The organism is Stenotrophomonas sp. SKA14, assembly GCF_000158575.1.
GTDB lineage: Bacteria > Pseudomonadota > Gammaproteobacteria > Xanthomonadales > Xanthomonadaceae > Stenotrophomonas > Stenotrophomonas forensis.
Genome location: NZ_DS999412.1, coordinates 4,107,864 through 4,164,266 on the forward strand (window position 1 = coordinate 4,107,864; position 56,403 = coordinate 4,164,266).

General features: G+C 67.3%; 51 protein-coding genes (1 of these 51 cut by a window edge). 21 read left to right on the plus strand and 30 right to left on the minus strand.

All coding sequences use genetic code 11. The annotated features are described in order from the left end of the window. The 3 genes from SSKA14_RS18630 to SSKA14_RS18640 all read right to left on the minus strand — a co-directional run. Positions 1-1,187 (minus strand): DUF819 family protein (locus SSKA14_RS18630; RefSeq protein ID WP_040009822.1); only part of this gene is annotated, 1,187 nt, incomplete at its 3' end. Positions 1,188-1,318: 131 nt separating this feature from the next. Next, entirely contained in the window at positions 1,319-3,397 is a 2,079-nt protein-coding gene (locus SSKA14_RS18635) for a S9 family peptidase (protein ID WP_040008528.1), read from the minus strand. Positions 3,398-3,652: 255 nt separating this feature from the next. Beyond that, on the minus strand, positions 3,653-5,617 hold the full coding sequence (locus SSKA14_RS18640) for an oligopeptide transporter, OPT family (RefSeq protein WP_040008529.1): 1,965 nt from the start codon (positions 5,615-5,617) through the stop codon (positions 3,653-3,655). 255 nt (positions 5,618-5,872) lie between these two features. Here SSKA14_RS18640 and SSKA14_RS18645 point away from each other — a divergent pair, with 255 nt between their 5' ends. Then, positions 5,873-7,627 (plus strand): oligopeptide:H+ symporter, encoded by a 1,755-nt coding sequence (locus SSKA14_RS18645; protein ID WP_008266061.1) that lies wholly within the window; start codon positions 5,873-5,875, stop codon positions 7,625-7,627. Positions 7,628-7,648: 21 nt separating this feature from the next. On the opposite strand, the gene SSKA14_RS18650 is transcribed toward SSKA14_RS18645, so the two are convergent. The 3 genes from SSKA14_RS18650 to SSKA14_RS18660 all read right to left on the minus strand — a co-directional run bounded on the left by SSKA14_RS18650 (position 7,649) and on the right by SSKA14_RS18660 (position 12,493). Beyond that, entirely contained in the window at positions 7,649-9,634 is a 1,986-nt protein-coding gene (locus SSKA14_RS18650) for a prolyl oligopeptidase family serine peptidase (RefSeq protein WP_008265134.1), read from the minus strand. Positions 9,635-9,706: 72 nt separating this feature from the next. Beyond that, a complete protein-coding gene (locus SSKA14_RS18655) occupies positions 9,707-11,689 on the minus strand; it encodes a S9 family peptidase (protein WP_008268307.1) in 1,983 nt (660 codons plus the stop codon). A 168-nt stretch (positions 11,690-11,857) separates the two neighbouring features. Continuing rightward, positions 11,858-12,493 (minus strand): LysE family transporter, encoded by a 636-nt coding sequence (locus SSKA14_RS18660; RefSeq protein WP_008267441.1) that lies wholly within the window; start codon positions 12,491-12,493, stop codon positions 11,858-11,860. A 139-nt stretch (positions 12,494-12,632) separates the two neighbouring features. Here SSKA14_RS18660 and SSKA14_RS18665 point away from each other — a divergent pair, with 139 nt between their 5' ends. Then, a complete protein-coding gene (locus SSKA14_RS18665; RefSeq protein WP_008267669.1) occupies positions 12,633-13,538 on the plus strand; it encodes a LysR family transcriptional regulator ArgP in 906 nt (301 codons plus the stop codon). Between the two features lie 91 nt (positions 13,539-13,629). Beyond that, positions 13,630-14,076, plus strand: a complete 447-nt coding sequence (locus SSKA14_RS18670; protein WP_040008531.1) for a GNAT family N-acetyltransferase — start codon at positions 13,630-13,632, stop codon at positions 14,074-14,076. Between the two features lie 62 nt (positions 14,077-14,138). Here the strand turns inward: SSKA14_RS18670 and SSKA14_RS18675 are convergent, their stop codons facing one another. Together SSKA14_RS18675 and SSKA14_RS23575 are read right to left on the minus strand one after the other, a co-directional pair. Continuing rightward, positions 14,139-14,627 carry a hypothetical protein gene (locus tag SSKA14_RS18675; RefSeq protein WP_157635965.1) on the minus strand — a complete coding sequence of 163 codons (489 nt, stop codon included), beginning with the start codon at positions 14,625-14,627 and terminating at the stop codon, positions 14,139-14,141. Further along, positions 14,612-15,739 carry a PAAR domain-containing protein gene (locus SSKA14_RS23575; RefSeq protein WP_083797405.1) on the minus strand — a complete coding sequence of 376 codons (1,128 nt, stop codon included), beginning with the start codon at positions 15,737-15,739 and terminating at the stop codon, positions 14,612-14,614. The genes SSKA14_RS18675 and SSKA14_RS23575 overlap by 16 nt, the downstream gene beginning before the upstream one ends. Positions 15,740-15,951: 212 nt before the next feature. Here SSKA14_RS23575 and mqo point away from each other — a divergent pair, with 212 nt between their 5' ends. The 11 genes from mqo (at position 15,952) to SSKA14_RS18735 (ending at position 28,626) form a co-directional block, all read left to right on the plus strand. Beyond that, complete coding sequence (gene mqo / locus SSKA14_RS18685; RefSeq protein WP_008267808.1) at positions 15,952-17,658, plus strand: malate dehydrogenase (quinone); 1,707 nt, start codon at positions 15,952-15,954, stop codon at positions 17,656-17,658. 264 nt (positions 17,659-17,922) lie between these two features. Next, entirely contained in the window at positions 17,923-20,115 is a 2,193-nt protein-coding gene (locus SSKA14_RS18690) for a TonB-dependent siderophore receptor (protein ID WP_008266238.1), read from the plus strand. Positions 20,116-20,337: 222 nt separating this feature from the next. Beyond that, the gene (gene mdcA, locus SSKA14_RS18695; RefSeq protein WP_008265721.1) at positions 20,338-21,981 is read left to right on the plus strand and encodes a malonate decarboxylase subunit alpha; all 1,644 of its coding nucleotides are present in this window, start codon (positions 20,338-20,340) and stop codon (positions 21,979-21,981) included. Between the two features lie 10 nt (positions 21,982-21,991). After that, positions 21,992-22,312: a malonate decarboxylase acyl carrier protein gene (mdcC, locus tag SSKA14_RS18700; RefSeq protein ID WP_008265116.1), complete on the plus strand. Its 321-nt coding sequence runs from the start codon at positions 21,992-21,994 to the stop codon at positions 22,310-22,312. Beyond that, positions 22,309-23,217 carry a biotin-independent malonate decarboxylase subunit beta gene (locus SSKA14_RS18705; protein WP_008264771.1) on the plus strand — a complete coding sequence of 303 codons (909 nt, stop codon included), beginning with the start codon at positions 22,309-22,311 and terminating at the stop codon, positions 23,215-23,217. Before mdcC ends, SSKA14_RS18705 begins: the two co-directional genes overlap by 4 nt. 2 nt (positions 23,218-23,219) lie before the next feature. Next, entirely contained in the window at positions 23,220-23,924 is a 705-nt protein-coding gene (gene mdcE / locus SSKA14_RS18710) for a biotin-independent malonate decarboxylase subunit gamma (protein WP_040009825.1), read from the plus strand. Beyond that, positions 23,917-24,558, plus strand: a complete 642-nt coding sequence (mdcG, locus tag SSKA14_RS18715; RefSeq protein WP_008266455.1) for a malonate decarboxylase holo-[acyl-carrier-protein] synthase — start codon at positions 23,917-23,919, stop codon at positions 24,556-24,558. The genes mdcE and mdcG overlap by 8 nt, the downstream gene beginning before the upstream one ends. Beyond that, positions 24,555-25,412, plus strand: a complete 858-nt coding sequence (gene mdcB, locus SSKA14_RS18720) for a triphosphoribosyl-dephospho-CoA synthase MdcB (protein ID WP_040008534.1) — start codon at positions 24,555-24,557, stop codon at positions 25,410-25,412. The genes mdcG and mdcB overlap by 4 nt, the downstream gene beginning before the upstream one ends. Further along, a complete protein-coding gene (gene mdcH / locus SSKA14_RS18725) occupies positions 25,409-26,329 on the plus strand; it encodes a malonate decarboxylase subunit epsilon (RefSeq protein WP_008266604.1) in 921 nt (306 codons plus the stop codon). Before mdcB ends, mdcH begins: the two co-directional genes overlap by 4 nt. Before the next feature lie 104 nt (positions 26,330-26,433). Continuing rightward, complete coding sequence (locus tag SSKA14_RS18730; protein ID WP_006424027.1) at positions 26,434-27,801, plus strand: SLC13 family permease; 1,368 nt, start codon at positions 26,434-26,436, stop codon at positions 27,799-27,801. Between the two features lie 105 nt (positions 27,802-27,906). Further along, positions 27,907-28,626, plus strand: coding sequence for a GntR family transcriptional regulator (locus SSKA14_RS18735; RefSeq protein ID WP_008266401.1), 720 nt, complete (start codon positions 27,907-27,909; stop codon positions 28,624-28,626). Between the two features lie 81 nt (positions 28,627-28,707). Here SSKA14_RS18735 and SSKA14_RS18740 read toward each other — a convergent pair whose 3' ends face one another. Continuing rightward, positions 28,708-29,040 (minus strand): hypothetical protein, encoded by a 333-nt coding sequence (locus SSKA14_RS18740; RefSeq protein ID WP_008267176.1) that lies wholly within the window; start codon positions 29,038-29,040, stop codon positions 28,708-28,710. Between the two features lie 151 nt (positions 29,041-29,191). On the opposite strand from SSKA14_RS18740, the gene SSKA14_RS18745 reads away from it, so the two are divergent. Next, on the plus strand, positions 29,192-30,139 hold the full coding sequence (locus tag SSKA14_RS18745; protein WP_040009827.1) for a nucleoside hydrolase: 948 nt from the start codon (positions 29,192-29,194) through the stop codon (positions 30,137-30,139). A gap of 4 nt (positions 30,140-30,143) precedes the next feature. Here SSKA14_RS18745 and SSKA14_RS18750 read toward each other — a convergent pair whose 3' ends face one another. From SSKA14_RS18750 to SSKA14_RS18800, 11 genes are all read right to left on the minus strand, one after another. After that, positions 30,144-31,403 (minus strand): MFS transporter, encoded by a 1,260-nt coding sequence (locus SSKA14_RS18750; RefSeq protein ID WP_040008537.1) that lies wholly within the window; start codon positions 31,401-31,403, stop codon positions 30,144-30,146. Between the two features lie 55 nt (positions 31,404-31,458). After that, complete coding sequence (locus tag SSKA14_RS18755) at positions 31,459-32,229, minus strand: LytTR family DNA-binding domain-containing protein (RefSeq protein ID WP_040009829.1); 771 nt, start codon at positions 32,227-32,229, stop codon at positions 31,459-31,461. Further along, entirely contained in the window at positions 32,229-33,290 is a 1,062-nt protein-coding gene (locus SSKA14_RS18760) for a histidine kinase (protein ID WP_157635967.1), read from the minus strand. Before SSKA14_RS18760 ends, SSKA14_RS18755 begins: the two co-directional genes overlap by 1 nt. 34 nt (positions 33,291-33,324) lie before the next feature. Then, complete coding sequence (locus SSKA14_RS18765) at positions 33,325-34,185, minus strand: DUF2306 domain-containing protein (protein WP_008267898.1); 861 nt, start codon at positions 34,183-34,185, stop codon at positions 33,325-33,327. A 139-nt stretch (positions 34,186-34,324) separates the two neighbouring features. Further along, positions 34,325-35,338, minus strand: coding sequence for a hypothetical protein (locus tag SSKA14_RS18770; RefSeq protein ID WP_040008540.1), 1,014 nt, complete (start codon positions 35,336-35,338; stop codon positions 34,325-34,327). 97 nt (positions 35,339-35,435) lie between these two features. Next, positions 35,436-35,846, minus strand: coding sequence for a hypothetical protein (locus SSKA14_RS18775; protein ID WP_040008541.1), 411 nt, complete (start codon positions 35,844-35,846; stop codon positions 35,436-35,438). A gap of 31 nt (positions 35,847-35,877) precedes the next feature. Then, entirely contained in the window at positions 35,878-37,020 is a 1,143-nt protein-coding gene (locus tag SSKA14_RS18780) for a metallophosphoesterase (RefSeq protein ID WP_008266115.1), read from the minus strand. 61 nt (positions 37,021-37,081) lie between these two features. Then, on the minus strand, positions 37,082-38,620 hold the full coding sequence (locus SSKA14_RS18785; RefSeq protein WP_040008542.1) for a TerC family protein: 1,539 nt from the start codon (positions 38,618-38,620) through the stop codon (positions 37,082-37,084). Between the two features lie 43 nt (positions 38,621-38,663). Next, positions 38,664-38,888 carry a helix-turn-helix transcriptional regulator gene (locus SSKA14_RS18790; RefSeq protein WP_005408494.1) on the minus strand — a complete coding sequence of 75 codons (225 nt, stop codon included), beginning with the start codon at positions 38,886-38,888 and terminating at the stop codon, positions 38,664-38,666. Positions 38,889-38,901: 13 nt separating this feature from the next. Then, a complete protein-coding gene (locus SSKA14_RS18795; protein WP_040009833.1) occupies positions 38,902-39,369 on the minus strand; it encodes a DUF2975 domain-containing protein in 468 nt (155 codons plus the stop codon). A 250-nt stretch (positions 39,370-39,619) separates the two neighbouring features. Further along, complete coding sequence (locus tag SSKA14_RS18800) at positions 39,620-40,543, minus strand: alpha/beta hydrolase (RefSeq protein ID WP_008265966.1); 924 nt, start codon at positions 40,541-40,543, stop codon at positions 39,620-39,622. 152 nt (positions 40,544-40,695) lie between these two features. On the opposite strand from SSKA14_RS18800, the gene SSKA14_RS18805 reads away from it, so the two are divergent. Beyond that, positions 40,696-41,670 (plus strand): LysR family transcriptional regulator, encoded by a 975-nt coding sequence (locus SSKA14_RS18805; RefSeq protein ID WP_008267598.1) that lies wholly within the window; start codon positions 40,696-40,698, stop codon positions 41,668-41,670. Between the two features lie 3 nt (positions 41,671-41,673). Here the strand turns inward: SSKA14_RS18805 and SSKA14_RS18810 are convergent, their stop codons facing one another. From SSKA14_RS18810 to SSKA14_RS18835, 6 genes are all read right to left on the minus strand, one after another. Then, positions 41,674-42,174, minus strand: a complete 501-nt coding sequence (locus SSKA14_RS18810; RefSeq protein WP_008264746.1) for a GNAT family N-acetyltransferase — start codon at positions 42,172-42,174, stop codon at positions 41,674-41,676. A 13-nt stretch (positions 42,175-42,187) separates the two neighbouring features. Beyond that, the gene (locus tag SSKA14_RS18815) at positions 42,188-42,625 is read right to left on the minus strand and encodes a hypothetical protein (protein ID WP_008267498.1); all 438 of its coding nucleotides are present in this window, start codon (positions 42,623-42,625) and stop codon (positions 42,188-42,190) included. Between the two features lie 70 nt (positions 42,626-42,695). Continuing rightward, a complete protein-coding gene (locus SSKA14_RS18820; RefSeq protein WP_008265918.1) occupies positions 42,696-44,438 on the minus strand; it encodes a GGDEF domain-containing protein in 1,743 nt (580 codons plus the stop codon). A gap of 160 nt (positions 44,439-44,598) precedes the next feature. After that, the gene (locus SSKA14_RS18825) at positions 44,599-45,624 is read right to left on the minus strand and encodes an AI-2E family transporter (protein ID WP_040008545.1); all 1,026 of its coding nucleotides are present in this window, start codon (positions 45,622-45,624) and stop codon (positions 44,599-44,601) included. An 81-nt stretch (positions 45,625-45,705) separates the two neighbouring features. After that, a complete protein-coding gene (locus SSKA14_RS18830; protein WP_008265289.1) occupies positions 45,706-46,773 on the minus strand; it encodes a sensor domain-containing diguanylate cyclase in 1,068 nt (355 codons plus the stop codon). Positions 46,774-46,889: 116 nt separating this feature from the next. After that, the gene (locus tag SSKA14_RS18835; protein ID WP_008265373.1) at positions 46,890-47,924 is read right to left on the minus strand and encodes a LacI family DNA-binding transcriptional regulator; all 1,035 of its coding nucleotides are present in this window, start codon (positions 47,922-47,924) and stop codon (positions 46,890-46,892) included. A gap of 95 nt (positions 47,925-48,019) precedes the next feature. Here SSKA14_RS18835 and SSKA14_RS18840 point away from each other — a divergent pair, with 95 nt between their 5' ends. Genes SSKA14_RS18840 through SSKA14_RS18860 form a run of 5 tightly spaced genes read left to right on the plus strand, consistent with a single transcriptional unit; the run spans position 48,020 to position 52,655 of the window. After that, complete coding sequence (locus tag SSKA14_RS18840; RefSeq protein WP_008265688.1) at positions 48,020-49,072, plus strand: sugar phosphate isomerase/epimerase family protein; 1,053 nt, start codon at positions 48,020-48,022, stop codon at positions 49,070-49,072. Positions 49,073-49,099: 27 nt separating this feature from the next. Then, on the plus strand, positions 49,100-50,317 hold the full coding sequence (locus tag SSKA14_RS18845) for a nucleoside permease (RefSeq protein WP_008265176.1): 1,218 nt from the start codon (positions 49,100-49,102) through the stop codon (positions 50,315-50,317). A gap of 12 nt (positions 50,318-50,329) precedes the next feature. After that, on the plus strand, positions 50,330-51,454 hold the full coding sequence (locus tag SSKA14_RS18850; protein ID WP_008267575.1) for a Gfo/Idh/MocA family oxidoreductase: 1,125 nt from the start codon (positions 50,330-50,332) through the stop codon (positions 51,452-51,454). 19 nt (positions 51,455-51,473) lie between these two features. Further along, on the plus strand, positions 51,474-52,340 hold the full coding sequence (locus SSKA14_RS18855; protein WP_008268323.1) for a sugar phosphate isomerase/epimerase: 867 nt from the start codon (positions 51,474-51,476) through the stop codon (positions 52,338-52,340). Positions 52,341-52,358: 18 nt separating this feature from the next. Beyond that, positions 52,359-52,655 (plus strand): cytochrome c, encoded by a 297-nt coding sequence (locus SSKA14_RS18860; RefSeq protein WP_040008546.1) that lies wholly within the window; start codon positions 52,359-52,361, stop codon positions 52,653-52,655. A gap of 30 nt (positions 52,656-52,685) precedes the next feature. Here SSKA14_RS18860 and SSKA14_RS18865 read toward each other — a convergent pair whose 3' ends face one another. The 4 genes in view from SSKA14_RS18865 to SSKA14_RS18880 are tightly spaced (at most 27 nt apart) and all read right to left on the minus strand, a layout consistent with a single transcriptional unit that may run on beyond the window. Beyond that, the gene (locus SSKA14_RS18865) at positions 52,686-53,459 is read right to left on the minus strand and encodes a DUF1080 domain-containing protein (protein WP_008265119.1); all 774 of its coding nucleotides are present in this window, start codon (positions 53,457-53,459) and stop codon (positions 52,686-52,688) included. Next, positions 53,444-54,019, minus strand: a complete 576-nt coding sequence (locus SSKA14_RS18870) for a gluconate 2-dehydrogenase subunit 3 family protein (RefSeq protein WP_040008548.1) — start codon at positions 54,017-54,019, stop codon at positions 53,444-53,446. The genes SSKA14_RS18865 and SSKA14_RS18870 overlap by 16 nt, the downstream gene beginning before the upstream one ends. Continuing rightward, positions 54,019-55,704, minus strand: coding sequence for a GMC family oxidoreductase (locus SSKA14_RS18875; RefSeq protein WP_008266042.1), 1,686 nt, complete (start codon positions 55,702-55,704; stop codon positions 54,019-54,021). Before SSKA14_RS18875 ends, SSKA14_RS18870 begins: the two co-directional genes overlap by 1 nt. A gap of 27 nt (positions 55,705-55,731) precedes the next feature. Then, positions 55,732-56,403 carry the 3' portion of a TIM barrel protein gene (locus SSKA14_RS18880; protein ID WP_198283614.1) on the minus strand. The gene runs 225 nt beyond the window's last position, so only the last 672 of its 897 coding nucleotides appear in the window; the start codon falls outside the window, past its right edge; its stop codon occupies positions 55,732-55,734.

Genomic DNA, 56,403 nt, shown 5'->3' on the forward strand with positions numbered 1-56,403 from the left:
CCGGTGGCGTAGCCCATCGTACCCAGCAGCACGCCGACCGGCGCCAGGGCCGGATGGAACGCCGCGGCCACCACCGGTGCCGAGGCCGGGCCACCGATGTTCGACTGCGAACCGATGGCGAAGTAGAAGAACGGTACCTTCAGCAGCTTGCCCAGGCACCACAGCAGCACGATGTGCACGGCGATCCAGATCAGGCCGAGCAGGAACAGCCACGGGCGGTCCAGCAGCGCCAGCAGATCCATCTGCATGCCGATGCAGGCGATCAGGAAGTACAGCAGCAGCGAGCCCAGCCGCGAAGCGCCCGCGCCTTCCAGGGTGCGCGCACGGGTGAAACTGAGCCCCAGGCCCAGCGTGGTCGACAGCACCACCACCCACACGAACGGCGCGTCGAGGCTGAACTGCGCGGCCCAGCTGACGTTCGCCTTGAACCATGCGGCCAAGGGCGCACCGATCGCATGCGCCAGGCCGACGCCACCGAAGGCCACCGCCACGATCAGCATCAGGTCGGTGAGGCTGGGAATGCGCTCGTGCTCAGCCTGGAAGCGCGCGATGCGCTCCTTCAGCTCGTCGATGGCCGAGGTATCGGCGCCACTGCGTGCATCGATCTTTGCCGCGCGGCCGGCCAGGAAGATCAGCGCCGCCATCCACACGTAACCGACGCCGACATCGACCACGGCGAACTGGCCGAAGGTGGTGGCGTTGACGTCGAACACTTCGCGCATCGCCAGCATGTTGGCGCCGCCACCGATCCAGCTGCCGGCCAGCGCGGCCATGCCGGCCCAGGTATCGCCGGCCACGGTGTCGGGATGGATCGCGCGCATCAGCAGGAAGGCCACCACCGCGCCGAGCATGATGCTGGCAGAAGCGCCCAGGTACATCAGCACCAGCTTCGGGCCCAGCCGCAGGATGCCCTTGATGTCCACCGCCAGGGTCAGCAGGATCAGCGCCGCCGGCAGCAGGATGTCGCGCGCGACCGGGTTGTAGAGTTTGGTGTTCTGGCCGTCGATCAAGCCGACGGTGTTGTAGATGCCGGGAAGCAGATAGCACAGCAGCAGCGCCGGCACGAAGGTGTAGAAGCGCTTCCACAGCCCCTGCTCGCGCGAGGCGGTCCAGAACACGGCGCCGAGGGTGGCGGCGATCAAACCGAAGACGACGATGTCGTTCTGGATCAGGGCGGTCGAGGGCATGCAGGCGCTCTGGGTAGTGCCGGCCGCTGGCCGGCAATCTGGCAGGGGTGGAAAGCAGAATGGGGTTGCCGGCCAGCGGCCGGCACTACCAGAAAGCAGAGCGCCGCCCCGAAGGGCGGCGCCGAAGGCGCTTATTGGCCGATGTGCTGCTTCAGCCAGGCATTTACGGTGTCATGCCACAGGATGCTGTTGTTCGGCTTCAGCACCCAGTGGTTCTCGTCCGGGAAGTACAGGAACTTCGATTCGATGCCCTGGCGCTGGGCGGCGGTGAAGGCAGCCAGGCCCTGCTCGACCGGAATGCGGAAGTCCTGCTGGCCGTGGATGACCAGGATCGGCTTCTTCCAGTCCGCCACGTGGTTGACCGGGTTGAACTTCTCGTAATTCGCGGCCTTCTGGTACGGGGTACCGCCCTGCTCCCACTCGGTGAACCACAGTTCCTCGGTGGCGTAACCCATCATGCGCTGGTCGAACACGCCGTCATGGTTGACCAGGCACTTGAACGGGCTGTTCCAGTTGCCGGCGATCCAGTTGACCATGAAGCCGCCATAGCTGGCGCCCAGCGCACAGGCCTTGTCGCCGTTGAGGAAGGAATACTTCTTCAGCGCCGCGTCCCAGCCCTTCTGCAGGTCTTCCAGCGGGCGGTCGCCCCAGTGCTGGCTGATCGCATCGGTGAAGGCCTGGCCGTAACCGGTGGAACCGTGGAAGTCGATCATCACCACCGCGTAGCCCTGGCCGGCGTACGTCTGCGGGTTCCAGCGGTAGCTCCAGCCGTTGCCGAAGCTGCCCTGCGGGCCGCCGTGGATCAGGAACGCGACCGGGTAGGACTTGCCTTCCTGGTAGTTGTGCGGCTTGACCACGTAGCCGTGCACGGTGTCGTTGTTCCAGCCCTTGAACTCGAACTGCTCGTAGTCGCCGAAGGACACGTCCTTCAGCACGTCGCCAGCGGCCGGTGTCAGCGCGCGCAGCTCGCCGATCGGCTGGCCAGCGGCCGGCAGCAGGCCGACCAGCACCTGGTCGTTGCTCTTCAGGCTGTTGCGGGTGATCGCCACGCTGTTGCCGGCCACGTCGACCGCGGTCACGCTGCCGTCGCCGATCAGCTTGGTGGCCTTGCCGCTGGCCACGTCGATCTGGAACAGCGGGTGTTCGCCCAGGTCATCGGCGGTGGTGTAGATGCTGGCGCCGTCGGCGGACAGGGTGATGCCACCGGCCGAGCGATCCCACTGCGGGGCGATCTCGCGGGTCTTGCCGCTGGCCAGGTCCATCGCCATCAGGCCGAAGCGGTCGGCCTCGAAGCCCGGGCGCTTCATCGCGCGGTAGAACAGGGTCTTGCCGTCGGCGCTGAACACCGGGCCGGCATCCCAGGCCGGGTTGGCGGCGGTCAGGTTGACCGGCGCCTGCTTGCCGGCAGCGTCGAAGCGGTACAGGTCGAAGTTGGTCGACCACGGCTCCTGCTTGCCGGCCACGCGGATGCTGGCCACTACGCTGGCGCCATCCGGCGACCACGCGAAGTCATCATTGCCGCCGAACGGCTTGGACGGTGCATCACCGTCGATGGTCGCGCTCAGCGCCGACGCGCCCTTGACCGGGCCGGCCTTGGCCGCCGGCAGCGGTGCCACGAACAGGGTGTTGCGGCGGCCGTCATTCCAGGTATCCCAGTGGCGCACGAACAGCGAATCGAAGACCTTGCCGCTGGCCTTGGCGTCCTTGTTGTCCTTGAGCTTCTTCTCGGTGCAGGCCAGGTCCGAGGCGCACGCCTGGAACACGCCGGCGCTGAACAGCACGCGGTCGTCCTGCGGCGACACGTGGTAGCTGTCCACGTCGACGGCGAAGTCGGTCAGCTGGCGCGGCGTGCCGCCGCTGAGCGGCTGTGCATACAGCTGCTGGCTGCCGCTCTTGCCGCTGAGGAAGTACACGGTCTGGCCATCGGCCGACAGCGACGCGGAATTGACGTTCCAGCCGGCCGGGGTGATCTGCTTCGGCGGCGCCGCATCACGGGTGAGCAGGTTCCGCGCGAACAGCGCGGTGGAGGCCTTCAGGTTGGCATCCACGCTGCGCTTGGCGAACACCACGGTGCCGCCGTCAGCGGTCAGTACCGGCGCGGAAACGCGGTCCATGGCCACCATGTCGCGGACTTCCAGGCCACGGGCAGCGGCAACGCTGGGCAGGGCGGCCAGCAGGCTCAGTGGCAGCAGGGCATGACGCAGTTTCATCGGGGTCTCCGCAGGACGGCAAAAAACCGATGGTAGGCCCGTGCGGCCGGGGCTGCCAAGGCCATCGGTCATGGCTGTGATCGAGCAGCCGCCAGAACGGGCAAACCCGCGCCGAAGCGGGGTTTGCGGTAGTGCCGGCCGCTGGCCGGCACTCATGGGCCTTCATGGGTTCCGGGGTTGCCGGCCAGCGGCCGGCACTACCCATCAAACCTGGGGTCAGAGCCCTTCCCTGCCGGAAGGGATCCGACCCACCCCTTACGCCACGGCGCGCTTGCCGGTGCGGTAGATCAGCCAGCCGACCACGAACAGCACGGCCAGGCCGATCCACTGTGCGCCCGGCAGGTGGAACGGCACGGCCAGCACGTCGGCGCGGCTGCTGACCACGATCGGCACGGCGATGGCGATGCCCATCAGCGCTTCGCCGGTGATCAGGCCGGCAGCGAACAGCACGCCCGGCTTGTGCACGCGGTCGCGGCCTTCTTCGTCATCGGCGCGCACCTTGTGGAAGCGCTCGACCAGGTGGGCAATCAGGCCACCGAGGAAGATCGGCACCATCAGTTCCAGCGGCAGGTAGATACCGATGGCGGCAGCCAGCACCGGCACGCGGAAACGTGCATTGCGAGACTTCAGCCAGCTGTCGAAGGCGATGATCGCGGCGCCGACCACGGCACCGATGCCGATGAAGGTCCACGGCAGCTCACCACCGAACAGACCCTTGGCCACCGAGGCCATCAGGTTGGCCTGCGGCGCGGCCAGTGCGTTCGGGTGCAGCTCGGACTTCACGCCGATGCCGTAGGCGGTGGCCAGCAGGTTCAGCACCGGGGCCATGATCAGCGCGCACGAGAACGCACCGATGCCCAGCATCAGCTGCTGCTTCCACGGGGTGGCGCCGACGATGTAGCCGGCCTTGAGGTCCTGCAGGTTGTCACCGCCGACCGCCGCGGCACAGCACACCACCGCGCCGATCATGATGGCGGCCACTGCACCCAGCGGCGCACCGAAGGCACCCACCGGCTGCAGTCCATCCTTGCCCAGCAGCAGCACCAGCACCGCCGAGGCGAACAGGATGGTGGAAATGGTGATGCCCGAGACCGGGTTGTTGGACGAGCCGATCAGGCCGGCCAGGTAGGCCGAGACCGAGACGAACAGGAAGCCGGCGACGATCATGATGAGAGTCATCGGGATCGACACATGCCACTGGCCGACGATGGCCTGGTACAGGGCCAGCAGCGGCAGCACGAAGACCACCAGGGCCACCAGCATCCACTTCATCGGCAGGTCGCGCTCGGTGTGCGCCAGCACCGGGCCACCGCTCTTGCGCGCGGCGGCAAAGCCGCTCTTGACGCCATTGAGCAGCGACTTGCGCAGCGAGATCAGGGTCCAGATGCCACCGATCAGCATCGCGCCGACGCCCAGGTAACGCATCTTCGCGCCCCAGATGGCGAACGCCGCCTCGGTGGACGAAGCTGCAGCAACCGACGCGGCCAGCGCCGGATCGGTGTTCATGAAGAACGCCTGGTAGATCGGGATAGCGATGTGCCAGGTCAGGATCGAACCGGACACCACCACGATGCCGACGTTGAGGCCGACGATGTAGCCCACGCCCAGCAGCGCCGGCGACAGGTTGGTGCCGATGAAGGCAGTGACCTTGGAGCTGCCGACGTAGGCCGAGGTGGCCCACGCATCGGGAATCAGGCGCATGCCGCTTTCGGCGGCCAGCTTGACAAAGGCACCGATCACCGCCGACAGGCCGAGGATCTTCAGGCCCGGGCCCGGGTTCTCACCGGCCTTGAGCACTTCGGCGGCGGCCTTGCCTTCCGGGAAGGGCAGCGGGTCTTCGACGATCATCGAACGGCGCAGCGGCACCGAGAACAGCACGCCCAGCAGGCCACCCAGGCCGGCGATGCCCAGCACCCACCAGTACTTGAAGTCGGGCCAGTAGCCCATGATCACCAGCGCGGGGATGGTGAAGATCACACCGGCGGCGATCGACGAACCGGCCGAAGCACCGGTCTGCACGATGTTGTTCTCGAGGATGGAGCCACCGCCCAGCAGGCGCAGCACGCCCATGGAAATCACCGCGGCGGGAATGGCGGTGGCGATGGTCAGGCCTGCGAACAGACCGAGGTAGGCGTTTGCGGCCGACAGCACCACCGCCAGCACAATGGCCAGGGCCACTGCGCGGAAGGTGAGCTGCTTGGGCGCAGCGTCGTGGTTCATGGAAGCCCCTGCTGGCAAAAAATCCCGATCACGCTAGCGTTCAGGGGGCGTCACGTCCAGTGCGGTTGGTCACCGCCGGCCCAGGCCCGGCGGCCTGCCCGGCCAGTACAGCAAGGTCAACCGGCCGATCCGGCAAAGCCCGGCGGCATCCACGGCAAAAAGGGGACGGAGGGGATTAAGTCGTATTTGGCATAAGCGCGGTGCTCCCCTTCATCCCCTTCTATAATCGCGCCCTTTCCGCTGTTCCCGCCGTCGATGACCGTTGCCGCTACCGCCTCCGACGACTTCCTGGGCCATCCCAAGGGCGTCTACGTCTGCTTCTTCACCGAGATGTGGGAGCGCTTCTCCTTCTATGGCATGAAGGCGCTGCTGCTGCTCTACCTGACCAAGTACCACCTGTTCGGCGACAAGGCCGGGCTGGACCTGCTCGGCGCCTACGGCGGGCTGGTGTACTGCATCCCGGTGTTCGGCGGCATGCTGGCCGACCGCTGGCTGGGCATGCGCCGGGCGGTGCTGTTCGGCGGCATCCTGCTGGTGCTCGGCCATCTGGGCATGGCCTTCGAGGGCCATGCCGCGTACCGGGTGAACGGCGAAGTGGTGCGCGACACCTCGGCGCTGGCGGTGACCTACCTGTCGCTGGCGCTGATCATCATGGGCGTGGGCTTCCTGAAGCCGAACATCTCCACCATCGTCGGCAAGCTCTACGCCAAGGACGATCCGCGCCGTGACTCGGGCTTCTCGCTGTTTTACGCCGGCATCAACCTGGGCGCGCTGTTCTCCTCGCTGGTATGCGGCTTCCTCGGTGAGGCCTACGGGTGGAAGTACGGCTTCGGCGCGGCCGGCATCGGCATGCTGGCCGGCCTGGCGATGTTCCTGTGGGGCCAGAAATACCTGCAGGGCCATGCCGAACCGCCGCAGCCGGCCGCGCTGAGGCAGAAGGTGCTGGGCCTGCCCCGCGAATGGCTCATCTATCTGTGCGCGGTGCTCGGCGTGCTGCCGGTGGCGTGGCTGATGTGGGCCGCCGGCAACGGTGCCTTCGCGCTGGGTGGTGAAATCAGCCTGGCATTGATGCTGATGCTGGTGGTGCTGGGCGGCGTGCTGGTCTGGTTCGCGTGGTTCACCGGCACGAAGTGCACGCCGGTACAGCGCCAGCAGATGATCGCGCTGATGGTGCTGATCTTCATGGCGCTGGTGTTCTTCACGATGTACGAGCAGTCGTATGGCTCGTGGGTGACCTTCACCGACCGCCTGCTGACCAAGGACATCGTGCCCTCGCTGGTGATCACCGGCGGCACTCCGTTGCCGTGGTCGATCATCTCGCTGTTGCTGGCACCGTTGGGCTTCGTGGTCAGCGCGCGCCTGTCCGAGCGGCGCCCCGGTTCGGCCGCACCGCGTGCGTTCTTCATCGGCATCGTGGCACTGATGCTGGTGCTGCTGGTGCGCGACTGCCTGGTGATTCCGCAGACCGCCGGTTCGCTGACCTACCTCGGCGGCCTGTTCCTGGTACTGCTGGCACCGGCCTTCGCCGCGTTGTGGACGTGGATGGACCGCCGCGGCTGGGAGCCGGGCAAGCCGGTGAAGTCGGCATGGGGCCTGGTGATCGGTGCGCTGTCGTTCGTGCCGCTGGCGCTGGCAGCGCAGCAGGTCGGCGCCACCGGTGAGATGGCCAGCGTCTGGTGGCTGGTGCTGGCCTACTTCCTGCTGGCCAGCGGCGAGATGTGCCTGTCGCCGGTCGGCCTTTCCGCAGTGACCCAGCTGGCGGTGCCACGGGTGATGAGCCTGATGATGGGCACCTGGTTCCTGGCCACTGCATTCTCGGAAACGCTGGCCGCACTGTTCGGCAAGCTCGCCGCCATCGATGTGCCGGAAGGCGAATCACTCGACATGGTGGCTGCCGCCGGTGCCTATGCGCACCTGTTCTGGCTGCTGATGTGGATTGGCCTGGGCTGCGCCGTGCTCGCCTTCATCGCTGCGCCGTTGTTGAAGCGGATGATGCACGGGGTGAAGTAGGCCCGGTGCAGCGGCGCCCACTCAGGGCGCCGTGGCCTTTTCCACCGATGCTGCAACCTGGGCGTTCGCCCCGCCCAAGTGCTTCGACAGGAACGCCAGCAGGCGCGTGTAGTAATCGCGCTGGCTGGCTTCGCCGTAGAAGCCATGCCCTTCGCGCGGGTAGTACACCGCTTCCACCGGCACCCCGGCCTGCTTCAGGGCCGCTTCCATCCGCTGCGTGTGCTGCACCGGCGCACGCGCGTCTTCGCGCCCGGCCGCCAGCAGCACCGGCACCGTGATCCGGGCCGCCAGATTCACCGGCGAGACCGCTGCCAACGCCGCGGGATCGCCGAGCCATTCATTCAGGTAGTTCACGCCCGAAGCGCGGTCCTGGATATCACCGCGCTTGAACATCAGCGGCAGGTCATACACGCCCACATAGCCCGCAGCGCACCGGTACAACGCCGGCTCACGCACGGCGCCCATCATGGCCGAGTACGCGCCGTAGCTGGCGCCATAGATGCAGATGCGCTGCGGGTCGGCGATGCCTTCGGCAATGGCCCAGCGCGTGGCGTCGGTCACGTCATCCTGCATGGCCTGGCCCCATTGCTTCGCCGCAGCCTGCGTGTGGGCACGACCATAGTTGCCCGAGCCGCGGAAATTGACCTGCAGCACCGCATAGCCGGCTGCGGCCAGCAGCTGGTTGTCACGCTCGAAGCCACCATCATCGAACTCGCCGATGGGCCCGCCGTGCGGCATCACGACCATCGGCAGGCGGCGGCCGTCACTGCCCTTGGGTACGGTCAGGAAGCCGTGCAACGGCAGGCCATCGCGCGCAGTGAGGGCGATCGGACGCACGCTGGCAGCTCCGTCGCGGTCGAACCAGCGCTGGCGCGCGGTCACGAACGCCGCTTCCCGGGTGGCGGTATTGAACATGAACCAGTCGCCGGGATTGCCGCCCGAACTGACCTTGACCAGGATACGCGCGTTGTCACGGGTGGCCGACAGCAGGCTGACCCGCTGCCCGGGGAAGGCCTTTTCCAGCATGCGCTGGATCCGCGCGGTGGACGACTGCTCGTCGAAGAACGCGCTGCGCGCGGTCGCTCCCACGAACTGCACGCCGACCGGCACACGGCTGCCCGGCTGGTAGATGATGGAGGCCGGGTCGACCACCGCGTCGCGTAGCAGGGTTTGCCGCTCGTCGGTCTGTGGATTCCAGCTGACTACCGCATCCGGGCCGGTGGCCTGTTCGACGATGAGGTAGGCCAGCTGGTTGTCGGCGGAAAAACCGATGGGGCGTTCGATGCGGTGGCTGCTGCCCTCGTCGTTGAGCAGGGTCCAGCGCCCATCGTCCTGCCGGTAGTAGAGCTTGTTGATGTTGTCCGCGGCAGCGCCGCGGGCAAAGCGCAGGACGCCGGCGTTGTCGGTGGTGAACGTTGCCCGCTGCACCGGCGACCGCGAGACCAGCACGCGGCGGCCGGTGATGACATCCATCCGCTCAAGCCGTGCGCTGGTGTCGTTGGCGAACGGCCACAGCGAGATCAGCACGTTGCGCTCGTCACCAGCCAGCGGATCGGCCAGGAACGCCGCCACCGGCTCGACCACGCGACCGCTGACCAGGCCAGGCTCATCCGGCCGCGCGCGGTAGCCGACCAGAAGATCCCCGCGCTTGCCGTCGGCATCCATCGCGTAGAGCTCGCCTGTGGAGCGCGGCGCATCCAGCGCGCCCCACTTCTCGGCCAGCCCGATCAGCAGGCGACGGTCGCTCACCCAATCGACGCTGTTGGCGTGGTTGTTGCGCGGCGGCCGGAAGTTGCCGACCAGTTCCATCGTGCTGGTGCGCAGGACGGCCACCGCCGTTGCCCCTTCCAGCGGCAGGGTCATGGCCAGGTACTCGCCGGTGGGCGACAGCTGGATGTCGTTGAACTCGGCGCGCCGCAGGTAGTCGTCCAGCGCGATGTCGGTTGTGTGCGCATGGCCGGCACCACACAGCAACAGCAGGACGGCGAGCAGCAATGCATGCTTCATGGTGTCCCCTTGTGACCGGGCAGCCTGGCTGCCCGGCATGTCGAAGCGCGCGTCCCGCGCGCGCCGATGCAGTTACGGTGCCTTGCCGCCGCCGGTCTGTGCCGCTTCGCCGGCGGTGGCCCCGCCCAGGCTGCGCGACAGGAAGGCCAGCAGCCGGCTGTAGTAGGTGCGCTGGTTGGCCAGGTTGTAGAAGCCATGCCCTTCGTTCTTGACGTACAGGCTCTCCACCGGCGAGCCGGCCTTCTTCAACGCCGCCTCCATGCGCTCGCTGTGCACGATCGGTGCGCGCTGGTCCTGGCCGCCTGCGGCCAGGAACACCGGCACCCGCACCTGCCCGGCCAGGTTCACCGGCGAGCGCTCGGCCAGCTCATTGGGCGACCCCAGCCAGTTGCGCAGGTACGCCAGGCCTGATTCATCGCTCTGGATATCGCCGCGGGCATACATCAGCGGCAAGTCGTAGATGCCGACATAACCGGCCGCACACTGGTAGAGACCCGGCTCGCGCACCGCGCCCATCATCGCCGCATAGGCGCCGTAGCTGGCGCCGTAGATGCAGATGCGGTCCTTGTCCGCCACGCCCTGCTCGATGGCCCAGCGCGTGGCATCGGTGACGTCATCCTGCATCGACAGCCCCCATTGCTTGCGCGCTGCCTGCATGTGCGCCCGGCCATAGCCGGAAGAACCGCGGAAATTGACCTGCAGCACCGCGTAGCCAGCCGCTGCCAGCATCTGGGTCTCGGCCTCGTAGGCGCCATGGTCGGAAACACCGATCGGCCCACCGTGCGGCAGTACCACCATCGGCAGTGCACGCGCCTCGAGCCCATGCGGGATCGTCAGGAAGCCGTGCAGCGGGCGACCATCGCGCGCCTTGACGCTGATCGGGTGGACCTCGGCGGTCAGCGCCGGGTCGACCCAGTCGCTGCGGCTGATCAGGTGCCGGGCGCTCTTGCCCACCGTGTCATACAGATAGAAGTCGCCCGGATTGCGGCCTGACCAGCTCTCCACCAGCACGGTCCTGCCATCACGCGTGCTGGAGGTGATGTAGACCGGGCCTCCCAGGCCCGCTTCAAGGCTGCGGTAGAGGCGCGCTTCGTCCGACGCGTCATCGAAGAACGCCGTTCGCGGCGCGCCGCCAAGGAACAGCGCCCCCACCGGCACACGGCTGCCGGGGCGACGGATGATGCGTGCCGGATCGGCGGTTTCATCGCACAGCACGGTGCGCCGCTCATTGCTCTGCGGGTCCCAGCTGACAATCGCGTCGGGCCCTTCCACCTGCTCGACCTGCAGATAGGCCAGGCGACCGTCGGCCGAAAAACCGAGGGGGACTTCGGTGCGCTTGCTCAGGGCCTCGTCGTTAAGCAGGACCCACTCGCTGTTGCTGCCCGCCCTGTAGTAGAGCTTCTGCGTTCCATCGGTGACGGCAGCGCGCGCGAAACGCACCTCGCCCTGCTCATCGGTGGTGAAGTGCGCATCGGCAACCGGCGCGCGCGCCACCGCGTTGCGGCGACCGGTCATCACATCCATGCGCTCGATCTGCGCATGCGTGTTGCCGACAAAGGGAACCACGGTGACCAGCACGTTGCGGTCGTCGTCCTTCAGTTCGTCGCTGAGGTACGCAGCGACCATGCCCGCCGGCTTGACCTTGATGTTGGTACCCAGGCTCTGGTCGGCAACCCGGTACCCCACCAGCAGTTCGCCGCCCTTGCCGTTGGCATTGATGCCGAACAGCTCGCCGGTCGGCGTGGGCCGGTCCAGCAGCCCGAGTTTCTGCGCCATGCCCACCAGCAACCGCTCGTTGCTGACCCAGTCGAAAGTGTGGGCGTGGTCGTTGCGCGGCGGACGGAAGCTGCCGACCATCTTCATGTCGGCAATGCGATAGATCGCCAGTGCCGTCCCGGCTTCCAGCGGTACCGTGGCGGCAACGTACTCTCCGCCCGGCGAAATCTTGATGTCGGTGAACGATTCCTGCCGCAGAAAACGATCCAGATCCAGCGCCGCCGCCGCTGCCCCGCCTGACAAAGCCCCCAGCACCAAAGCCAGCACAATCCTGCGCATCCTTCCCCCCATGGAAAACCGGACAGCCTGTCCGGATACGCGATTCTAGGCACGTACATGCGGCGGATGCCACAGGGGCAAAAAAAACGACGGCACCGTTGCCGGTGCCGTCGCTACCACTACCTTGGAGAGAGAGTCAGGACGTGGGTTCGGGGGGCGTGCGCCGGGTCAGTGGACCCCGCGCACCGCCAACATGAGGGCCAGGATGCTGAGGATCACGGCGATGGTGCCGTCCAGCACGCGCCAGGTACCGGGCTTGGTGAACAGCGGCGCCAGCAGGCGCGCGCCCAGGCCCTGCGCGGTCAGCCAAAGGCAGCTGGCGGTGACCACGCCGGCGGCGAACGCCATGCGGGCATTGCCGAAGTTCTCGGCAATCGAGCCGATCACCATCATGTCCAGCCAGAAATGCGGGTTGATCAGCGAGAAACCGACCGCGGCCATCAGTACGGCACGGCGGCTGCCGTCATCGCTGTCAGCCTCGCCCATGCCGCCGCCACCGGCAATCGCACGGCGCGCCGACTTCATCGCATACCAGGCCAGGAACGCCACACCGGTCCACAGCACGGCGGTGGTCAGCCACGGCAGCGCCGAGGTGAGCGTGCGCAGGCCGGCCACGCTGGCAAAGATGAAGATGGCATCGATGGCCGCGCAGGTGGCAACCACCGGCACGATGTGCTTGCGCAGGATGCCCTGGCGCAGAATGAAGGCGCTCTGGGCCCCGACCACGGCGAACAGGCCGATGCCGGTAGCTGCACCAGAGAACCAGGCACCGAGGCCGGTGCTGGCGGAGATGACCGAGAACATGGGATTGACTGCCTTGTGTTGCTTGAGGGGGACGGTGCCTCGCGAAGGCGGACAGCACCGGAACGGGCGCCATTGTCGCGCCGCAACATGAAAAAGACGAGCTAAACTTCCTAAACCAACATTAGCGGAACTTAATTCGATGCGTATCGACCATGCCCAGCTGCGCGCCCTGGCCGCGGTGATCCGCGAAGGCAGCTTCGACCGCGCCGCACAGTCGCTGAACGTCACCCCTTCGGCCATCTCGCAGCGGGTCAAGGCGCTGGAGGACCGGGTCGGCCGCCTGCTGGTCAAGCGCGGCACCCCGGCCACCGCCACCGCCGAGGGCCAGGTGCTGGTGCAGCTGGCCGAGCAGACCGCCCTGCTCGAACACGACGCGCTGCACCGGATGGGCCTGGCCGACGAGGACCTGCCCCAGGCCAGCATTCCGGTGGCGGTGAACCACGACAGCCTGGAGACCTGGTTCCCGCAGGCCGCCTCGCAGTTCGCGCAGAGCACCGGCACCACCCTGGACCTGCGCGTGGAAGACCAGGACCACACCGTGGAACTGCTGCGCCAGGGCACCGTGCTGGGCGCGGTGACCACCCTGGACGAGCCGGTGCAGGGCTGCCAGATCCACGCACTGGGCAGCATCCGCTACGCCGCGACCTGCACCCCGGAGTTCCGCGAGCGCCACTTCGCCAAGGGCGTGACCGCTCAGGCGCTGGCGCAGGCACCGGTACTGGTGTTCAACCGCAAGGACGACATGCAGTCGCGCTTTGCCCGGCGCATGGCCGGCGACGATCTGCCCAGCACGGCGCCGACCTGGTGGATTCCCTCCACCCGCGCCTTCGTGCAGGCCAACCTGGGCGGCATGGGCTGGACCATGAACCCCCTGCCGCTGGTCAAGCGGCACCTGGATGCCGGCCGCCTGGTCTACGTGCGCCAGCGCGCGTGGGAAGACGTGCCTCTGTACTGGCAGCACTGGAAGGGCGATGTGCAGACCATGGCATTGCTGACCCGCGCGGTGCTGGACGCCTCCTCGGCGCTGATCCGGCGCAAGCGCTGATCGGCGCTCCATGCAATCTCCACGCGCCCTCCACACCGGGTCCATGCGCGATGCGGATACTGGCGGGCCGTTCATTGCAAGGATGCCCCGCATGCCCCTCTCCGTGCGCGATGCCCGCCCCGACGATGCCGCCGCCTGCATCGACCTGCGCGGGCGCACCCGCGAGAACGCCTTCAGTGTCGCGCAGCTGGCTGAGCTGGGCATCACCGCGGAAAGCTGGGCGTCCGGCATCGCCCACGGCGATTCGATCGGCCGCGTCGCCTGGGAAGGCGAGCGCATCGTGGGCTACTGCTTCGCCGACCGCGCCAGCGGCGAGGTGCTGGTGCTGGCGCTGCTGCCGGACTACGAGGGCCGTGGCATCGGCCGCCAGCTGCTGCAGGAAGTGGTCAGCCTGACCCGCGATGCCGGCCACCAACGCTTGTTCCTGGCCTGCTCGGCCGATCCGCGCTCACGCTCGCATGGCTTCTACCGCCGCTTGGGCTGGCGCCCCACCGGTGAGCTCGATGAGGCCGGTGACGAGATCCTGGAACTGCGCTGAATCAGGGCACGGCCGGATGATCGGGCTGCATTGACCCGACGCCGCATTGCTGGGCGCGGCGATCAGTCTGCGTCAAGCACGCGCAGCTGCGCCTGCACCACCTGCGCTTCGGTACTGCCTGCACCGGGCGTCAGGTTCACCGAAAGCTGCAGGGTCACATCCATTGGGCGCAACGCGAACCGGGTCAGTTCCTGCGGCTTGATCGGAAAACCAATGCGCAGGGACTGGCCCGCACGCAGCTCCTGCATCTGATCCCGCAGCGCAGCGGCGGCCATGCCACTGCGCAGGGCGGTCGTCCTCCCGGAGTGGTTGTCCTTCAGCTTCACCGAAGGACCACGACTGCGGATGTACTCCAGCGGCAATGACACCGGCTCACTGCCGCTGTTGCGCAGCTCCAGCTCGACATTGAGCGTCTGCCCACGGAAACGGCACTGGGCATCGTCCACGCAGCGCGCATGAAGTTCGATCACGGGAGGCAGCTCCTTGCTGTGGGCCGGCAGCGCGGTGGCGGCGGCAAAAGTGGCGATCAGTGAAATCACTTGACGGTGCATGTTATCTCCCGGCCGATCTGGCGGCTCAGCAGCTCGCGTATCTCGCGCGCGATGTTCCAGGCATGTCGCGGCAGGGTCACGGCGCAGTCGACCGAATTCATGATGGTGGCTGCCGGGTCGGACAGCGCGCGCGAATCAGGAACGGCAACCAGCACTTCCGGATCGAGGGTACCGTCGGGCTGGAGGTAGCGCACGGTTTCCTCGTCCGGATCATTGTAGGAATACTCGTCCGGCACGCCCAGCGTATGGGCGAACTCGTGGGCGAAGGTCCACGGCGTTGTTGATACCGAGACGTCGATATCCGGAAACTCGACCTGCTCGCGGTCGTAGCTGCGGTGGATGATCAGTTTGTAGTCGCTGCCGCCCTGCACCCAGCGCACTTCGTAGCGGAGCGGGAAACTGCGGGTACCGCACTGCGGGTCGTGTATGTCCAGGGTGAAGCGGCCATTCCAGAACTGATCGATTCCCTGCTCCATGCGTGCCCGCGTCGCGGTCACTTCGGCCGCGGTGACCCCGGCCTGTGGCATCGGCTGCACCTTGATCGACACCACCACCTCGCCCTGCGCATGCAGCGGGATTTCGATGCGGTAGCTGACCGGGAAGGCGTAATCGTGCTTGTCACCGTTGACGTCGTACGCCTCGTAATAGCGTCCATCCACATCGCGATCGATCCGGGTATCGTGATCGTCCACCCAGCACTGCGGTGCCACCGGCTCTTCCGGCGCGGACGTGCCGGGCGGTGCGAACGGCGGCGTCTGCAACGGCATCGTCTTCAGCAGCGGCGCCACGATGCCCGCTACCTTGGCCAGCGCACCCAGCGTGGCCTGCCCACCACCACCCCCACCACCGGCGACGACATGCGCCCGCTGCTGCTTGCCCGCCATCAGCGCGCAGCCGCAGCTGGCCTTGTCGCCGTCGCGGGCGACCGGCTGGCCGTCGATGACCAGGGTGCTGTCACCGGTCACGATCGAGCCGGGCCCGTGCCGGGCGCACATCACCCGATCGCCGACGCGTGCCACGGCGCGGCCTTCGATATCGGTGTGCGGGGAACCTGTCAGTACCGAACCACCCGTCTGCAGGGCGTCACCAACCACGATCAGCATCCGTGACATCGTTGCGCGGCCACTCCATGGCCAGTAGTCGTTGCGAATCAGTGGGCAATCGTACCGCAGCGCGCACGCCAACAGGATGATGCATTGCACAAAAACCGGACCGGTTCCGGTTAGAATCGTCTCCAGGATGCCGCAAGGCGTTGTTTCTTCACGCCCTTTCCCTGCCCCATGCGCATCCTGAACTCCTCCCCTCCGCCAACGATCCCGCCCCCATGAAGAAATTTGGCAAGGCCCTGCTCGCCCTGCTCGTGCTGCTGTTGCTGGCCGCCGCGCTGTTCCTGTACTGGCCGCTGACCCAGCGCTCGGTGCCCGCCGCCAGCAATGACAAGCCCGTCGACGTTGTGCTGGTCGGCGCCGGCATCATGAGCATCACCCTGGCCACCTATCTGCAGGAACTGCAGCCGGACTGGAACATCCAGGTCTACGAACGCCTCGACGGCGTTGCCGGTGAAAGCTCCGATGGCTGGAACAACGCCGGCACCGGCCATTCGGCGTTCGCCGAACTGAACTACACCCCGGAACTGCCCGATGGCAGCATCGAGACCAAGCGTGCGGTCGGCATCGCCGAGTCGTTCGAGGTCTCGCGCCAGTTCTGGTCGCACCAGGTGAAGGAAGGCCGGCTGAGCCAGCCCAGCGACTTCATCAACCCGACCCCGCACATGAGCTTCGTCTGGGGCGATGACAACATCGCCTACCTGCACAAGCGCCAGCAGGCTTTGGTGAAGAACCCGCTGTTCTACGGCATGCAGTACTCCGAAGATCCCAAGCAGATCCAGCAATGGGCACCGCTGCTGATGGAAGGCCGTGACCCGAAGCAGAAGGTGGCCGCGACCTGGATGCCGCTCGGCACCGACGTCAACTTCGGCGTGATCACCCGCCAGCTGACCACCGGCCTGCAGCGCAGCCCGAACTTCAGCCTGCACCTGAACCACGAAGTGAGCGCGCTGCGGCAGAACGCCGACAAGAGCTGGAACGTGACGGTGAAGGACCTCAAGGCCGGCACCGAGACCACCACCCACGCCCGCTTCGTGTTCATCGGTGCCGGTGGCGCCGCGCTGAAGCTGCTGCAGATGTCGGGCATCCCGGAATCGAAGGACTACGCCGGCTTCCCGGTCGGTGGCCAGTTCCTCGCCTTCCAGGGCCAGGACGTGACCTCGCGCCATGGCGTGAAGGCCTACGGCATGGCCGAAACCGGTTCGCCGCCGATGTCGGTGCCGCACCTGGATGCGCGCAAGCTGGACGGCAAGCCGGTGGTGCTGTTCGGGCCGTTCGCGCTGTACAGCACCAAGTTCCTCAAGCACGGCTCGTGGTGGGACCTGTATTCCTCGGTCACCCATAACAACGTCGGCCCGATGCTGGAAGTGGGCAAGGACAACCTGGACCTGGTGCAGTACCTGATGGGCCAGGCGCGGTTGAACGATGCCGACCGCCAGGCCGAGCTGGTCAAGTACTTCCCCAATGCCAAGCCGGGCGACTGGAAGCTGGTCACCGCCGGCCAGCGCGTGCAGATCATCAAGCGCGACCCGCTGAAGGGCCCGGTGCTGCAGTTCGGTACCGAGATCGTGACCGACAAGGACCACACCCTCGCCGCCCTGCTCGGTGCCTCGCCGGGTGCCTCGACCTCGCCGCCGATCATGCTGGATCTGATGGCCAAGGCCTTCCCGGAGCAGATGAAGGCCGGTTGGGAAGCGCGCCTGCGCGAGATCGTGCCGTCGTACGGGCGCAAGCTCAACGACAGCGCCGCGCTGACCAACGAGATCCGCACGCTGACCAGCCAGGCCCTGCACCTGCCGTACCTGGAGGTGCCGGTGGATGCCAATGCCGCAGCGCCGGCACCGGCAGCAGTTCCGGTTCCGGCCACGGTTCCGGCGCCGGCCAAGGAAAAGCGTAACGCCAACGAGGAACTGCAGGCGCTGTAAGCCCACAGCATCCCCTGTAGTACACGGACGGACGGCCACCTTCGGGTGGCCGTTCGCGTTTGCGCGGATGGGACCTGCCCGCTGCCACGCGCCCGAATGACCCTGCGCCATGATGAGAATTGTAATGTTGTTAAGAATTATTTACATTTGCGCACTGCGCAGTGATCGCGCCTCTCCCAGATGGACCTGACGTGCCCGAAGCCGCCGCCCCGGGTGCTGGACGACTGTTGCCGCCCTTCCCCACCTCCACGCTTCGAGCCCACCATGTCCCCGAACCCGCATGACCGCCTGCCCCGCCGCGCGCTGCTGCCCGCTGCCCTGCTTTCGTCGTTCGCCCTGCTGTTCGCACCCAGCGCATTCGCGGCCGCCGATGGCGCTGCCGACGCCAAGACCCTGGACCGGGTGAGCGTCCGCGCCGAACAGTCCGCACCGCCGTCCAGCTCGACTCGCCTGCCGATCACCCTGCAGGAAACCCCGCAGTCGGCCACCGCGATCAGCCTGCAGCGCCTGCAGGACGAATCGCTGTTCAGCATCAACGACGTGATGCGTACCGTGCCCGGCGTCAGCGTGTCCTTCTATGACACCCAGCGCCCGCTGTACTACGCACGTGGCTTTGCCATCACTGATTTCCAGGTCGACGGCATTCCCACCTACAGCGGTTCCACCAACCAGGAATACGACACCGCCTTCTACGACCGCATCGAAGTGATCCGCGGTGCCAACGGCCTGCTCAGCGGTGCGGGGGTGCCATCGGCCACGGTCAACCTGCTGCGCAAGCGTCCGGGCAAGGAGTTCGATGCATCGTTCTCGGTCAGTGCCGGCAGCTGGGACTACCGCCGCATGCAGGCCGACGTGACCGCGCCGCTCACCGATGATGGCCGCTTCCGCAGCCGGGTAGTCGCCGCCTACACCGATCGCGGGCTGTACTACGACCGCTACGACGAGACCAAGATGGCGGGCATGGCGGTGCTGGAAGGCGATGTCACCGACAGCACCACCCTCACCCTGGGTTACCAGAGCCAGGACAACAATCCGACCGGCTCGACCTGGGGCACCGTCGCGTTCTTCGACAGCCAGGGCAACTTCGCCCATCTCGCGCGCTCGACCAACCTGTCGCCGAAGTGGAGCTACTGGAAGCGCGAGAGCAATACCGCCTTTGCCAATCTGGAACAGCGCTTCGGCGAGGACTGGCTGCTGAAGATCAACACCGCCTACACCCGTGGCAACGTGCAGAACGTGCGCCTGTATGGCACCGGCTACCCCGACCCGAACTCCGGCGCGGGCATCTACCTGCGCGCTGCCGCTGGCGATTCCAAGGATACGCGCCGCAACGTCGATGCCTACCTGACCGGCACCTTCCCGCTGTTCGGCCGCGACCATGACCTGACTGTGGGGGCACAGTGGTCGGACCTGGAAGGCACCACCAATACCGTGGCGCTGAACTTCCCGGGCGACTGGGCGACCTGCGGCCGTGAGCGCTGCTACTACATCCCCAATGTGTTCAACTGGAACGGCGACATTTCCGAAGTGACCTACAGCCGCACCGGCGCGCGCCGCGTGGCCAAGACCACGCAGAGTGGCATCTACCTGGCCACCCGACTGCGCCTGGCCGATCCGCTGTCGCTGATTGCCGGTGCACGCCTGAGCCGCTGGCAGACCCTCAGCCGCTCGTACAACGCGGCCGGGGCCTATACCGGCACCAGCGGCGCATACAAGGTGAGCGACGAGGTCACCCCGTACGTGGGCCTGGTCTACGAGATCACCCCGAACGTTTCGGCGTATGCCAGCTACACCGAGATCTTCAACCCGCAGAACTACAAGGACCGCAACGAGAACCTGCTGGCGCCGGTGCAGGGCTCGAACCTGGAAGCGGGCATCAAGACACAGTGGTTCGATGGCCGCCTGACCGCCAATGCCGCGGTGTTCGAGGCCAAGCAGGACAACTACGCGGTGCGTGACATGAGCGTGCCGGAAGGCACGCTGAGCGATGGCAGCTCGGCCTACATCGGTATCAACGGCACCAAGGCGCGTGGCTGGGAAATGGACGTCAACGGCGAAATCCTGCCGGGCTGGACGGTCAACGCCGGCTACACCCACGTCAAGGTGACCCGGGCCGCCACCGACCTGCTGTACGCCAACCCGCCCGAGAACCTGCTGCAGCTCAACACCCAGGTGCAGCTGCGCGGCGCGCTGGAACGCCTGAGCATCGGCGGCGGCCTGCAGTGGCAGAGCCGGGTGCAGGGCTACAACATCGCCTACCCGCTGGGGGGCACGGTGACGGTGAACCAGCCGGCGTACTCGCTGGTGCAGTTCAACGCCAACTACCGCATCAGCGACAACTGGACCGCGACGCTGAGCGTGCGCAACGCGCTGGACAAGACCTACTGGGCCAACCTGGACTACAACAACTTCGGCGAACCGCGCTTCGTGGCGGCCAGCCTGCGCTGGAAGTTCTGAGCGACCGGAAACGGTAGTGCCGGCCGCTGGCCGGCTCCAAGCGATGCATCGAGGACGCGGAGCCGGCCAGCGGCCGGCACTGCCCCGATCGATGCGGGTCATTCTCCATTTCAAACTGAATGGGCCCGCCTGCGCGCGGGCCCTTCTTTTTGCTGCGCTGCGGGTTGCACGCCCCTCCATAATTATGTGGTAATTATCTCAACGCCAATCGGAAGCCCTTCGATGAACCCGAGCTGGGATACGTTGCAACGCAACCGCCGGGTACGCCTGGAGCGCGCTTCGCGCTGGGCCCGCGGCCATGAGGTCGCGGCCGCCGATATCGGCGAACTGCTGCACGCGCTGCTGGAGCCGGGCGACAAGGTCTGCCTGGAGGGCAACAACCAGAAGCAGGCCGACTTCCTCGCCCAGGCACTTGCCGGCCTCGACCCGGCGCGGATTCACGACCTGCACATGGTGCAGTCGGTGCTGTCAGTGCCTTCGCACCTGGATGTTTTCGAACGCGGCATCGCCTCCAGGCTGGACTTCTCCTTCTCCGGCCCGCAGTCGGTGCGGCTGGCCAACCTGGTGGCCGAGGGGCGCATCCAGATCGGCGCCATCCACACCTACCTGGAACTGTTCGGCCGCTACTTCATCGACCTCACTCCGCGCGTGGCGCTGGTCGCTGCGCAGGCCGCCGACCGGAACGGCAATCTCTACACCGGCCCGAACACCGAAGACACCCCGGTAATCGTCGAGGCCACCGCCTTCGGTGGCGGCATCGTGATCGCGCAGGTCAACGAAATCGTCGACACCCTCCCCCGCGTCGACATTCCCGCTGACTGGGTCAACTTCGTGGTGCAGGCGCCGCGCCCGAATCACATCGAACCGCTGTTCACCCGCGACCCGGCACAGATTTCCGAGATCCAGGTGCTGATGGCGATGATGGCGATCAAGGGCATCTACGCCGAGTACGGCGTCAACCGCCTCAATCATGGCATCGGCTTCGACACGGCCGCCATCGAGCTGCTGCTGCCGACCTATGCCGAATCGCTCGGGCTGAAGGGAAAGATCTGCCAGCACTGGGCCCTCAATCCGCACCCGGCGTTGATTCCGGCGATCGAATCGGGCTTCGTAAAATCGGTGCATTCATTCGGCTCCGAACTGGGCATGGAGAAGTACATCGCCGCACGAAGCGATGTGTTCTTCACCGGCGCCGATGGCTCCATGCGCTCCAACCGCGCGTTCTCGCAGACCGCCGGCCTGTATGCCTGCGACATGTTCATCGGCTCGACCCTGCAGATCGACCTCCAGGGCAACAGCTCCACGGCCACGCGCGACCGCATCGCCGGCTTCGGCGGCGCACCGAACATGGGGTCGGATGCGCGCGGCCGCCGCCACGCCAGCGACGCCTGGATCAAGGCCGGCCAGCAGGCCGCCCGTCCCGGCGAAATGCCACGCGGGCGCAAGCTGGTGGTGCAGATGGTGGAAACCTTCCGCGAACACATGGCGCCGGCCTTCGTCGATCGCCTTGATGCCTGGGAACTGGCCGAGCGCGCCGGCATGCCGCTGCCGCCGGTGATGATCTACGGCGACGATGTCAGCCACGTGCTGACCGAGGAAGGCATCGCCAACCTGCTGCTGTGCCGCACGCCGGAAGAACGCGAACAAGCGATCCGCGGCGTGTCCGGCTATACGGCGGTCGGCCTGGGACGCGATCGCGCGATGGTCGAGAACCTGCGCGACCGTGGTGTCATCCGCCGCCCGGAAGACCTGGGCATCTCCGTGCGCGATGCCAGCCGCGATCTGCTGGCGGCACGTTCGGTGAAGGATCTGGTGCGCTGGTCCGGCGGTCTGTACGACCCGCCCAAGCGCTTCCGCAACTGGTAAGGGGCTGAGCATGGAAACCCTCGACTATCGATTCGAAGGACGCACCCCGGTGCAGTTCGCGCGCGATGCGGTGCTGGTCGGCGTCTTGGCCTCGGGCAACCTGGAAATCCTGCTGGAGCCGGCAGAGCTGGAGGGCGCGATGACGGTCCGCATCATCACCGCCGCGCAGGGCTTCGCCCGTGTATGGGAGGCGGTGATCGGCGATTTCGCGCAGCGCCATCCGCTGCGCGATGTGCGCATCTCGATCAACGACGCCGGCGCCACCCCGGCGGTGGTCAGCCTGCGCCTGGACCAGGCGGTGGAAACCCTGCTGGTCGGAGGCACGCCATGAGCCACGTCCAGCGCCACAGCTACTACGAAGCCGATGCGCGCGAACGCATTGCCGGGCTGGTCGATGCGGGTTCGTTCCGCGAGTTCCTCGGCCCTGCGCGACGGATGATGAGCCCGCACTTGGCCCAACTCGACCAGCCAGCCGCATTCGACGATGGCATCGTCGTCGGCGAAGCCACGCTTCGCGGCAAGCGCGTGCTGCTGGCCGCGCAGCAGGGTGAATTCATGGGGGGCGGCGTGGGCGAAGTGCATGGCGCCAAGCTGACCGGCCTGTTGCGCCGCGCAGCAGCGACCCGCCCCGATGGGGTGTTGCTGCTGCTTGATACCGGCGGCGTACGCCTGCACGAAGCCAATGCCGGCCTGATTGCCATCTCCGAGATCATGCGCGCCACCCTGGATGCACGCGCTGCGGGCGTCCCGGTGGTCGCGCTGATCGGCAGTGGCAACGGCGCGTTCGGTGGCATGGGCATCGTTGCCCGTTGCTGCAGCACGGTGATCATGTCCGAGGAAGGCCGGCTGTCGCTGTCCGGGCCGGAGGTGATCGAAACCGTTCGCGGCGTGGAAGAGTTCGATTCCCGCGACCGCGCGCTGGTCTGGCGGGTGACTGGCGGCAAGCACCGCTACCTGATCGACCAGGCCCAGGTGCTGGTGCCCGATGCCATCGGGGCGTTCGCGCAGGCGGCATTCGATGCGCTGCTGGCGGACACCGCCAGCACCGATGCCGATGCCGCACTGAACGCCCTGCAGGCACGTCAAGCCGCATTGAAGGCACGCGTGCAGGCCTGGGGCGGATGCCGCGATGGTCTTGAGATCTGGTCGCTGCTGGGCATCTACGAACCCGGGCGGCTGCCGCTGCTGGACACCGACGACTTCCTCGCCGCCACCGCTGATCGGAGCCTGCCATGAGCCTGCCCCTGCACGCGCTGCTCGATGCCCTGTTTCCGCGTGGCCACGCCGTTGCCGTGGAGGACTCGGTCCTGACCGGAACCGCCAGCACCGACGACGGCGACGTGGCCGTGATCGGCACCGCCGACAAGCTCGAAGTGGGCGTGGACCACGCACTGGCCCTGGCCGAAACCGTGCTGGCCAGCACCGCCGCACATCCCCATCGACCGATCGTGATGCTGGTCGACACCGCCGGCCAGCGCCTGGCACGCCGCGACGAACTGCTCGGCATCAACGGCTGTTTCGCGCACCTGGCGCAGACGCTGGATCTGGCCCGCCGACGGGGTGCGCGGCTGGTGACGCTGGTCTACGGTGAGTCGGTCAGTGGTGGCTTCCTCTCGTTCGGGCTGATGGCCGACCACATCCATGCCCTGCCCGACGCCCAGGTGCGGGTGATGGACCTGCGCGCGATGGCCCGGGTGACCAAGCAGCCGCTGGAGAAGCTGCAGGCGCTGAGCCAGACCTCGCCGGTATTCGCGCCGGGCGTGGAGAACTACGTGGCGATGGGCGCGGTGGATTCGATCTGGAGCGGTGACCTGGCCGCACACCTGCTGCAGGCGCTGCGCACGCCCACCGATGGCGACCGCCGCGCCGTGCGGGGTGCCGAACGTGGCGGACGTTGCCTGGCCGCGGCGGTGGCCACTGCGGTGAGCCAGGGCGATGCCTGAGCGCTTGCCCCGGCATACGCTGGTCTGGCTGTCGGCACACGCGGCCTGGCAGGCGGACATCGCCGCGCATGAGGCGCGCTTGGCCGACTGGTTCGCGCAGGGTCTGCCGGCCATCGTCGCCCGGCGTGCCGCCGATGATGCCGATCCCCGGCTGCGCCTGGGCGTACCGCTGCCGCCGGCCGAGGGCAAACTGCGCCTGGCCCTGCGCGTGCCGGCACGCGATGTGCTGCGCACCGCATCGCCACCGACACTTCAGACGGTGCTGGAAGGCAACGTTCCGCAGGACTGGCAGCGCCCCCTGCAGGTGCTGCAGGACATCACTGCGGCGCACGTATTCGGTGCCTTCGCGTGGCAGCACCTGACCGGCCTGCACTATGTGCACGCGCGCTCAGACATCGATCTGCTGTGGCGGATCGAAAGCACCGCGCAGGCCGATGCCCTGGTTGCACGGCTGCTGGCCTGGGAAACCGAACACGGCCGCCGGGTCGATGGCGAACTGTGCCTGTCCGGCGATGCCGCCGTGAACTGGCGGGAGTACGCGGGACGCAGCCGCGAAGTGCTGGTCAAGCGCCACGACGGCGCTGCACTGGAACTGCGCGAGTCCGTGTTCGCCCCCGCCGGGGTGACCGCATGAACGCCGTCCCGCAGCAGGCTGTCAGGCCGCCATCTGCCATGCACAGCGCGCGCCTGGGGCGCCTGGCCGTCGCCAGCCTGCACGCGGAACTGGCGCTGGCGCCCAAGCCCGGGCTGGTCACTCCATTCGACAGCGGCAGCCATCACGACATGGACGCCGGCACATTCCTGCGCAGCCTGTTCGCGCTGCGCCACTATTTCGCTGCCGTGGCCCACCTCGGTGCAGCCGGGACGGACTTCGATGCCCTGCGCCGGTGTGGCATCGCCGCCGAAGCGGCCATGCTGCGCGCGACCACCGGCATCAATACCCATCGTGGCGCGATCTTCAGCCTCGGCCTGCTGGTCGCGGCCGCCGCTGCCTGCCGTTCTCGCCTGGGCCATGCCACCAGCGGTGAGCAGGTCTGCCTGGAGGTACGTCGCTGGGCGGGGGACTTCACACATGCCCCGCTGGATGCAGGCAGCCCAGGCCAACGTGCGCGCGCCCGGCACAACGTGCCCGGTGTGCGCGAACACGCCGCTGCAGGTTATCCGCTGCTGCGCGAGGTGGCGTTGCCCACCCTGCGCCATGCGCTGGCCAATGGCCTGTCACGCGAGGCCGCGATGTGCCATACGCTGATGCAGCTGGTCGCACGCACCGAAGACCTCAACCTGCTGCATCGCGGTGGCGCGGAAGGCCTGCGCTGGGCACGGCAGCAGGCCCACCGATTCCTGGCCGACGGAGGCGCCTTCGCGCTCGATTGGCGGGCGCGCCTGCAACAGATCGCCGATGCCTTCGTCGTGCGTCGCTTGAGCCCCGGCGGCAGCGCCGACCTGCTCGCCTGCTGCGTGTTCCTGTTGCAGCAGGAGGCCGCATGAGCCTGGCCCTGCTCTGTCCCGGACAAGGCGCACAGCATCCGGCGATGTTCGATCGCGTGCGCGGCCTGGCCGCCGCACAGCCACTGCTCGATGCCACCGGTGAACTGCTGGGCCGCGATGTGTTCGCCGCTGCGGCAGCCGACGACCGTTTTGACAATATGCAGGCGCAGCCCCTGCTGTGCGCAGCCAGCCTGGCGCACTGGCAGGGCCTGCGCGAGGTATTGCCGACGCCGACGGTGATCGCCGGCTACAGCATCGGCGAGCTCGCCGCGCATACCATCGCCGGCAGCTTCGACACCACCACCTGCCTGGCACTGTCCGTGCAGCGCGCGCGCCTGATGGACGCCGCCAGCCCCCGCGGTGCTGGGCTCCAGGCAGTGCTGGGGCTGGACCGCGATGCCACGCAGCGGTTGTGCGACACGCATGGCGCCTTCATCGCCATCACCAATGGCCATGACCACTTCATCGTGGGCGGTGCACAGCCGTCGCTGCACGCGCTGGCGGCAGACGCGCAGGCACATGGCGCCGAGATCCGTCCGCTGCCGGTCCATGTGCCCGCACACACGCCGCTGTTGACCGGTGCGGAAGCACCGTTTGCCGCAGCGCTGCGGGCCGCGCAGGTGCATGCGCCGCGGCTGCCCCTGCTGGCCGGCGTCGATGCCCGCCCGGTGCGTGATGGTGCCGCAGTGGTGCACACGCTGTCGACGCAGCTGGCACAGACCATCGAGTGGGCGCAGGTGATGCGCCAGGCCTTCGAGCGCGGCGCTCGGGTGTTCCTGCAGCTGGGCCCGGGCAACGCGCTGGCGCGCATGGTCGCGCCGTCCTATCCGTGCTGCCAGGTACGCGCGGTGGAAGAGTTCCAGAGCCTTGAAGGCGCCGCGGCGTGGGTCCGCAGTGCGCTGGAGCGGCTGCAGTAACGGGTTCGAGCAGTACGTATCACGCAACACGCCGTACCTCGCCTTACCCCGGGATGGCGGGTCTCCATCCGCGCTGTACGTGAGTCACGTGTCTGGGAGGGCGCATGAGTCCACAAATCGCAACGATCATCGGCCTGGTGATCATGTTCATCGTCGCCACGGCAATGCCGATCAACATGGGCGCCGTCGCTTTCGCGCTGGCTTTCATCATCGGCGGGCTGTGGGTCGACATGGGAGGCAAGGAGGTCCTGGCCGGCTTTCCAGGCGATCTGTTCCTGACCCTGGTCGGCATCACCTATCTGTTCGCCATCGCGCAGAAGAACGGCACCATCGACCTGCTGGTGCACTGGGCAGTGAAAGCGGTGCGCGGCCATATCGTGGCCATTCCGTGGGTGATGTTCGTGATCACCGCGGTGCTCACCGCGTTCGGTGCGCTGGGCCCGGCCGCGGTCGCCATCATCGGCCCGGTCGCCCTGCGCTTTGCCAAGCAGTACAACATCAATCCGCTGATGATGGGCCTGCTGGTCATCCATGGTGCGCAGGCGGGCGGCTTCTCGCCGATCAGCGTGTACGGCAGCATCACCAATGGCGTGGTGCAGAAGGCCGGGCTGGAAGTGACTGAAATGGCGGTGTTCCTGACCAGCCTGGGCTTCAACCTGATGATGGCGACGATCTGCTTCTTCGCCTTCGGTGGCATCGCCCTGCTGCGTCGCGGCTCGATCACCGCAGCGGGAACGGTCGGCAATGCCGAGCTGGCGATGGCCGGCGGCCCGCAGGCATCGTCGCGCCAGTTTGCGATCGAAGGCCATGGCGCGCTGGTTGCTGCCGGGGGTGGCACCCTGTCCAATGATCCGGTGGCACTGGATGCGGTGAACCTGACCCGCGAGCGGCTGTTCACCCTGATCGGCCTGCTGGGCCTGGGCGTGGCCGCGCTGATCTACAACCTCAACGTCGGCCTGGTCTCGATCACCGTGGCGGTGGCGTTGGCGCTGCTGTCGCCGCAGAGCCAGAAAGGGGCGGTCGATGGCATCAGCTGGTCCACCGTGCTGCTGATCTGCGGCGTGGTGACCTATATCGGCGTACTGGAACATGCCGGTGCGGTGGACTTCATCGGCAATGGTGTATCCGATATCGGCATCCCGCTGCTCGGAGCACTGCTGGTCTGCTACGTCGGTGGCATCGTCTCCGCATTCGCCTCGTCGGCCGCCGTGCTGGGCGCCACCATCCCGCTGGCGGTGCCGTTCCTGATGCAGGGCCACCTCAGCGCGGCCGGCGTGATCTGTGCGCTGGCGGTGTCATCCACCATCGTCGATGTCAGCCCGTTCTCGACCAACGGCGCACTGGTGGTGGCGTCGGCCGCCAAGGAAGAACGCGAGACCCTGTTCCGCCGCTTCCTGGTCTACAGCGGCCTGGTGGTGGCACTGGGGCCGCTGCTGGCCTGGCTGGTGTTCGTGGTGCCGGGCTGGATGTAACCACCCAACGGTAGTGCCGGCCGCTGGCCGGCAATCTCATGAAGCCATCCCGCAATCATGGGTTGCCGGCCAGCGGCCGGCACTACCTGGCGGTACACTTCCACCATGGCCATTGCCCCTGCTCCACGGTCCCCGAAGAAGCGTGCCCCTCTGTATGAAGAGGTGGCCGAGCATGTGCGCGAGCGCATCTACGATTACCGGCTGCCGCCGGGTGAGTGGATCGACGAGCCCGCGCTGTGCGAGGAACTGGGCATCAGCCGCACGCCGCTGCGCGAAGCGCTGAAGCTGCTGGCCGCCGAAGGCCTGGTGCAGATCGATGCCGGGCGTGGCGCGCGGGTCACCCGGCTCACGCTGGAAGACCTCAACCAGCTGTTCCCGGTGATGGCGATGCTGGAAGGCCGCTGCGCGCATGAGGCGGTCAGGCATATCGACGATGCCGGCGTGCAGCAGCTGGAAGCGCTGCACGCGGCGATGGAAGCGGCGGCGGCCGAGGGCAACATCGCCGAGTACTACCGCAACAACTACCTGATCCACGAAACCGTGCAGCACTACGCCGGCAACCCGTGGCTGATCCGCATCACCCATGACCTGCACCGCATCCTGAAGATGCATCGCGGCCGCCAGCTGCTGACCCCGGGCCGCACCGCGCAGTCGCTGGCCGAACACCGCGAACTGATGGAGTGCTTCCGCCGCCGCGACGCGCAGGCCGCCGAACGCACCATGGAGCGCCATCTGCTGAGCCAGGGCCAGGCATTGGCTGCCTATGTGGCAGCGGGTGGGCTGCTGAACGTGCCGGCCCCGTTGCCGACCGCAGGCGGCGGCTGAGCTGCTGAGGTTGCCGGCCAGCGGCCGGCACTACCACGGCTGGGTAGTGCCGGCCGCTGGCCGGCACCCCGGGACGTCTCATCAATCGCCGCCACCGCAGCTGCCGCCGTCACTGCCACCACCATCACTGCTGCAGTCGGAGCTGCTGTGGCCGTGATGGCTGTGGTTGTCACTGGAAGAGCCGCCCGAGTAGTCGTAGGCGCCGCCGAGGCCGTTATCGCCCCGGCTGCCCGAGCCATCGGCGGTGGCCACCGCCATGCACAGGATCGCGCCGACCAGCGGCAGCAGCCAGACCAGCAGCAGCTGCACCGTGCGGCCGCCTGCCGACAGGCCGTCGCGCCGGACAATGAGCACCGTGGCGACCAGATTCAGGCCCAGCACCAGCAGGACCAGCAGAAGGGCGAGGATCAGCATGCGGCGGTTCCGTGCCTGGACTGGCCGCATTATGCCGCCCCGCCCCGGCATTGGCCCTGCCTGTCATGAAGATGGGACAATGTAGGGCGCGCCGGCCTGCCCCGTGGCCGCCGGCGCCCCCCGCACCACACGGAAGAAGAAGAACAACAACATGCTGAAAGTCATTTTCGATACCGACCCGGGCGTCGACGACGCCCTGGCCCTGCTGTACCTGCACAAGCACCCGCAGATCGACCTGATCGGCGTCACCACCACCTTCGGCAACGCCTCGGTTGAATCGACCACGCACAATGCGCTGTACCTGAAGCAGACCTGGGGCTTTGCCGCCCCGGTCGCGCGCGGCGCGGCAGGCCCGCTGCAGCCGGAAGCCACCCCGGAAGCGTGGCCGGTGCACATCCACGGCCACAACGGCCTGGGCAACCACCCGGTGCCGGCGCAGCTGGACGTGGCCGCCGACGCGCGCCCGGCCGCGCAGCTGATCATCGACCTGGTCCGCGCCCACCCGGGCGAAGTGACCCTGGTTGCCGTGGGCCGCATGACCAACCTGGCGCTGGCCCTGCAGCAGGCCCCGGACATCGCCGGCCTGGTGCGCGGTGTGGTCCTCATGGGCGGCGCCTTCCACGTCAACGGCAACATCACCCCGGCCGCGGAGGCCAACATCTGGGGCGATGCCGAAGCGGCCGACGTGGTGTTCACCACCGATTGGCCGGTCACCGCGATCGGCCTGGACGTGACCACCCGCGTGGAAATGGACCGTGACGGCCTGGACACGCTGGCCGGGATCGGCGGTGCCGACGCCGAGCTGGTGCGTGCGCTGTCGCAGGACTACGTGGACTTCTACCTGCAGGCCGGGCACAAGGGCATGGTCGTGCACGACTGCTGCGCCTGCATCGCGCTGACCCGCCCGGAACTGTTCCAGTTCGAGCGCGCCAGCGTGCGCGTGGCCACCGACGGCGTCGCCCGCGGCATGACCATTCCCAAGCCGGAAGGCATGGGCTTCGGCCCCAGCGTGTGGGATGGGCATGTGCTGCAGTCCGTCGCCATCGGCGTGGATGCGGCCGCCGTACTGGCCGACATCGAGCAGACCCTGAAGGTCTGATCGGCTAGCGCCTGGCCCTGCCCGGGAGCGTCTCGGGCAGGGTCCACAGCACCGGCAGCACCAGCACCGCCACCAGCGCGATCATCGCACCTGGCGCTGCCGCCCAGCCGCTGCGTTCCACCCACCATTGCGCCAGCCACGGTGTCGCACCGCCGAACACGGCCGTAGCCATGGTCACCCCCAGCGCCAGCCCGCTGACCCGGCCTTCGCCGGGGAACTGCTCGGCCGTGGCCGGTGCCGCCACCGCACTGACGCCACCGGCCACGCAGGCCAGCAGCACCGCCGCCAGCGCGATGCCCCACGCCGTTGCCTGCGCCATCCACGCGAACAGCGACAGCGGCAGCAGCGCCGCCAGCACGGTCAGGCCCAACAGCATCGGCCGTCGCCCAATACGGTCGGACAGTGCGCCGCACAGCGGCGTGATCGCGATCACCGCCACTGCCGCAATCGTCGACAGCCACAGCGCGTCGCCTTCGTCGTGTCCCTGCTCGTGCAGGAATGCCGGCACATAGGTGATGCCCACGTAGTAGGTGATCGAGCCCAGTGCGGAGATCGCGAAGGTACGCGCCACCGCCAGCGGATGATGGCGCAGCACGTGCCGCAGCGGCGTGGCCGGGATGCTGCCTTCTCGGCGCTGGCGCTCGAACTCGGGCGACTCGTGCATGCCCGAGCGCGCGATGAGGATCACCAGCGCCAGCGCCGCGCCGACGAAAAACGGAATGCGCCAACCCCAGCTGTCCAGCTGCACGGGGGCCAGCAGCGCCACCGTCGCTGCCGAGATCGCCACCGCCAGCAGCGCACCCACTTCACTGGCGGCAGAGGCCAGCGAGGTCACCAGGCCGCGTCGCCGTTCCGGCGCGCTTTCCAGCAGATACGCAACCACACCGGTGTATTCACCGCCCACTGAGAACGCCATCACGCAGCGCAGCACCAGCAGCAACACACCGGCCGTGGCGCCTGCGGTGGCGGCGGTCGGCAGCAGTGCGGTGGCCAGCATCGCTGCCGCCATCAGCGCCATCGAAGCCAGCAGCATCCAGCGCCGGCCCAGCCGGTCACCCAGGTGGCCAAAGCACAGCGCGCCGAGCGGACGCATCAGGTAGGACACCGCGAAGCCGGCCAAGGTGACCAGCATCGCCTGCTCGCCACCGCCAAAGAACACCCGCGACAGCACCGTGGCGAAGTACAGGTACAGGGTGAAGTCGTACCACTCCACCACCGTGGACAGGCCGGCCACCCACATCGAGCGCTGCCGCGCCACGGTCATTTCATTCATGGGCGGAGCGTGTCACGCGGCGGGTGAAACGCGGGTCAGGACCGGCCTACATCGCGCGGAATGCACCCAGATAGCGGCGGCTGACCGGCAGCACGTCATCACGACCGCGCAGGTACAGCTGGGCGGTCTCGTTGTCACCGCGCACCAGCAGCTTCACCGCGTGCCGGTTGACCACCGCCGAACGATGCACCTGCACGAAGCTGTCCGGGTCGAGTTGTGGCACCAGCTCCTTCAGCGACATCGCGATCACCGCCTCGCCGGGACGGCCATCATCATCGCGCCAGCCGACCTGCGTGTACTTGCTGTCGGCGCGCAGGAAATCCACCGCGCTGCAGGGAATCACCCGCAACACGTTGCCGATCTGCGCATGCAGCCAGCGCAGTGGCGTCGGCGCAGGCAGCGACAGGCGTTCGGCCAGCTGCTGCAGCTGCTTATGCAGGTCCTGCAACGGCGGCGGTTGTTGCAGGCGCTGCTGCAGCCGTTGCACCGTATCGTGCAGGCGCTGTGCATCCACCGGCTTGACCAGGTAATCCAGCGCGCCCTGCGCGAATGCCTGCACCGCATACGCGTCGTAGGCGGTGACGAACACCACCTGCGCGCGCCGCGCGATGCGTGCGGCGACGTCGATGCCGGACAGGCCGGGCATGTGGATGTCGAGGAAGCAGACCTGTGGCTGCAGGGTTTCGAATGCCTGCAGCGCCTCGCGCCCATTGCGTGCCTGCGCCACCACCTGCAGCTGCGGCCAAGCCTTCGCCAGCTGTGCGGCCAGCGCCTGCCGCAGCAACGGTTCGTCGTCGGCAATCAGTGCGGTGGCGATCACGCGGGCAGCTCCCGCGCCGGCAGCCGCAGGCGCGCGATCGCGCCGCGTTGTGCACCCGCCTGCAACTGCAGGGACGCGGCATCGCCATACAGCAGCTGCAGCCGCTGGCGCAGCGCCTGCAGGCCGGTGCCCAGGCCCGGCGCCGCAGCTGACAGGCCTCGGCCGTCGTCCACCACGCAGACCTCGCAACACGCCCCGTCGCGCCGCACCTGCACCACCACCTCGCCACCGTCCTCGCAGGGGTCGATGCCATGGCGGATCGCGTTCTCCACCAGGGTCAGCACGGACAGGCCCGGGCAGCCCAGCACGCGCGTCTCCGCCGAAACTTCCAGCCGGAAGCGCAGCCGATCCGGCATCCGCATATGCATCAGTTCGAGGTAGGCGCTTACCAATGCGATCTCGTCCTCCACCCGTACCAGGGGCTGCTGCAGGCGTGGCACGCTGCCGCGCAGGTAGGCCACCAGATGGCGCATCACCACCGATGCCTGCGGTGAACTGCTGTCCACCAGCGCCTGCAGGTTGGCCAGGGTGTTGAACAGGAAATGCGGCGCAACCTGGCGTTGCAGCAGCTGCACGCGTGCTTCCAGCGCCTGCCGTTCCAGCTCGCTGCGTTCCAGCGCGAAGGCCAGGGCCTGGTGCCGTGCCAGTGCGTCCTTGTGCCTCACCAGTGCCGCCAGCGCCACCCACGGTGCAACCAGCAGGCCAACCACGTTGAGGGTCAGGAATCCGGTCCAGCGATCGGCGTCCTGCCAGAATGGCGGTGCGCCCGCGTCAGTGCCCGCCAGATAGATCACCAGGGTTCCCAGCGGAATCACCGCCGCCACCGCGATGATCTGCACGACCCAGCGTGACAGCCACCGCGGCAGTGATGCCGGCCAGCGCTCCAGCACGGTGAACATCAGCATGGCGGCCAGGCCCAATGCCAGCGCACGCGGCAGCACCGTCCACCACGGATGCCAGTCGATGACCAGCAGCGCGCCGAGTGCCAGCGAGATGCCTGCGCACCACAGCGTTCGGCGCAGCAGCGAAATCGGCGGTGGCGACAGCACATCGGGCATGGGCGGCAGCATAGCGCCTTGCCGTGCACCCACGTCAGCCGGCCGCGAGCGGTGGCCACCACATCAGCGCCCCCGCAGCGAGGCTGCCGGCCACGGTGGCCACGGCCGCAACCAGCAGGACCGCGCCGACCAGCCAGGCATGCGCCGCGCCTGCAGCGCGTTGTGCGCGCAGATACAGTTCCAGCACGGCCAGGGGCAGAAGGGTCTGTGCGAACGCCAGCACGGTCAACGCGGGGCCGGTGAAGGTATCCGGATCGAAGCCCGCCGGCCCCTGGTTCAGCAGCAGCCACAGCATCAGGCCGATGCGGAAGAACCACACGCCCCCCACCGCCAGGAACAGCCGCAGCGCCCATGCGCGGTGTTCGCCCAGACGTTGCTGGCGCGCACGCCACCACGCCGCCGCCGCGAACCACAGGATCAGCAGGGCATTGAGCGAGGTGCCCAGATGCTGCGAAACATCACCGGCGGCGCCGCCGCGGACCCACACCATCGCCAGGCCACCCAGTGCCAGCACTACCGCAGCCAGCACGTAGAGCCGGCCGTTCCAACGGTGCACGGCCGGTGCCCAGCGCCGCAAGGCTGGCCACAGCTGCAACCAGCCACCCAGCACGATGCCCGCGGCCAGCAGCAGGTGCAGCGCCAGCACGGCGTTGAAGGTGGTCGCCCCGGCGACGTAACCGTGCGGCATTACCTCGTTCCAGCGCAGCGGCTGGCCTGCCAGCGTGCTGCGTCCGTAGAAGCCCACGATGTAGACGGCGAACAGCAGCTGCCCGAGTGCGGCACTGCCCAGCCAGGCCAGGGCTCCGATACGTAGCAGGCGCTGGCGGTGCGGTGCGGGCACCCGCTCGTCGCGCGGCGCGCGGCGCGGGGTGATGGCAACAGCAGGCAAGGACATGGCGGGGCTTCCTTCAGGGAGTGCGCCATTGTTGGCCGCTGCCACGGGCATGGAGGCGGTGACCGCGATCAGTGACGGCCAGCGCCGACCAGTGACGCCAGGCGGCGACCGCTGGTTTGGCTACGATCTGCACTACCGGCTAGGGAGCTGCGGCTGCCTGCATGTACTGGGTTTCATGGCCGGTGAAGCGTTCACCGTCAAAGCCGAAGCAGAAGCGGCCTTCCTCGAACACGCGGTAGACCAGCAACGCGCCATCGAGGCAGAACTGCTGCTGGTCCACGCCCGTCTCCAGAGTCCCGTAGCCGGTAGCCTCTCCGCCCTTCCCCGCTGCCCCGGTGAAGGCGTCGATCGGCAGCGGTGTCGCCTCGCCGGTGCGGGTATCGACCAGCACCAGCGTGCGCTGGAAGTATTCGGGGCGATCGTCGATCTGCACCAGCAGATAGTGCTGGTTGAAATTGGGCTTCTGGTTCTGCAGCGCATCCTCGATGCGCGCGCGATGCCGCGCATCGCAGAAGTCGACCGGGCTGTAGCGGTAGCTGCAACCGTCGTGGTCGTAGGGCAGGTTCATGCCGGCATAGCGGACGCTTCCCTCACTGTCCACGTCGTACCCCAGTTCCGGGGTGCTGCACAGCAGCCACGAACGCTGCGCATCCTCGGGGTCGGCCATCAGTTTCGGCTCGCGGCCCTCCTCGTAGGCGGCACCGCCCGCAAAATCCTGACCGAAGCGCTGGCGGATGATCGGGCGCGCCTTCTCCAGCGGCAGGCCGATCTTCGCCCCACGGAACGAAACGAATGTCATCGTCGGCAGGATCACCTCATCCACCGGCAGCCCCTGCCACTGGCCCTGCACGCAGAACGTGGCGATCTCGTTCTCCGTGTCCTTCCGGCAGGGTATTTGCGCATTCGCGGCCAACCAGGGGTGGGCCGGGCGATCGGTTTGTTGATCGATGTACCAGCCCTCCAGCGCACACGTCGGCAGGGCATCGAGCAGCGGGGAGAGGTCGGTGCTGGCCACTGGCGTGGCAACCGGCGCGTCTGCCGCGGGTGTCTCGCCGGGCACCTCCGGTGTGCGCTGGCAACCGGCCAGCAGCAGTGCAGCGATCAGCAGTGCGACGCGGCGCGAGCACCGGATTGAGTGATGCATTCCCTGCATGGTGTGTTTCCGTGTTTGAGAACCCTGCGCATATGATCTCCGATCCAGGGCCCGTTGGGATGCTGGATGCGGGGCAATATCCCAGGATGGCGTGGACCTACCGGGAGTGCAGGCGTCCCGCCCGGTAAGCGCCATAGGCATCGAGGATTCTCTGCATCCGCGCCTGCTGCTTAGCGCCCATCGGCACCCGCTGCGCACGCTTCAACAATGTCTTCCACATGTAGCCGGACCGGAAGAAGTAGGGCCGCACTTCGAGGAAAGTAAGCACTACATCCAGCGTGCCCGGGTCATGCTCGGCCAGCAGTTTCAACGCCTGGTCATAGCCGCCCGGAAAGGCAAGCTGATCGTAGCGCAGTTGATACTCGGCGCAGGCCACAGCGTGCAGCGCCCGCTGCTCCGGCCCACGCCAACGCGTACCTGCGGTATCGCGGATCACCTGGCGAAGCCGGTTTATCTCATCGGCATTGGCGCGGATCAGGCGTTCCATCGGAGGGCGGGGATGCGCCATGGCTCCTTCCTCCATGAAAGCGTGCGCAGCATCACGGCGCGCGGCGCAACGTCAGCAGGGTGATCTCGGACGGCACGCCGATGCGTGCAGGGAACCCAGCCCACAGGCCGGCACCGTTGCTCACGTACAGGGTCATGCCCTCCACCTCGTAGCGGCCGGAGACATAGCCACCATTGGCGCGCTTCACCAGTTGGTCCATACCGATGATCTGGCCGCCGTGGGTATGCCCGGACAGCTGCAGCTTGACGCCACGCGCGGCGGCCTCGCGCGCATTGCGCGGACGATGATCGAGCAGGATCACCGGCGCGGACGGATCGGCACCAGCCAGCGCCGCGTCCAGATCCGGCAGCGGCAGTCCATAGCGTGCCGCCACCGGATCGGTGACACCGGCGATGGTCAACGCGGCCTCACCACGACGCACCTGCAGATGGCTGTTCTCCAGCACCTGCATGTGCAGCGCGCGGAACGCCTGCATCCAGTCCTGGTACTGCGCGTAGTACTCGTGGTTGCCGGTGATCGCAATGACACCGTCCGGCGCGTGCAGGTCGGCCAGCGGGCGCGCATCATCGCGACGGGCCTCGACGCTGCCATCGATCAGGTCGCCGGTGATCACGATCAGGTCCGGCTTCAGCGCATTGCTCTGCTCCACCACCCTGCGCACCCAGTCACCGGTCAGCAGGCGGCTGGCATGGATGTCGGTCAGCTGCAGCACGCGGTAGCCGTCGAAGGCGGCCGGCAGATCCTTGACCGCCACGTCGATCTGCCGGGCCTTGGGCACCGCCATGCCCTGGCTGACGCCATAGCCGCTGACCAGCAGGGCCAGCAGAGCGGCCACGGGCCGCAGCCTGGGAGCGCGCAACGCCGATACGGCTCGCGGCCGGCGGAGCAGGCGCGACAGCAGCAGTCCTGCGTCCAGCACCAGCATCACCAGCGCCAGCAGCAACACCGCCGTCGAGCCGGTGGCCAGCGTGGCGATCGCCAGCTTCGGTATCTCCGGCGAGGCCATCGTGCCCCAGAAAGTGGCAACGATGCGCAGCTGCACGGCCACAGCCACCAGCAGCAGCGACAGCGACAGCACGACCTTCAATGCGGTAGGCAGGCGCAGCGGCCAGAACAGGCGCCAGGCCACGTACAGGCCCATCAACAAACCGATCGTACTCAGCACTGCAACCATCCAGGAAGAAAAGCGGGCCCGCCATGGTGACGGGCCCGCGTGTCATTGGGTAGAGGCAGCATCACGCCCCGGGCAGGCGCTCCACCCGCAGGCGGGCGATGCGGCGCTTCTCCATCGCCAGTACGGTGATCCGCACGTCGGCGATCTCCACCGCGTCGCCGATGTCCGGCAGGCGGCCCAACCGCTCCAGCACCAGGCCGGAGATGGTCATGTAATCCGCGCTGCGCGGCAGTGAGACGCCCGCCAGGCGCTGCAGGTCATCCAGGGTCAGCGCACCGTCGGCCTCCCACTGGCCTTCGCCCTGCGCGACCACGCCATAGCGTTCGTCCTGGGTATCCACCAGGTCACCGGCAATCGCGGCCAGCAGGTCGTTGGCCGTCACCAGGCCTTCCACGCTGCCGTACTCGTCCACTGCCACCGCCAGCGGCACCGGGTGCTGGCGGATCAGCTCCAGCGCCTGCAACGCACTGGCACTGGACAGCACGTACTGCGGCTCGCGCAGGTTGCCTTCCAGCTGCAGCGGCCTGCCCTGCAGCAGGTCGGCCAACAGGTCGCGGCTCTGCACCACGCCGCGCAGGCTGTCCAGATCGCCGTCGCCGACCAGCAGGCGGGTGTGCGGCGAGGCCACCAGGCGCGCGACCACATCGTCCTGCCCGCGTGCCAGGTCGATCCACTGCACGTCGGCACGCACGGTCATCACGCTCGACACCGGGCGATCAGCCAGCCCCAGCACGCTGCGGATCATCTCGTGCTCGGCCGGCTGCAGCCGCTCTTCGGTATCGGCATGTGTGTCCTCGCTTTCGTCGTCGTGTCCGTTGGCCGGACGCGCCCCCAGCATCCGCAGCACCGCGTCGGCGGTACGCTGGCGGAACGGCTGGCGCCGCTCGTTGCGCTCGCGGTTGAAACGCACCCACTGGTTGAACGCTTCGACCAGGATCGAGAAGGCAATGGCAGCGTACAGATAGCCCTTCGGGATCTTGTAGCCCAGGCCCTCGGCCACCAGGCTGAAACCGATCATCAGCAGGAAGCCCAGGCACAGCACCACGACCGTGGGATGCTTGTTGACGAAACGGGTCAGCGGCTTGCTGGCCACCAGCATCAGCGCCATCGCGATGGTCACCGCGGCATACATCACGCCGAGGTTGTCGACCATGCCGACCGCGGTGATCACCGAGTCCAGCGAGAACACTGCGTCGAGCACCACGATCTGCGCCACCACCATCGCGAAGCTGGCATACACCTTCTTGCCATCCTCGTGGTGCTCGCGGCCTTCCAGCCGTTCGTGCAGTTCCATCGTGCCCTTGAACAGCAGGAACAGGCCACCGCCCAGCAGGATCAGGTCACGCCCGGAGAAGCTGTGATCGAACAAGGTAACCAGCGGCTCGGTCAGCTTCATGATCCACGCCAGCGCCGCCAGCAGCACCAGCCGCATCAACAGGGCCAGGGTGAGGCCGATCACCCGTGCGCGGTCGCGCTGGTGCGGCGGCAGCTTGTCGGCCAGGATCGCGATGAACACCAGGTTGTCGATGCCGAGCACGATCTCCAGCACCACCAGGGTTGCAAGGCCCATCCATATCGAGGGGTCAGCCAACCATTCCATTTCAGGTCCGTTTCGTCAGTAGGTAAGGGAAAAAAGCAGTCATTCAGTCGGCATCCTGCGCCTGCGCCGGGTCATGACCGAGCAGGTCGCCGGGCGTGCATTGCAGCTCGCGGCAGATCGCGTCCAGCGTGGAAAAGCGGATGGCGCGTGCCTTGCCGGTCTTCAGGATCGACAGGTTCGCCAGAGTGATGTCGATGCGCCCGGCCAGCTCGGACAAGGTCATGCCCCGTTCCTGCAGCATGCGGTCGAGGGTGATGACGATCGCCATCAGCGCGTGCCCATCAGACCAGACCGTCCAGGTCATCGCGCATCGCCGCGCCTACGGCAAACACGCGCGCCAGTACGAACAGCATCAGCACCGCGACCAGGCCGGTGATCGACATGCCACCGCCGACCTCCATCCAGGTGAAGTCCGGGCCCATCCAGGCCGCGTAGGCACCGATCAGGATCGACAGCAGCTCCATCGCCAGCATCAACCACGCCATGCGCTGCAGGCGCTGTGCATTGGCGTGGGTGAACGGCTGCTCGCGTGCCGCCGAGTCCAGCAGCCGCAGCAGATGGCGCAGGAACACCAGGCACAGCACCAGCAGCACGACGATGGCGCCCAGCCCCAGGCAGAAATGCAGGAACAGATCGTTGCCGTGCGCTGCCGCGGCAGCGGCATCATGCACGCTGTCGAGCAGCCAGCGGCGGTCGTGGGCGACGAGGGGAACGGCCAGCAGTGCGGCCAGGATGCCCAGCCAGCACATCGCGCGCACGGCCTGCACGGCGGCTTGGGCCAGGGTGAACAAGCCTCGCGCGGGTCTGGCGCGGGCGGGTCGAGCGGTCAAGCGGCCTCCGGCATTGGGGTGGCATGCCGCCCCGGGATGGATTTATCGATAAACGATATACCACAACCCGCGTGAAAGGCTGAATCGTGCGCGTCGCGCGAACCGCGACCTGGGCGCATAGGGCGTGCAGGTGCCGGCCCGCCGCCGGCACCGCCCAGGTGACATCAGCTCACAGGTGCTGACCGAAGAACGGAATCACCTCCGCCAGCGCCTGCCGGACCGGCTCCGGCTGGTCATACAGATCATAGTGCGACCCACCCTCCACCACTTTCAGCTGCTTGTGCTTCGACGCCGCTCGGCCATGGATCTCCAGACCATCGCGGTAGGCACCAAACGCCCCCGGCTTGTCACCGATCACCACCAGCAGCGGCTGGGTCAGCAGCACTTCGGCCAGATGGAAGGCATCCCAGCCCACCGCCGCACCACGATGGGAGAACAGCGCGCTGACCACGCCGTTGGGCTGCGGCCCGCGCGTGCGGTAGTAGTCCGTGGCCTCCAGCACGTCGATATCGGTGATGCCGGCAGCACGGCCCTGCTCCACCGAGGGTGGCAGGAACAGGTCCACGCGGGCCTCGCCGCCACGCATCTCGGCGGTGCGCTGTGCGGCGATGGCCTCCAGCGAACCAATCGGATCGAAGCCGCCAAAGCCCTCGCGGCTGAGTCGGCCGAAGTTGACACCGGTGATGCTGGTGACCGCCTTGATGCGGCGCTCGGTCATGGTGGCGTTGATCGCATAGCCACCACCGCCGCAGATGCCGAGCACACCGATGCGTGCGGCATCCACGTACGGCAGCGTGACCAGATAGTCGACCACGCGGCGTACATCCTCCACGCGCTGGGTCGGGTCTTCGACCCGCCGCGGCTCACCGCCGCTGGCGCCCTGGAAGCTGGCGTCGTAGGCGATCACCACGTAACCCTCGCGGGCCAACGCCTCACCGTAGACGTTGCCGGACGTCTGCTCCTTGCAGCTGCCGATCGGGTGCATGCTGATGATCGTGGGGTAGACCCGGTTGCGGTCGAAGTCCGGCGGAAAGTGCAGGTCGGCAGCGATATGCCAGGCCATGTCCGGGTTCTGGATCTTGACGGTTTCCATGCTGCGCCTCTTCGTGTGCGATAGGGCGACCGGTGTCGCCGTTGCAAGCACGATAGACCCGGGATTGGGAGCAAGAAAGACGCCAATCGCAACCACAGTAGTAAGCTGTGATTACCAGAGTGCGACGGGCATGGCGCCCGACCGAGCCCCCCATGAGTGCCCCCACCGCGATCAACCCGGCCCTGCTGCCACAGCTGGCCTGGTTTGCCCACATTGCCCACCATCGCAGCTTCACCAAGGCGGCCGAGGAGATGGGTGTCTCGCGCCCCGCGCTGTCACAGAGCCTGAAGACGCTGGAGAAGCAACTGGGCGTGCGCCTCCTGCACCGGACCACGCGCGAGATGTCGCTGACCGAGGAAGGCCAGCGCCTGTTCGACGCAGTGCAGCCATCGCTGAGCACCATCGACAGCGCAGTACGCGACCTGCGCGCCAGCCATGATGCTCCCTCAGGCCTGCTGCGCATCAACACCGCGCGCCTGACCGCCAAGACCCTGATCGAACCACATCTGCCTGAATTCTTCGCGCTCTACCCCGAGCTGCGCGTGGAGCTGGTGATGGACGATGGCCTGTCCAGCATCGTCGCCGAAGGCTGCGACGCCGGCATCCGGCTGGGCGAACGGCTGGCCAAAGGCATGATCGCCGTGCCGGTGACGCCGATGCTGGAAATGGTGGTGGTCGCCTCGCCGGCCTACCTGGCCCGGCATGGCACGCCCAGCACGCCCGCCGAACTGGCCGGGCACGAGTGCCTGGGCTACCGCCAGACCGGCAGCGGCACGGTCTATGCCTGGGAGTTCAGCACGCCCGGCCAGCCCGGTCATGATTTTGAAGTGGAACCGCGCGGGCGCTATGTCACCAATGATGACGAAGCCATGATCCGCGCCGCGCTGCAGGGGCTGGGCGTGATGCAGCACATCGACCTGTCACTGCAGCCGATGCTGGCCGATGGGCGCCTGCTGCGGTTGATGCCGGAATGGTCCGCGCCATTCCCCGGCTTCTACCTGTACGTGCCATCGCGCGAGCAGATGCCACCCCGCGTGCGCGCGCTGATGGAATTCCTGATCGAGAAGCGCGAAGGCGTCGCCAACGCGCTCGGCCGCACCGTGCAGGCACCGGCCACCGGCGGCTAGGCCTCAGCGCAGGTAACGATAGACCAGGTCATCGGCATCACTGCGCACGGCCTGGGTGTCGAGTACGCCGCCCAGCCGCTGCGCAACGGCCTGCGATGCCAGGTTGTCGGGCGCCATGTAGCTGACCAGGGTCGGCAGCTGTGCCACCACGAAGGCCCAGTCGCGCAGTGCCCCGGCCGCTTCAGTGGCGAAGCCCTGCCCTTCATGGCCGTCATACAGCAGCCAACCCAGTTCCTTCTCCGGAAACAGCGGGCCGTGATTGATCCCGACCTGGCCGATGCAGGCACCGGTGTCGGCCAGGTCGATCATCAACGCACCATGGCCGAACAGATGCCAGCTCGCCAGGTCATGGCAGAACTGGCCCCACGCGGCAACCTCATCGAATGGACCGCCCATGCCGCGCGCGCGCGGCGACGCCAGGAACGCGGCATAGATGCCGAAGTCATCCAGCTGTTGCGGACGCAGCCGCAGGCGCGCGGTGTGCAGGGTGGGGATATCGAGCATGCTACCGGTCGGCTCAGTACACCGCCAGGTGACCGCAACCACGTCGCTGCGGTTGCCCTTCCATCGTCACCTGCACGCTGGCCATGGTGTCGACACCTTCGGCATTGCGGCACGACTCGCGCTTGATCTCGACAATGGCAGGCTGCCTGTCCAGCTCACCATTGAGCACGATCAGCGAACTGGGCGCATCGGCCGGCTGCCCGAGATAACGCAACGTACCCTTGTGGGTACGGCCATCGACGCTGAGGCTGGCATCGTGGTTGCCGTTGCCGACGGACGCGATCTCGATGCTCCACCCTGCCCCACCACCGGTGAACGCAGGCACCGGACTCATGCCGCCCGCGATCGAGGGAGGGCGCGGTTCATCGGCCGTAGTCTTCGATGCGGGGCTGGCGCAGCCGGCCAGCAGGCCGGCAAGCAACGCAGCGAAGGCAAGGGGATGCACGGTCATGGTGGACTCCTGCAGCGATCGGGCCGCCAGTGTAGGGCGAGCCACGTGCGCCGGCGATGAACATGACCGGTCAACGTGAGGCGCGTCCCCCACCGGCAACCCGCACACGGTCACGGCCCTGCGCCTTGGCCTGGTACATCGCCGCATCGGCCGCGCGCAGCAGGGTGCGCCAGCCCAGTGCGTCGGTACCGCCCTCGGCCACGCCGAAGCTGGCGGTCACCCGCAGCGCGGTGCCGCCCCCCACCCTGATGTCCAGCTGCTGCAACGCCAACCGCAGCGATTCGGCCAGCCGGCGACCGGCATCCAGATCGCCATCGGCCAGCAGCACCAGGAATTCTTCGCCACCGTAGCGGGCGATGCTGTCGCTGCGGCGCAGGTGGCGCTGCAGAAGTTGCGCGACCTGCACCAGCACCTCGTCGCCGGCATCATGCCCATGGCCATCATTGATCGACTTGAAGCGGTCCACGTCCAGCAGGATCACCACCGCCGCCGCTGCGCCCTCGGCATGGCGCTGCTGCACCCGCTGGTCCAGCGCGCGGCGGTTCAACAGCCCGGTCAGGTCGTCGGTACCTGCCAGCTGCCGCAGCTCACTGGTCAGCGCCGAGCGTTCGCGCGAGGTCTCGCGCAGGACTTCGATCGCATCGAACAGGCGCTGCATTTCCGCCAGCGGATGGGTGACGTGCTGCTCCGGCCCCGGCGCGTCGGAGGCAATCTGGATCACCTGCCGCTGCGCCTGCAGCAGGGGCCGCAGGATCTGCACATGGGCAATGCGCAGCGCTACGCCCAGCACCAGCAGCGTACCCACGACCGTCGCCACCAGTACCGCCAGGCGCATGGCGGCGCGGTTGCGGGTATGTTCGAAGCGGGCAATGGCAACGCTCAGGTAGCCATCGCGCAGCGCCTCCAGTGACTGCAACGTCGGCACATAGCGCCGGGTGAACTCGGCGGCGGTCCAGGGCGGAGGTACACCGCGACGGCCATCTTCGATCAGCTGCTCGACCATCGGCAACGATTCACCGAAGAACTGCCGCCGCGCCATGTCCCAATGCCAGGACAACGCCGGATCGCTGCGGAACACCGCCTCGTGGCTGCCGGCCAGCCGCCACAGCTCCAGCAGGCGACCCTCGGTCTGCAGTGCCGCGCGTACCTGCTCGTTGCGCCAGGCACCCGGCACCGCCACCGGCGCCATCACGTTGGAGGCCAACCGCCCGCCGTGCTCGCGCAGGTCGATCAGCACCTGGCCCTGCATCGCCGGGATCGCTGCCTCGCGGTCGGCGCGGACCAGCACGTTGATCTGTGCAGACGTCAGCAGGTGCAGGCGGTCGACCACCGCGAACATGCTGCTGATCGCGCGCTCCACGTCTTCGACCCGGCGTGCGTCCTGCGGCTGCGCAGCCACCCGGTCCACGCTGGCACGTGCCGACTTCAGGCGGCGTTGCGCATCGGCCAGCATCGCATGTGCATCCACCTCGCCCGGATGGGCCTTGAACGCGGTGTCCAGCTGCAGCATGGCGGCGTCGACCCGCCGCCGCACCACGGCCAGCTGCATGGCCAGCCGCGCCTGCTCGGCGCTGTCGTCCGCGCGCGCGCCCAGCAGGCTGTTGGCCGGGCCGCGTTCGGAGGAGACCAGGTTGGCCAGATCAAACGTCTGCCGCAGCTGGCGCAGGCTGACCAGATTGTCCTCGGCGGCGGCATAGCGCATCGTGCCCTGGACCAGGGCGATGACCATCAGCGGCAGGGTGCAGACTACGAACAGCCCCGCCAGGATCCAGACCCAGGTCCGCAACCCGATGGGCGATACCTTGCCGGCCATTCAACTTTCCCCTGACGTGCGGATCACTGTACTGAGCGGCCCCGGCAGTGCCAAGCCAGCACCCTGCGGCCCCTGCCCCTGCGTATACCCCAGTCATCGCGAACGTGCCGCCAAGAGGCGGCACCCGGCTCACCGAAACAAATCCGTCACGTCAGCGGGGTCAGATCCAGCGTTGATCCACCAGCTCCCGCTTCACATAGGCATAGAACACCGGCGCGGCCACCAGGCCCGGCAGTCCGAATGCCGCCTCCATCACCAGCATGGCCAGCAGCAGCTCCCAGGCACGTGCCTGGATCTCGCCACCGACGATGCGCGCGTTGAGGAAATACTCCAGCTTGTGGATGACGATCAGGTACAGCAGCGCCGCCACCGCCACGTAGAACGACACCGACAACGCAACGATGGTGATGATGGTGTTGGAGATGATGTTGCCCACCACCGGCAGCAGGCCGGCGATGAAGGTGATCAGCACCAGCGTCTTCGACAACGGCAGGTGCACCCCGAACAAGGGCAGCACACCCAGCAGGAAAATCGCGGTGAACACGGTGTTGAGCAGCGAGATCTTCACCTGCGCGAACACCACCTGGCGGAACGCAGTGGCCAGGCGGCTGGTGCGACCGATCAGCTCCTGTGCCAACGGCCCCATCTTCGGTAGCGGCAGTTCGTCATACAGCGCGATCATCGCGCCCAGCACCATGCCGATCAGCACACGCACGCCGACCTGCACCACCGAGGTGCCGGCCACGCCCAGCTGGCGCTGGTGCTCGGCGGCCCAGTCGTTCAGCGCTGCACGCAGCGCCGGCATGTCTTCGGGAATGTAGGGCTGCAACAGCGCCGGCACCTGGTGCCGCGACGAATTGAGGATGTCCATCAACCGTGCCAGCAACGCGTCCGGCCCGCCGGTTTCGTTGCGGAAGAACGAGGCCACGCCGATCCCGGCCAGCACCAGCGCGCTGATGATGACCGCCGACAGCACGATCACTGCGATCGCCCGCGCCCGCCCCGGTGGCAGCCGGCCTTCCACGGTGGAGGCCAGCAGGTGGGTCAGCTGGAACACCAGCAGGCCCGACAGCAGCGTCACCACCAGCCCCAGCTTCAGCGCCAGCCACATGCCCAGCAGCATCATCAGCCAGGCCGCGATCCGCGGAACGGGGGGCTTGGGCTGCACAACAAGGGCGTCTTGCATGGGGGCACGTCCGGGCGGGGTGGCCCATGGTAGAGGATTGGCCGTGCGATTCCGTGTGCAGGATGAACGGCCGTTACGCCATCATTGGGCAGCGCCGTGTTCGCCGTAACTGGCGTTGTTCTTGCCCTGCCGCTTGGCGTGGTACAGCGCCCGGTCGGCCTGCGCCAGCCAGTCCTCCACGCTACCGCCGCGCGGCGTAGCGGCAATGCCGATGCTGACGCTGAACTCCACGCCCGGGGTGGCCTGGCGTGCCGCCTCGAGCAAGTGCAGACGCACCCGCTCGGCCACATGCATCGCATCCACCGGCGCGCAGTCGTGCAGCAACACCACGAACTCGTCGCCGCCGAGGCGGGCCGGGGTATCGCCGGGCCGGGCAAACGCGCGCAGGGTCGAAGCGATGTGCCGCAGGACTTCATCACCGGCACGATGGCCATGCGAGTCATTGATGCGTTTGAAATCATCCACGTCCAGCATCAGCAGGCAGGCAAAGCCGCCCTGCCCCTGCGCCTTGTCCAGCGCCTGCTGTGCGCGCAGGATCAGGAAGCCGCGGTTGGCCAGCTCGACCAGCGGGTCCATCCGGCTCAGGCGCTGCAGCTGCCGGTTCTGCGATTTCACCCGACGTGCCAGCTGCCAGCTGAGGATGCTCAGACCGATGCCGTAGACGAACAGGAACGGCACGCTGAGCACGATCGTGCGCTGCGAGGTCACCGGCTGATAGGGAAACCCGAGCGCCCACCAGGTGATCGCAAATCCCAGCACCAGTGCCAGTGTGGCGCGCATCGCCAGGCGCACGCCGCCGGCGGCGATCTTGTCCGCGACCAGCAGTGCAGCGAACAGTGCACTGGGTACCGCGCTCAACGCCATGAAGGCGATCCAGCCACCGCCGAACAACGAATCGGCCACCATGCAGCGGAACTGGACCACGGCAGGCTGCCGGGAGCGGTGGGTCAGCAGCAGCGCGAGCGCGGGCCAGGCCAGTGCATTGAGCAGCAGCAGGACCCAGGCCAGCGCACCGTCCTGGCGTTCCAGGATGATCGAGGCGATCGGGATCGCGCCCAGGCCATTGCCCACGAAGCGCATCCAGCCGATGCGCCGCGCCGCGCCGATGCCTTCGACCGCGACCTCGGTCGAGTCAGTCAAGAACGGCATTGCCGACCCCCTTGCGCGATCGCACGTTCCATCTCAGAACTCCACCTCAGCACTCCAGCCCGGCACTCCACCTCGACGCGTGCCGGGCTGCCTGGCGTGAGTCTGACAGCTTCGCGTCAATTCGGGATCAAGGGATCAAGGTCGCGACCTGGCCTGGGCGCCGCCGTCGAGCCGCGCAGCATCAGGCTGAAATCCAGCGTCTGCTGAAGCGGCACATCGGCATGCTCGATGATCGCCAGCAGTAGTTTGACCGCGCGCTCGCCGATCTCGCGCATCGGCTGCCGGATGGTCGTCAACGGCGGCGTGAGGTAACGGGAGGACGCCAGGTCGTCGAACCCCACGATGGACAGGTCATGCGGCACGCGGATACCGCGCTCACGGCAGGCCGCCAGGGCGCCCAGCGCCATCTGGTCGCTGAAGCAGAAGATCGCGGTCGGTGCCGGTGCCACGTCCAGCAACGCCATTGCCGCCGCATGGCCGGATTCCACGGAAAAGTCGCCTGGCACGATGCGCTGCTGGCGCAGGCGGCCGCGCGCCTTGCCCGCGGCCCGGACGCCCTGCAGCCGCTGCTGGTGCAGGGGGTTGTCGGGCGGCCCGCCGACCACGGCGATCTGCTCGTGACCCAGTCCGTAGAGGTGTTCCATCACCACGCGTGCAGCCGCCGCGTTGTCGATGTGGACGCTGGGAATGCCCAGCGCAGGGTCGAACTCGCATCCATTGACCACCGGCGCGCTGACGCCGCGCTGCTGCACGATCTCGCGCGCCGTGGGCGGCAATCGATGCCCCAGCACGATCATGCCGTCGGCCTCGTTGCGCCGGAGCATCTGCGCGTAGCGCTCCTCGCGGTCGGGTTGATGCTGGGTATCGCCCAGCAGCACCGCGTAGCCGACGGCCTGTGCCGCCTCCTCCGCGCCTTGCAGGATCTGGGCGAAAAATGGATTGGCGATATCCGGCACGGTGACCAGGATCTTGCCGCTGCGCTGGGTCTTGAGTGTCCTGGCCACCGTGTTGGGCACGTAGCCGAGCGCGGCAGCCGCCTGCTCGATGCGCGCGCGCGTGGCGGGCAGCACCTTGTCCGGCCGGGAAAGCGCCCGCGACACCGTGCCGGCAGAGACGCCCACGTGCTTGGCGATGTCGTAGATGGTTGCCATGGTTTCAGCTCTTGTTTCCGCTGTGCACTGCACAACGGGTCTGCGGGAGGCCCATGCTAGGGTAATGCAATCGATTGCATCGAGGGCGAATCATCTTGAAGACGCTCAAGGGTCCAGCGCTGTTCCTGGCGCAGTTCATCGGCGACAAAGCTCCTTTTGATCGGCTGGACACGTTGGCCGGATGGGCCGCGGGGCTGGGCTATTCTGGCGTACAAGTACCCACCACGGCGCCCCATCTGTTCGATCTGGCCCAAGCGGCGCGCAGTCAGAGCTACTGCGACGATGTGGCTGGCATGCTGGCCGGGCACGGTGTGCAGATCACCGAACTGTCGACCCATCTGCAGGGACAGCTGGTCGCCGTCCACCCCGCCTATGACAGCCTCTTTGACGGTTTCGCACCGCCTGCGGTGCACGGCAACCCCGCCGCCCGCCAGGCCTGGGCGGTCGATCAGCTGATGCTGGCGGCCAAGGCCAGCCAGCATCTGGGACTGACCGCGCACGCCACCTTTTCCGGTGCGCTGGCCTGGCCGTACTTCTATCCCTGGCCGCAGCGCCCGCCCGGCCTGGTGGACGAAGCCTTCGCCGAACTGGGCCGCCGCTGGCGCCCGATCCTGGATGCGTTCGACGCCTGCGGCGTGGACCTGTGCTTCGAGATCCACCCCGGCGAGGACCTGCATGACGGCGCGACCTTCGAGCGCTTCCTCGATGTGGTGGATCATCACCCGCGGGCGAAGATCCTGTACGACCCCAGCCACCTGCTGCTGCAGCAGATGGACTACCTGGGCTTCATCGACCGCTATCACGACCGCATCGGCATCTTCCACGTCAAGGACGCCGAGTACCGTGCGAGCGCCAGCAGCGGCGTGTATGGCGGCTACCAGGACTGGATCGATCGTCCGGGCCGGTTCCGCTCGCTCGGCGATGGCCAGATCGACTTCAAGGCGATCTTTTCGAAGATGGCGCAGTACGACTTCCCGGGCTGGGCGGTGCTGGAGTGGGAGTGCTGCCTGAAACACCCGGAGGACGGCGCGCGCGAAGGCGCTGCCTTCATCCGCGACCACATCATCCGCGTGACCGAACGCGCCTTCGATGACTTCGCCGACAGCGGCACCGACGCCGCATCACTGCGCCGCATGCTGGGAATCTGAGCCATTACCGCCCCGGGAGGGCAAGCCATGACGCACGCCATGTCGCGCTTGGGCGCGATGATGTTTCTGCAGTTCTTCATCTGGGGAGCGTGGTTCGTCACCCTGGGCACGTACCTGGTGCAGGGCCCGTTGCAGGCCAGTGCAAGCCAGGTTGCGACCGCCTTCCTCAGCCAGTCGATCGGTGCCATCGTCGCGCCTTTCCTGGTCGGCCTGATCGCCGATCGCTACTTCGCGGCGCAGCGCATCCTCGCGGTCCTGCACCTGGCCGGTGCGGTGCTGCTGTGGCTGGCGTCCACCGCGACGGACTTCACCACATTCTCTGCCTGCGTGATGGGCTACATGCTGCTGTTCATGCCGACGCTGGCACTGGCCAACAGCGTGGCGATGCGGCACATGCAGTCGCCTGAAAAACAGTTCCCGCTGGTGCGGGTCGCCGGCAGCATCGGCTGGATCATCGCCGGCGTGCTGATCGGCTGGATGGGCTGGGAACAGGCGCACCGGCTCGAGCTGACCTTCCAGATGGCCGCGCTGGCATCGCTGCTGCTCGGCCTGTATGCCTTCACCCTGCCTCACACGCCGCCGCTGGCCCGGCAGCGCGACGCCGGGCTGGGCCAGATCCTCGGGCTGGATTCACTTCGGCTGCTGAAGTCGCGCTCCTATCTGGTGTTCTTCCTGGCCTCCATCGCGATCTGCATCCCGCTCTCGTTCTACTACAACTTCACCAACCCCTATCTCAACGACCTGGGCGTGCGCGGCGCCGCGGGCCTGCAGTCGCTGGGCCAGGTTTCGGAAGTGCTGCTGATGCTGGCCATGCCGTTCCTGTTCGTACGGCTTGGGGTCAAGACGATGCTGGCGGTGGGCATGGCAGCGTGGGTCGTGCGCTACGGCATGTTCGCCTTTGGCGATGCCGGCAGTGGCTTCTCGCTGCTGGTGATCGGCATCGTGCTGCATGGCATCTGCTACGACTTCTTCTTCGTCACCGGCCAGATCTACACCGATGCCCATGCTGGCCCCGACGCACGCAGCAGTGCGCAGGGCTTCATCACCCTGGCCACCTATGGCGTGGGCATGCTGATCGGCACGTTCCTGTCCGGTGCGGTGGTGGAGCACTACACCACCGCCGCAGGGCCCGACTGGCAGCAGATCTGGCTGTTCCCGGCCGGCGTCGCACTCATCGTGCTGATCGCCTTCCTGCTGCTGTTCCGCGACCGGCCGGTGGTTGCGGCCGCGGCTTCCACACCCTGAGGACTGCAGCCGATGCCCAAGCCTGGAATCGCCATCATCGGTACCGGCATGATCGCAGCCGTGCATCGTCGCGCCGCCCTGCTGGCCGGTGCCGAGATCCGTGGCGTGGCCGCCTCGTCCGCGCAACGCGCAGCCGATGTGGCGCAGGCGTGGGGTGTCCCGCGCGGCTATCGCGATGTCGAGGAGGTGGTGGCCGACCCGCAGGTGCAGGTCGTGCACGTCTGCACGCCCAACCACCTGCATCGGGCCATGGCCGAAGCTGCACTGCGGGCCGGCAAGCACGTGGTCTGCGAGAAGCCGCTGGCAACCACGCTGGAAGACGCGCGGGCGCTGGCCGCACTGGCCAGCTCGAGTGGGCTGGTCGCCACGGTTCCCTTCGTCTACCGCTACCACCCGGTGGTGCGGGAAGCCCGCGCGCGCATCGCCGCAGGCGACATCGGGCCACTGCACCTCATCCATGGCAGTTACCTGCAGGATTGGCTGCTGGACCCGGCCAGCAACAACTGGCGTGTGGATCCGGCGCTGGGCGGCAGCTCGCGTGTGTTCGCCGATATCGGCTCGCACTGGTGTGACCTGGTGGAATGGGTCAGTGGTGAACGCTTCGCCGAGGTCAGCGCGGCGTTCGACACGGTGATCGCCGAGCGTGGCACCGCTGGCGGGCAGAGTTTCAGCACCCCGGCTGCCGGCGGTGCCATGCAGGCGGTCGCCAGCGAGGACGTGGCGGCGGCGATGTTCCGCACCGGCAACGGCACGCTGGCATCGCTGACGGTCAGCCAGGTCTCTGCCGGACGCCGCAATCGTCTCTGGTTCGAGATCGATGGCGCCAGGGCCAGCGTGGCCTTCAACCAGGAAGATGCCGAGCGGCTGTGGATCGGGTGGCCCGACCAGCGCGAAGAGACCTTCGTGCGTGGGCCGGGGGCCGGCAGTGCCGAACAGCGCCGGTTGTCGGTGTTGCCGGCCGGGCACGCACAGGGTTACGCCCAGTGCTTCGAGGCCTTTGTCGCCGACACCTATCGCGCCATCGACGGCGAGCGACCCGAGGGCCTGCCTACTTTCGACGATGGCCTGCGCTCGGCGCTGATCGTCGACCGCGTCATCACATCGGCCAGGACACGCGCCTGGACCGCCATCGGTTGAATCCCGGGAGGATCTCTTGATGAAAACCCCTGTCCGCAGGACTGCAAGCCTCGTTCTGCTGCTGCTCGCTGCCCTGCCTGCCTTCGCAGGCGAAGCCGCAGGTACGCAGAAGCCGATCGCGGTGCAGATGTACTCCCTGCGCAACGCCGGCTCGCTCGAACAGCAGTTGAAGATCGTCCACGATGCGGGCGTGCATGCGGTGGAAACAGTCGGTACGCAGAACACCAGCGCGGCGGACCTCAAGCAGCTGCTGGACCGCTATTCGATCAGGGCGATTTCGTCGCACGTGCCATTGGCCGAGCTACGCAACAACCTGGACGGCGTAGTGACCTTCAACCGCGCGATCGGCAACAGCACGCTGGTGGTGCCCTACCTGGACCAGAAGGACCGGCCGGCCGATGCCGCAGGCTGGACTGCACTGGGCCAGGAGCTGGGCCGCATCGCCAAACAGGTACGGGCCAAGGGCATGCGCCTGGCCTACCACAACCACGACTTCGAGCTGGCCGACTTCAACGGCAGGACGGGGCTGGAACTGCTGTTCGCCGCCGCCGGTCCCGACCTGCAGACCGAACTGGACCTTGCCTGGGTCGCGCGTGCCGGCCTGGACCCTGCGGTGATGCTGGGCAGGTTCCGCGGGCATGTCTTCGCGGTTCACGCCAAGGACAATGCCCCCAAGGGCCAGGCCGAAGACGAGGGCGGATTCGCCGCGGTCGGCCAGGGAGTGCTGGACTGGAACGCGATCCTGCCGGCCGCAGCGGCCGCTGGCGTGCACTGGTACATCGTCGAACACGACCAACCGCGCGATCCGGCCAAGGTCATCCAGACCGGCGCGGACTATCTGCGTGAACACCTGACCGTCAATGTGCCCGCCCGTGCACAGCCCTGACGCATGAAGGAGCCCCACATGAAAATGATCCTGGCAATGGCCGTGGCCCTGGGCGGCCTGGGCTCTGCAACGGCCGCCTGGTGCAAGGACGACCCGGCTGCGGGTGCAAAGCTCTATACCGCGAACTGCGTAGCCTGCCACGGCGCCGATCGTGCGGGCATGCCGGGCGCATTCCCGGCGCTCACCGACATCGGCAAGCGCATGGCACCAGCGCAGATCAAGGAAAAGATCAGCAAGGGCGGCGGGCTGATGCCGCCCTTCTCCCAGCTCTCGCAGCAGGAAATCAACGACATCGCCAGCTACCTGGCGAAGTAAGCGGCCGGCGACCACGCCGGCCGTGTGCTGCTACAGCTCGCGCACCCAGATGTTGCGGTAGCTGACCTTCGAATCGTGCTCCTGCAGGTAGATCGGCGCACACGCATGCGGCGCGTACGACGGTGCGCCGATGTACTCGGTCCTGCCCGCCAGCACCGTGTCGTCCTGCACCAGCACGCCGTTGTGCAGCACCGTGATGCGCGCGGGCGACACCAGTCCACCGCCCGCCGAGAAGCGCGGTGCCTTCCAGAGGATGTCGTAGGCCTGCCACTCGCCCGGCGCGCGCGAGGCATTCACCAGCGGCATGGCCTGTTTATAGATCGAGCCCGCCTGGCCGTTGGCATAGGTCGGGTTGTTATAGCTGTCCAGCACCTGCAGCTCATACAGCTCCTGCAGGAAGATGCCGCTGTTGCCGCGGTTCTGTCCATCGAAGCCCTTGGATTCGACAGGGGTGCGCCATTCCACATGCAGCTGGACATCGCAGAAGCGTTGCTTTGTGCGAATGCCCTTGCTGCCCGGCACGACAGTCATGGCGCCATCGGCGACGGTCCAGGGCACGCGCCCGCCCTGCTCCGCCTCCCAGGCCGAGACATCCTTGCCATCAAACAGCACGATGGCATCGGACGGCGCCTTGCCGGGCGGCGTGGCCACAGTTGCAGGCACCGGCGTCCACACCTCGGTCTTCTTCGGATCGCGCGCAGGGTCGGCGCCCTCCTGTGCGAACGCGGGACCGGCGGCCAGTACACCGGCCGCGATCAGCAGCGGCTTGATCATCATGCAGCGCTCCATCAGCTGGTCCCCCATGCAGGCGTGCCGGCAACATAGGCCAGGTCGCCGTCGTAGCGACCCGGTACCGCAACGTACTGCAGCGCTTCGGTCGCGCCCACCTTCGAAGTGAAGAAGCCGAAGATGGCCAGCTGCTTGAGCATCGTGAAGTAATGCGGCATCGCCTCGCCCTCTTCCGGAGTACCCGTCTCGGTCACCTCGGCCGTGCGTGCCTTTGCTTCCGCATCCAGCGTGCGCAACAGGGTGGTACGGGCGTCTGGCGCGAGCGATACGAAGCGGCCACCGGAGCGCGCGTCGATATCGGCGAGGCCGGCACGGAACGTCGCCTGCTGCCGGGCGGTGTAGCAGTCGGCGACGAAGGTCGCCATGAACCGGCCAGCACCGGCATCCTTCGCCCCTGGCGTTTTCGTCCGTGGCAGGATGGTTTCGGCGATCTCGTCCAGCAAGGCGATGTCGGCGTCGGAGAAAGCAGGCATCGCCCCGGCAGCCGGCGCCTTGCCCTGTACCAGCGCAGGCAGACCGATCATGGCCGCGCCCGTGGCAGCGACAATCATCTTCAACAGTTCGCGACGATCCATCAGAGGTTCCCCGCCTTCAGTTCGCGCACGGCATGGTCGGCGGCGCGGGCGGTCAGCGCCATGTAGGTCAGCGACGGATTCACGCAGGCGCTGGAGGTCATGCAGGCACCGTCGGTGACATAGACGTTGGGTGCATCCCAGACCTGGTTGTGCTGGTTCAGTACCGAGCTCTTCCGATCACGGCCCATGCGCGCGGTTCCCATTTCATGGATGCCCTTGCCTGGGGCGTAATCGTTGTCATGCATCTTCACGTCCTTGACCCCGGCCGCCTCCAGCATCTCGGCGGCATCGGCGGCCATGTCCTTGCGCATCTCAAGTTCATTGGCGCGCATCGCGACATCCATCGCCAGCACTGGCAGCCCCCACTTGTCCTTGCGCTCGCGATCCAGGCGGATCGTATTGTCGTGGTGCGGCAGCATTTCACCGAACCCGGTCATGCCGATCCGCCAGTCGCCGGGCACGGTCAGCGCCTCCTTCAGATCGGCACCAATGTTCAGCTCGGCGATCTCGCGCGACCAGCCTGTGCGGCTGGCACCGCCCTGGTAGCCGAACCCGCGCAGGTAACCGCGCTTGTCGGCGGCAACGTTACGGAACCGCGGAATATAGAAACCGCAGGGACGACGACCGAAGTAGTACTTGTCTTCGTAGCCCTCGACGCGGCCGGAGGCACCTGCGCCGAAATGATGGTCCATCACGTTGTGGCCCAGTTCGCCGGACGAGGAACCCAGACCGCCGTCCCAGACATCGGTGGCCGAGTTCATCAGCAGCCACGTCGAGTTGAACGACGACGCGTTGAGGAAAATCACCTTGGCCGTGTACTGGTAAGTCTGGCCGGTCTCGGCATCGATGACCTCCACGCCGCGCGCACGCTTGCGATCCTTGTCGTAGAGCACTTCCTTGACGATCGAGAACGGCCGCAACGTCAGGTTGCCGGTCTTCATCGCCGCCGGCAGCGTCGCCGCCTGGGTCGAGAAATACGCGCCGAAGGGACAGCCCAGGATGCACTTGTTGCGGTACTGGCAGTTGACGCGCCCCTGCTCGGGCATCGGCTTGGTGATGTTGGCGGTGCGCGAGTGGATCATGTGGCGGGTGCCACCGAACGCCTTCTTGATCCGTGCGGCCACGTCCTTCTCGACGATGTTCAACGGGATCGGCGGCAGGAATTCGCCATCCGGCAGCACATCCAGCCCTTCGCGCGTGCCGGCGATGCCGGCGAACTTCTCTACATGGTCGTACCACGGCGCGATGTCGGCATAGCGGATCGGCCAGTCGGTGGCAATCCCGTCTTTGAGGTTCGCTTCGAAATCCAGATCGGAGAAGCGATAGCTCTGCCGCCCCCACAGCAATGAGCGGCCACCGACGTGATAGCCACGGAACCAGTCGAAGCGCTGGGTCTCGATGTAGGGCGACTCCTGTTCGTTGGCCCACATCCCTTCCAGGTTTTCGGCCAGGCCATAGTCGCGCATCAGCACCGGGAAGTCGGCCTTCATCGCCTGCGTCGGCCGGTTGCGGTGCGGGAAGTCCCACGCCTCCTTCATCGCGTTGACGTAGTCCTTGACGTGCTCGATGTTACGCCCGCGTTCCAGCATCAGGACCTTCAGGCCCTTCTCGGTCAGCTCCTTCGCCGCCCAACCGCCACTGATTCCCGAGCCAACAACGATGGCGTCGTAGTGATTATCTGCCATGGGTTTCTCACCTGGGTGGATATCGTTTCAGACGTCGCAGAGGCGGATCGCCTCGCGCAGAGAGTTGATGGGATCTGGCGCCGCAGGCATGAATTCCTGCGCCAGATAGCTCTCGAAACCGGTATCGCGGATCGCGCGGCAGATGGCCGGATACTGGAGTTCCTGCTGGTCTCCGATTTCGTGCCGGCCGGGCACGCCCGCGGTGTGGTAATGCTTGAAGCAGGCATGATGCCTGCCGATGGTGGCGATGATGTCGCCCTCCATGATCTGCATGTGATAGATGTCGTAGAGCAGGCCGAAGTTGTCCGAGCCGAGTCGCTGGCACAGCTCCACGCCCCACGCAGAGTGGTCGCACAGGTAGTCGTGATGATCGACCCTGGAGTTCAGCAGCTCCATCACCAGCACCACGCCGCGCTTCTCGGCATGGCCAAGGATGCGCTTGAGGCCGGCCTCGGCATTGGCCATGCCGTCCTGCGGGTCCATGCCGTTGCGGTTGCCGGAGAAGCAGATCAGGTTTCGATAGCCCGCATCGGCGACCAGATCGATGTGCCGCGTGTAGCGCTCCACCAGCTGGTCGTGGAATTCGCGGCCGGCAAAGCCCTGGGTCAGGCCCAGCTCCGCGCCGTTGCACATCGAGCTGTACACGTCATGGGCCTTCAGTGTGGGCCAGTCCTCCGGGCCGACCAGATCGATGGCGGC

What these genes read in the sequence shown, in the direction of transcription:
- SSKA14_RS18830 (WP_008265289.1), bottom strand. Translation starts at nt 46,773, where the DNA reads ATGCCGTTCTTGACTGACTCGACCGAGGTCGCGGTCGAAGGCATCGGC.
- SSKA14_RS18675 (WP_157635965.1), bottom strand. Translation starts at nt 14,627, where the DNA reads ATGCACCGTCAAGTGATTTCACTGATCGCCACTTTTGCCGCCGCCACC.
- SSKA14_RS18860 (WP_040008546.1), top strand. Translation starts at nt 52,359, where the DNA reads ATGAAAATGATCCTGGCAATGGCCGTGGCCCTGGGCGGCCTGGGCTCT.
- SSKA14_RS18805 (WP_008267598.1), top strand. Translation starts at nt 40,696, where the DNA reads ATGAGTGCCCCCACCGCGATCAACCCGGCCCTGCTGCCACAGCTGGCC.
- SSKA14_RS18650 (WP_008265134.1), bottom strand. Translation starts at nt 9,634, where the DNA reads ATGAAGCATGCATTGCTGCTCGCCGTCCTGCTGTTGCTGTGTGGTGCC.
- SSKA14_RS23575 (WP_083797405.1), bottom strand. Translation starts at nt 15,739, where the DNA reads ATGTCACGGATGCTGATCGTGGTTGGTGACGCCCTGCAGACGGGTGGT.
- SSKA14_RS18735 (WP_008266401.1), top strand. Translation starts at nt 27,907, where the DNA reads ATGGCCATTGCCCCTGCTCCACGGTCCCCGAAGAAGCGTGCCCCTCTG.
- mdcA (WP_008265721.1), top strand. Translation starts at nt 20,338, where the DNA reads ATGAACCCGAGCTGGGATACGTTGCAACGCAACCGCCGGGTACGCCTG.
- SSKA14_RS18875 (WP_008266042.1), bottom strand. Translation starts at nt 55,704, where the DNA reads ATGGCAGATAATCACTACGACGCCATCGTTGTTGGCTCGGGAATCAGT.
- SSKA14_RS18770 (WP_040008540.1), bottom strand. Translation starts at nt 35,338, where the DNA reads ATGCAGGGAATGCATCACTCAATCCGGTGCTCGCGCCGCGTCGCACTG.
- SSKA14_RS18765 (WP_008267898.1), bottom strand. Translation starts at nt 34,185, where the DNA reads ATGTCCTTGCCTGCTGTTGCCATCACCCCGCGCCGCGCGCCGCGCGAC.
- SSKA14_RS18780 (WP_008266115.1), bottom strand. Translation starts at nt 37,020, where the DNA reads ATGGTTGCAGTGCTGAGTACGATCGGTTTGTTGATGGGCCTGTACGTG.
- SSKA14_RS18660 (WP_008267441.1), bottom strand. Translation starts at nt 12,493, where the DNA reads ATGTTCTCGGTCATCTCCGCCAGCACCGGCCTCGGTGCCTGGTTCTCT.
- SSKA14_RS18810 (WP_008264746.1), bottom strand. Translation starts at nt 42,174, where the DNA reads ATGCTCGATATCCCCACCCTGCACACCGCGCGCCTGCGGCTGCGTCCG.
- mdcC (WP_008265116.1), top strand. Translation starts at nt 21,992, where the DNA reads ATGGAAACCCTCGACTATCGATTCGAAGGACGCACCCCGGTGCAGTTC.
- SSKA14_RS18845 (WP_008265176.1), top strand. Translation starts at nt 49,100, where the DNA reads ATGACGCACGCCATGTCGCGCTTGGGCGCGATGATGTTTCTGCAGTTC.
- SSKA14_RS18760 (WP_157635967.1), bottom strand. Translation starts at nt 33,290, where the DNA reads ATGCCCGATGTGCTGTCGCCACCGCCGATTTCGCTGCTGCGCCGAACG.
- SSKA14_RS18785 (WP_040008542.1), bottom strand. Translation starts at nt 38,620, where the DNA reads ATGGAATGGTTGGCTGACCCCTCGATATGGATGGGCCTTGCAACCCTG.
- SSKA14_RS18750 (WP_040008537.1), bottom strand. Translation starts at nt 31,403, where the DNA reads ATGACCGTGGCGCGGCAGCGCTCGATGTGGGTGGCCGGCCTGTCCACG.
- mdcB (WP_040008534.1), top strand. Translation starts at nt 24,555, where the DNA reads ATGAACGCCGTCCCGCAGCAGGCTGTCAGGCCGCCATCTGCCATGCAC.
- SSKA14_RS18740 (WP_008267176.1), bottom strand. Translation starts at nt 29,040, where the DNA reads ATGCTGATCCTCGCCCTTCTGCTGGTCCTGCTGGTGCTGGGCCTGAAT.
- SSKA14_RS18825 (WP_040008545.1), bottom strand. Translation starts at nt 45,624, where the DNA reads ATGCAAGACGCCCTTGTTGTGCAGCCCAAGCCCCCCGTTCCGCGGATC.
- SSKA14_RS18865 (WP_008265119.1), bottom strand. Translation starts at nt 53,459, where the DNA reads ATGGGGGACCAGCTGATGGAGCGCTGCATGATGATCAAGCCGCTGCTG.
- SSKA14_RS18645 (WP_008266061.1), top strand. Translation starts at nt 5,873, where the DNA reads ATGACCGTTGCCGCTACCGCCTCCGACGACTTCCTGGGCCATCCCAAG.
- SSKA14_RS18800 (WP_008265966.1), bottom strand. Translation starts at nt 40,543, where the DNA reads ATGGAAACCGTCAAGATCCAGAACCCGGACATGGCCTGGCATATCGCT.
- SSKA14_RS18850 (WP_008267575.1), top strand. Translation starts at nt 50,330, where the DNA reads ATGCCCAAGCCTGGAATCGCCATCATCGGTACCGGCATGATCGCAGCC.
- SSKA14_RS18815 (WP_008267498.1), bottom strand. Translation starts at nt 42,625, where the DNA reads ATGACCGTGCATCCCCTTGCCTTCGCTGCGTTGCTTGCCGGCCTGCTG.
- mdcG (WP_008266455.1), top strand. Translation starts at nt 23,917, where the DNA reads ATGCCTGAGCGCTTGCCCCGGCATACGCTGGTCTGGCTGTCGGCACAC.
- SSKA14_RS18655 (WP_008268307.1), bottom strand. Translation starts at nt 11,689, where the DNA reads ATGCGCAGGATTGTGCTGGCTTTGGTGCTGGGGGCTTTGTCAGGCGGG.
- SSKA14_RS18705 (WP_008264771.1), top strand. Translation starts at nt 22,309, where the DNA reads ATGAGCCACGTCCAGCGCCACAGCTACTACGAAGCCGATGCGCGCGAA.
- mdcH (WP_008266604.1), top strand. Translation starts at nt 25,409, where the DNA reads ATGAGCCTGGCCCTGCTCTGTCCCGGACAAGGCGCACAGCATCCGGCG.
- SSKA14_RS18670 (WP_040008531.1), top strand. Translation starts at nt 13,630, where the DNA reads ATGCCCCTCTCCGTGCGCGATGCCCGCCCCGACGATGCCGCCGCCTGC.
- SSKA14_RS18855 (WP_008268323.1), top strand. Translation starts at nt 51,474, where the DNA reads ATGAAAACCCCTGTCCGCAGGACTGCAAGCCTCGTTCTGCTGCTGCTC.
- SSKA14_RS18745 (WP_040009827.1), top strand. Translation starts at nt 29,192, where the DNA reads ATGCTGAAAGTCATTTTCGATACCGACCCGGGCGTCGACGACGCCCTG.
- SSKA14_RS18820 (WP_008265918.1), bottom strand. Translation starts at nt 44,438, where the DNA reads ATGGCCGGCAAGGTATCGCCCATCGGGTTGCGGACCTGGGTCTGGATC.
- SSKA14_RS18795 (WP_040009833.1), bottom strand. Translation starts at nt 39,369, where the DNA reads ATGTGCTGGCTGGGCATCCTGGCCGCACTGCTGGCCGTTCCCCTCGTC.
- SSKA14_RS18835 (WP_008265373.1), bottom strand. Translation starts at nt 47,924, where the DNA reads ATGGCAACCATCTACGACATCGCCAAGCACGTGGGCGTCTCTGCCGGC.
- SSKA14_RS18790 (WP_005408494.1), bottom strand. Translation starts at nt 38,888, where the DNA reads ATGGCGATCGTCATCACCCTCGACCGCATGCTGCAGGAACGGGGCATG.
- SSKA14_RS18870 (WP_040008548.1), bottom strand. Translation starts at nt 54,019, where the DNA reads ATGGATCGTCGCGAACTGTTGAAGATGATTGTCGCTGCCACGGGCGCG.
- SSKA14_RS18635 (WP_040008528.1), bottom strand. Translation starts at nt 3,397, where the DNA reads ATGAAACTGCGTCATGCCCTGCTGCCACTGAGCCTGCTGGCCGCCCTG.
- SSKA14_RS18665 (WP_008267669.1), top strand. Translation starts at nt 12,633, where the DNA reads ATGCGTATCGACCATGCCCAGCTGCGCGCCCTGGCCGCGGTGATCCGC.
- SSKA14_RS18690 (WP_008266238.1), top strand. Translation starts at nt 17,923, where the DNA reads ATGTCCCCGAACCCGCATGACCGCCTGCCCCGCCGCGCGCTGCTGCCC.
- SSKA14_RS18775 (WP_040008541.1), bottom strand. Translation starts at nt 35,846, where the DNA reads ATGGCGCATCCCCGCCCTCCGATGGAACGCCTGATCCGCGCCAATGCC.
- SSKA14_RS18730 (WP_006424027.1), top strand. Translation starts at nt 26,434, where the DNA reads ATGAGTCCACAAATCGCAACGATCATCGGCCTGGTGATCATGTTCATC.
- SSKA14_RS18640 (WP_040008529.1), bottom strand. Translation starts at nt 5,617, where the DNA reads ATGAACCACGACGCTGCGCCCAAGCAGCTCACCTTCCGCGCAGTGGCC.
- mqo (WP_008267808.1), top strand. Translation starts at nt 15,952, where the DNA reads ATGAAGAAATTTGGCAAGGCCCTGCTCGCCCTGCTCGTGCTGCTGTTG.